The organism is Pseudomonas profundi (genome assembly GCF_008638305.1).
GTDB lineage: Bacteria > Pseudomonadota > Gammaproteobacteria > Pseudomonadales > Pseudomonadaceae > Halopseudomonas > Halopseudomonas profundi.
The window spans coordinates 1-57,671 of sequence record NZ_VTPZ01000004.1 but is presented as its reverse complement, the minus strand read 5'-3'; the positions used below and the strand labels follow the sequence as shown (position 1 = coordinate 57,671).

Sequence of the window (57,671 nt, the reverse complement as noted above, 5' to 3'; positions counted from 1 at the left end):
CCCGCGGTTTGCAGAAACCGAGGTGTTCTGCTGAACATAATCGGTGACAAGTCCATGCCTGGCAAACTCGTCCCGGCACATCGTACGCGCAAAAAAACCGCGCTCATCCCCACGCGGTTCCAGTTCGATCAGCCAGGCATCCTTCAGCGTCGTTTCGTGAAATATCATTTGTTGCTCCTTGAAAGATAACCGCGCAGCCGCGCGGTATCAGGCAAACATCTCTTCCTGTTCGGCGTAGAGACGATCTACTACTCGTCCAGCGGGTACATTGACGTCATCAAATGTCAGCGGCGTGTCTTTCTTGACTGCCCGCTTGAGGGTGCAACCCAGCGCCAGACCAACCGGCAACAGGCGCTCGCTACGAATTGGCTGAATGTTTTCCGCGACGCCATAGACTTCGTAACCACCGAAGTCACCGATGAGCTCACCTTCCTGCAGATCTTTCTTTGCCACCGCAATCACGCCGACCATGGGACCTGCCTTTGGCGTCAGCACAGGATCATCGAACAGCACCGCGCGCGCCACGGAGTTGGGTACCTCGAAGTGACACAGGTGATAAGGCGTGTAGAAGCAGTAAAAAGGCCCTTTGCCGAGCTTGTACAGCTCCAGATAATGCCGCTGCCGAGGGTTATCCAGCGTGCCCAGAACGAATACGCCCGGGCCAGGGCGCGCGCCTACCACGTAATCGACCAGCCCGGGGCTCGACGCGTCCAGGTGAGGCTCAAAGGCGGGCAATGTATCTTCGATCGGGACCAACGGAGCCCCCGGATCGCCGCCAGAAAAATCCGGCCCTATCATTCCGCGACGAGCAACCCGCATGCCGGTGCCATTGGCGACAATGGCCTGCTCGAAGGAAATCTTGGTGCCATCGGCGAAGGAAGCAACCATAGCCGGCTTTTGCCCCCACCGCCTGGCGAAGCTTTCCTGGGTGGTCGGGTTGCGATAGGGATCGTGCAAACCCTTGATGTTGCCGCATAAAACAGGCTTTACGCCCAGACCCGCAACGAATCGGTAGAGATTCATCTGTACCCCAGGCTGGTCGCCATCGGAAAAGGTATAGACCACTCCTGCGGCGTCGGCCTTGGCTTTCAGTATCGGACCGATTGTGCCGTCCAGTTCCGCGTTCATTTGCACGACATGCTTGCCCGCTTCCAGCGCGGCCAGCACTGCCCGGGCGGCGAACTCGATCGAACCTGTGACTTCAATGATAGCGTCCAGCCCTTCAGCCCTTGCAAGCGCCTCGGCATCTTCCGTCACCGCAGCGCGACCGGCCTTGATCGCGTCTTCCAGCGCGGCCTGAGAGTCACAACGGGCCGGCTGAATGCCGACCTGGTCAAACACTCCCACCGCCGCCGCAATATTGCGGTTGGCCACGGCGCACAACGTCATACCCTGGGTAGCCGTCATGATCAGCAATGCGATGCCACTCGCCTGAAAACCTGCACCGATCATACCTACACGAATAGGCCGACCCTCGGCCTGGCGCCGGGCAAGCGCCGTATCAACAATAATCATCACACATCTCCGACAGGCGTAAGCTGGGCTTGGCGATCAATCTTTCCAGAGCTTCCACGGCGCACCGCGCGCCCAGGCCTCTTCCAGCACGACCTTGTCGCGCAACGAGTCCATACTCTGCCAGTAGCCTTTGTGCGCAAAACTGCCCAGCATGCGACGCTCGACCAGTCGATCCATAGGTTCGTTCTCCCACACGGTCTGGTCGTCATCGATCAGATCGAAGACTTCAGGCTCGCAAACGAAAAATCCACCGTTGATCAGACCGCCATCAGCGGCGCCCTTCTCACGGAAGGCGTCGACATGGCTGAGATTGTCGGACAAACGCAAAGCGCCATAACGACCGGGCTGGGTAACGGCCGTCAGGGTGCACCAGCAACCCGACGCACGGTGCGACTCGACCAGCGCAGTGATATTGACATCGCTAACGCCATCGCCATAAGTCAGACAGAAGGGACCATCCATCAGGTACTTCTGGGCACGCTTGAGGCGGCCGCCGGTCATGGTATCGCCACCCGTGTCGAGTACCGTTATTTTCCAGTTCTCCGGCAGCTTGTCATGCCACTGGACCTCACCGGTAGCGAGGTCGATGGTGTAATCGGAACGATTGCCACGATAGTTAAGAAAGTAATCGCGGATGTAATCAACCTTGTAGCCGCCGAGCACCACGAATTCGTTAAAGCCATGATGGGCGTACATTTTCATGATGTGCCAGATGATGGGCTTACCGCCCACCTCGACCATCGGCTTGGGACGAACGGCTGTTTCTTCACTGAGACGGGTACCAAAACCGCCGGCAAATATGACTACTTTCATTTTTACCTCTCCTTAGGTAGGTAAGTCGGCCGCGCGACCGGCTGGAAAATACTGTATTTCACAGGGGTAACCATTTGAGATCCTCTGATAAACGACCCTGTGCAATGTGGTCCTGAAGAACGTGCAGTCGCATCAGCGGCGAAGCCCGGAAGTCAGGATCGTTGAACTTCATCCGTTGCAAGCCTTCAATCAACTGGCCGATTGAATCGGAGAGCGTCATCAGCGGCTGGTGATTGGGGGCAAGCTTGGCAAACAGGCTGAAATCCACTTTGTAGGATCGGCTGTCTACCGGCGCGTCGGTATTGATGCTGACCGATGTGCCGGGGACTGCATCAGCCACCGCCGCTGCCAGATCCCGAACCTGATGGTTGCGCTCATCAGAGCCCGTATTGATGTGCAGGAAACGGCCGCCATTGCTGGCCGGACGCTGCACCGCCCAGTCGATTGCACGGGCCATGTCAGCCACGTCAATCAGTGGACGCCACGGGGAACCATCGCTCAGCACGGTAATACGGCCTTCGCTGAGTGCACAGGCGACAAAATCGTTGAGAACAAGGTCAAGGCGGAGCCGGTCGGACATGCCGCACGCAGTGGCGAACCGCAGACAGGTTATGACCATGTCACTATCGATACCTGCCAACTCTTCTTCGGCGCCGATCTTGGACTTGGCATAGGCGGTCATGGGCGCGACCGGGTCAGTCTCACATCTTGGCGCACCGTGAGCGACGCCATACACGCTGCAACTGGAGGCAAAGACGAAATTGCTGACGCCGGCCTCGGCAGCCAGCTTGGCAATCGAGACGGTGGCTTTCTGATTGATTTCTTCTGTCACACCGGCGAAACGATTGCCCATCGGGTCATTCGACACGGCGGCAAGCTCTACCACAGCGGTGTAACCTTCCAGCATGGACGCGGAGATCGTGCGCACATCGCCGTAGAACTGGCGATCGAGGTAGCGCTCCGGCGCAGCGATCGCGCCGGTCAGGCAATGACTGAAAAAGGCGTTGTCAAATCCATGAATGACGGCTTCAGGGTGGCGCGATGCCAGCTCCCTGACAACCGAAGGGCCGACATATCCGAGGTTTCCGAGTACGAGTATCTTCATAAGGGCCTTCCCTGCGCCAAGTGAGGCTGGTTGCGGGTTGTAGCGAGCAAACGATTGTTTGAACTGGTCCTATGATACGTACGCATTACGAAAGTTCATTTCAGCACAACGAGAAATGTGACATCAGTCCGCTACTGCCTAACAGCAGCGCCCGAAACATTTTGAAAATTAATCACTTATGAGCGAGCCACAGCATCGCGCGACGACCAGCGGTACCGGCTACAGGTAAACAGAGGAGGCTTGATTCGGAGGGGGGAGGACAACGTCAGGACATGAATGGCGCCAGCCGAGGGTGATTCACGGCATGGCGCTCGGCGATCTGACAGGCGTTAGAAGATCAGCATGAAAAAGCCGATCACCACTGCGAGACCAATCAAAAAAATGATACCGGCCGTACTGGCTAGAAACTTGAGCATAAAAACTCCTGATGTGAAGACTGTCATTTTTCGACTGACAACCACCAGCGTAGTTCAGCCTGGTCCGGCCTGGCGGGAAGCGCACCAAGCGCTATTTTCTGTATTTTTGCCGCAAAGGCTTTAAGATGGCGCGGATTTTTAACCCTATTATCGGAGCACTATTGATGCGCAAAGGAACTACAGTCGCCGTTGCGGGCAGTCTCGCCGTGGTCAGCGGGCTCGCTGCCGCCTCCCCCCTGCAGTGGCAAGACAACAGTCTGACCTATTTGTATGGCACGGATTTCGAGATTGACCCGAAAACCCAGCAGACCTTTACCCTGGAGCACGCCAGTGGTTGGAACGCCGGCGATCTGTTCATGTTCATCGATAGCATCCAGTACAACGGCCGCAAGGACGCGACGGGTAACAACAGCACCTATTACGGAGAGATCGCGCCGCGCCTGTCGCTTGGCAAGTTGAGCGGGCAATCAATCAGTTTTGGGCCTATCAAGGATGTATTGCTGGCCGGAACCTATGAATTCGGCCGTGGCGACATCAAGAACTACCTGCTCGGCCCTGCAGTGGATCTTGACCTCCCCGGCTTCGATTATTTTCAGCTCAATACCTACTATCGACACGCTGATACGCCCGATGGCAGCCGTGGCAGCTGGCAGATCACTCCGGTCTGGGGTTATACGCTGGCCGCGGGCAAGTCAGACATTCTGATCGACGGCTATATCGACTGGGTGGTCGATAACGACGGAGCGGGCCCCCACGCCAATTTTCACTTCAATCCGCAAATCAAATACGACCTGGGCAAGGCGCTGGACTGGAAAGCCAAGCAATTCTATGCCGGTATTGAATACAGTTACTGGAAAGACAAGTACGGCATACGGAACAGCCGCGACTTTGATACCAACCAGAACCTCACCAATCTATTGGTAAAAGTACACTTCTGATCGCTGTTACAACCTACCGGTGCCTACCCAGGCACCGGCTCGAGTCCCTGCCGGATCGTGCCGTTCGCTAATCTCTCCCCGCTTCACGTAGTGCGTTCTTCCTTCGCTCGCTCGATCCATCCGGCATGCTGAATATCTGAAGCCTATTTCCTGACCAGCAGAGCGGATAGCAAGCAGCCTGGGCTCACCAACCAACTGAGCAAGCCGCGCGAAGGAAGAGTTTAATCCGTGAAGCATAAGGAAGAGAGTAAACCAGAGGAAACACGCTGGACTTTCAGGGAGGATCAGACAGAGGCAATATTGGCAGGTTCATCGGACACGTTAGGCGCTACCACAATCAAAGCCTGAGTAATTGCTTCGGCCAGCGCATTCTCGCCGAACGGCTTGGCCAAGCGCGGAACCTTTATGGGAATTTTGCTCCGGCGAGACAATTCAGCGTAACCGGTAGCCAATACAATCGGCAGTTCGGGGCGTTCTGCCCGGACGATCTCAGCCAGCTGCATGCCGGTCATACCCGGCATCGCGTGATCTGTAATGATCAGGTCCACGTTGCGTTCGCGCAGCAGCTCAAGGGCTTGCGGGCCTGAACTGGCCTCAATCACCTTGTGTCCAAGCTCCTCGAGCATCGCCGTTGTGTTGGTCAGAACCAGTGGATCATCATCCACCGCCAGAACATCCAGCGGCCCCTTGAATTCTGCAATCGTGTCTGGATCCAGAGTCTGGGTGGGTTCCGGCTCGCTGATTGCTACCGGTAGCCACACCTCGACGGTCGTACCTTTATCCTTCTCGCTGTTTACCACCAGCTTACCGCCCAGTTGGCCGGCCATCCCATGAACCATGGACAAACCCAATCCTGTCCCCTTACCCACCCCTTTGGTGGTAAAGAACGGTTCGGTGACCCGCGCCAGCGTTGCTTCATCCATTCCTTCGCCCGTATCGGTCACGGAGAGCCGAACATACTCGCCCGGCTCCAGCTCACCCGTCTCGCCACCGGCGTGATACTCGGCGCTGGCGGAAATCTCGATGGTGCCGCCCTCAGGCATTGCATCACGTGCGTTAACGACGAGGTTGAGCAGGCTGGTCTCAAGATGATGGGCATCAGCCTTGACCGAGGGCAATACCGAAGCAAATCGCGTGTTAATGGAAATCGAGGGTCCGATCGAGCTTTCCAACAAACCGGACATACCCCCTACCAGTTCAGGCACCGAGACTGCCTCGATTCGCAGTTCCTGCTTGCGGGCGAAGGCGAGCATACGTTGCGTGAGCGTCGCGCCGCGTTTCGCACCCTCGATGGCATTTTCGATAAATTGCATCACCCGCGTGTCATCCGGGAGGCGCTTGCGGGCCATCTCCAGGCTCATCAACACTACGGTCAGCAGGTTATTGAAATCGTGCGCAATACCGCCAGTCAGTTGGCCTACCGCTTCCATTTTCTGCGCCTGGAACAGCGCTTCACGTGCCTGCTCGAGTTCTTTCTCCCGTTCAACCCGCTCGGTGACATCCCGGGTAACCTTGGCGAATCCCGTCAGGTTTCCCTCAGGATCGTATATTGCATCGATAATCACATGAGCAACGAACCGGCTGCCGTCCTTGCGCATTCGCCAGCCTTCACTTTCAAAGCGACCAACGCGTGCGGCCGTTGCCAGGCTGGCTGCGGGCTTACCGGCAGCGCGGTCCTCTGGCGTATAGAAGCGCGAGAAATGCTCGCCTACTATCTCTTCCCGCTTATAACCCTTGATGTGCTCGGCGCCGGCGTTCCAGTTGGTGACCAGGCCACCCGGACTGAGCAGATATATAGCGTAATCCGTCACGCCTTCGATTAGCAGACGAAATTGCTGCTCACTTTCACGCAGCGCCTCTTCGGCCATCTTGCGCTCGGTTAGGTCACGGGTGATCTTGGCATAACCAAGTATTTCGCCCGCGGGATCTCTGATCGGGTCAATGATGACGTGCGCCCAGAAACGAGTGCCATCCTTGCGGATGCGCCAGCCTTCCGTTTCGAAGCGTCCTTCGCGCGCAGCTATATCGAGACCGCGTTGTGGCTTTCCAGCGCGTTGATCACTTTCAGAATAAAAGCGAGAAAAATGGCAACCCATTATCTCATCGGCGGAATAACCCTTGAAGCGCTCAGCTCCCGGATTCCAGCTGGAAACAATGCCGTCAGGGTCCAGCATATAGATGGCATAATCTGTCACCGAGTCGATGAGCAAGCGATAGCGCCCTTCGTCGGTCAGCGAAGCTTCCAGCTGTTCAACCTTATTCATCGCTCTATTCCTACAATGTGTCGTTAGCCGATCATGATACACATTGAAAGACTGTATACCGAACCGGCGTCACAAAAAACGTCAAGCGTTTTACATTCCGCTGTATCGGCCGGCCACCGACACTCCAGCGAATCACCATAGGACGGGCCGGATGACTGGCTTCAATCGGGCAGAAACGTCATTCAATGTTAAACCAGCCTGGATTGTAGCAATTGGCTTCCCTATGCCTGTTCTCACTTTCGGGACACTTCACCCCTGGTTCTGGCACAGACGACACGGCACAGAGCTGCATCACTGACGTTATCGCTGCTGAGGGACCATCCAGCCGCGTTCAGCCCGGGCTTTCAGCGGGATCCGCCCGACGGGGATAGGTCCGCTCTTCCTCGATATCGCCATTCTGCAAATGAATCTTCACCGAGCCGGTCTTCCCTTCCATATAGTCCGGAAGCAGCGCCAGCACCTCCGCTTTGGTCCCCGCCGTGCGCGCAGCCTGCGAAGCGCCCTCCTTTCTCAGCTCCCAGCCCGTATCCGTCTGACTGACGTGGTAGTTATCCATCGCAATCTCCTATTTCGTCTTGAGTCCGAGTCGCTTGCGCATGTCAGCGGTGATTGTCTGGCGGGCTTTCTCATAGCCTTCCCATGGGTCCGAGTCCAGCTCACCGAGACGCTCATGCAGATTATGGATGGTCCAGGTATTGGCGGCCTTCAGATCGTCGATCTCGTCGCGGTAGATCGGTACCGAGACCGGCATGCCTTCCCGGGTGCGCGCAGCGTAGGCGCAGATAGTGGTCGCGCCCTGGCTGTTGCGCAGGTAATCAATGAAGATTCGGCCGACACGGTTCTTCGGGCCGGATACCGCCGAGAAGCGATCCGGTAGCAGCTTGGCCATGTGCTTGACGATCGCTTGGCTGAACGCTTTCACCTGCGCCCAATCGTCCTTCGGCTTCAGCGGAATCACCAGGTGAATGCCCTTGCCGCCACTGGTTTTGAGAAAGGCGGTGAGCCCCAGCTCATCGAGTACCGCCAAGGTCAGCTGCGTTGCCTCGATCATCGCCTTCCAGGGCAACGCCGGATCCGGGTCGAGGTCGAGAATGAAGCGGTCCGGGCGCTCAAGATCGGCCGAGGTCGCATTCCAGGTATGGAATTCGATGGTGCTCATTTGCACCGCCCCGATCAGCGCCTCGGGACTGTTGATCATCATCACCGGCTGCCCGGAATATTCCTTGCCCATGGTTTCAATATTCGGAATGGACAGGCGATCCGGATTCTTCTGGAAGAACAGCTCCCCCGACAAACCCTCCGGCGCACGCACCAGGGCCACCGGCCGGTTGGCCAGGTGCGGCAGGGTCCAGTCTGCGGTGCGGGCGTAGTACTCCGCCAACTGCCCTTTGGTCGCACCGCTTGAGGCATCAATCACGCGCTTGGGGTGGGTGATGCGGAAATTGCCGCTGGTCGAGGATTTGCCGGTTTTGGTCGGGGCCGACTTTTCGCTGGTTTTCGATTTCGATTTCGTGCCGGGCTTGTCCGCTGCGCTCTTTTTCGACTTCGTCATTGCCGGTCGCTCGTGGGTAATATCTTCGGCCGGCTTGTCGCTGCGCAGCCCGTGGAATACGGCATGGCGCACGCTGCCGTCCTTGGTCATCTCCGCGTAGGCGACTTCGGCCAGCAGCTGCGGTTTAAGCCAATGCACACCGCGCGCATCGGCACCGGTGGGCGGGTTCACCACAGCCGCTTTCTTCACCTCCAGCGGCTTCAACTGTTCGTGCACGCGACGCAGGGTCGCTTCATTGAAACCGGTCCCCACCTTGCCGGCGTAACGCAGCTCACCACTGTCCTCGTCATGCAGGCCGAGGAGCAAAGCGCCGAATGCGCTGCGGCTACCCTTGGGATCGGTGAAGCCAACAATCACAAACTCCTGGCGGTGACTGCATTTGAGCTTGATCCAGTCATTGCTGCGCCGGGACACATAACTGCTTCCCGCGCGCTTGCCGATCAGCCCTTCCATCTTCATCTGGCAAGCGCTATTCAGCATCGCCTCGGGGGATTCCTCAAAATCCTCGGAAAAACGCAGAATATCGTCTTCACTGCGTTCCATCACTTTCGCCAGGGCAGCGCGGCGTTGCTCAAGGGGCACCTTTCTCAGGTCCATGCCATTGAGGTAAGGCATGTCGAACAGGTAGTAAACGATGGCGCCGCTTTTGTTGGTCTCGAAGGCATTCTGCAAAGCCTGAAAATCCGGCACGCCTTCATCGTTGGCGACGATCATTTCGCCGTCCAGCCAGGCGGTTTGCAGCCCAAGCCCGGCCAGGGCTTCGGCCTGACGCGGCATCTTTGTCGTCCAGTCGTGACCGTTCCGAGTGAAAAGCCGCACGTCGCCGTCATCGATACGCGCCATGATGCGGTAACCGTCGAACTTGATTTCGTAGCGCCAGTCACCATCCGGCACGCTCTCGACCAGGGTGGCGAGCTCAGGCTTGAGTATGTCGGGCAGCTCCGCCTGTTTCGCATCGCCAAGCTCGGTTGACTGCTTATTGCCTGTTTTCTTTGCCGGTGCCTTTTCCACCGGCTGGGGTTTTACCGCTTTACCGCCGCGACGTTTCGGAACAATGGTGCGGTCACTCAGTACGCTGTGGGGTTGTTCTTCCGTTACATCGTATTCAGCCGCCGGACGCGCCGCGTCGTCCTTGGATTTAATCAGGAACCACTGCTCCTTCTTGCCATCCATGTTGGTGCGCACCAGATTCCAGCTGCCGGCAAGCTTCTCGCCCTGCAGCTCGAATTTCAGTTTGCCCTTCTGGTAGGCCTCGCGGGGATCACCTTCGGGTATCCACACTCCGCGGTCCCAGACGATCACATCGCCGGCCCCGTAATGCCCTTCGGGGATATTGCCCTCAAAGGTGGCGTAGTCCAATGGATGATCTTCGACGTGCACCGCCAACCGGCGAGATTTCGGATCCAGGCTCGGCCCTTTTGGCACCGCCCAGCTCTTCAGCGTACCGTCCAGCTCCAGCCGGAAATCGTAATGCAGCCGCGTCGCGTCGTGTTTCTGTATACAGAATTGCAACGCATGTTCTGCCTTGCCACGCTTGCCAGAGCGCTTCGATTTGCTCGCACCAGAAGGCTCAGGCGTTGCACCAAAGTCCCGTTTGCGGTTGTATTCCTCGAGTGCCTCGGCCATGAATACACCTCTGCTTCGCTCTTTCCAATAAAGAACAGCGCCGGCCTGGAAGGTTCACTCCCGCACCGGCGCCCCAAACTGGACCCCTTCGACATGCCCGACCCGAACAGCTCCGATTTACCCGTAAGCCGTTTTTATTCTTCGCGCAGCTTGCGTCTGCATTATCTCGACTGGGGCAACCCCGACGCTCCCTTGCTGGTTCTTTTGCATGGCGGATTGGAACACGCCCGTGTCTGGGATCAGGTGGCACTGCAGCTGCGTGAGCAGTGGCATGTTGTAGTGCCGGATCTACGCGGTCATGGTGACAGCGACTGGAGCACCGGTTGCGCCTACTCCATTCCCGATTACGTGCCGGATATCGCCGCGCTGATGGAGGATCTCGGCAACCCGCCGGCCACGCTGGTCGCGCATTCGCTGGGCGGTAATATCGCCATCCATTACACCGCGGCCTTTCCTGAGCAGGTCGAGCGGCTCTGCGTGATCGAAGGATTGGGATCGTCTCCGAAGGTACGCGCCGAGCGGGATCTAACGCCCCGGCACGGCCAACTGCGCGCCTGGGTGGAGAAGGTCGGGAAGATAGATAAGCAACAGACCAGTCGCTACGCCAATATCGAGGCGGCAGTCGACCGCCTAATGAGCCATGATCCTCTCGTCGACCGCGCCACCGCGCTGCACATTTGCAGCCATGGGCTTACAGCAGCCGAGGATGGTCAGCTGCGCTGGAAGTACGACGCCAAGATACGCGGCGGGGGCGCCGCGGAGGTTGCCTCGCCGGAAGCCAGCGATCTATGGCAGACAATCGAATGCCCCGTACTGCTGATCTACGGTGAGGAAAGCTGGGCCTCGAACCCCGAAAAGGATGGCCGCTCCAGACACTTCCCCAACGCCAGAATCATCAGCGTCGAGGGCGCCGGGCATAACGTGCACCACCACCGGCCTGCGGCGTTCATGGAGTGTCTGATGGATTTCCTGGCGCAGCGGTGACACATTGCCGCCTGCGGCGAGACCCGACGCTTCCATGAGTGCGCGCTCAATGGAGGGGGGGTTCCATCCCGGCCATAGTGCTCGCCGGCTATGCCGCTGGTCGAGATGGAACTCGACTGTCCACAAACCGTGTTTTATTCCGAGCACATGGTGTCTATCTGGAATGCGCTCTCTATTCACACCGACGCGGTCAAGGGTGGGAGGCCCGATCGGATCGCCGAACCGTCGGAGCGATGCTGGTCTCCAGGCCAGTCGATGTAGCTTGCAGCAACCCAAGGGTGCCCTGCGGACGCCGTCGCGGCGGCGGTTCGGCGCCCCGAGGCGCCGCTCCTTCAAACCAGTGTCCGCCGATGGTGTTGAGTTGATCCGTGCCCGCCAGCATCAGCTTGCACAGACCCGTAGGAGTGTCGACCTCGGCACGACGCTGGCCGCCAGGCCAGCCACTGCAACCAGCACCAGCCGTAGCCGTAGCCGTGGCAAGTCACCGCGCTGATGCCTCCCCCTACCGCGTCTTGATAGACCCTACCAACCGCTCCCTCGGATCAGCCACATGAATGCCCAGCTCGCGGAAGCGCTCCAGAATGCGCCGGTTCATCTCACGCTGCACGCCCCAACGGCCTTTGTCCACGCAGCGCATCTGGCCGGCCAGGGTAAACAGCGAGCCGTCCACCGCGTCCACGCCCCAGACTTCCAGATCAGCAATAATCAGCTTCTCGAACGCCGGATCGGAACGTAGCCCGGCGCCAATGGCCTTGAGCTCGGCAATCGCCTGATTGATGTCTGTGTCATAACGAACGCTGATGCGCACCGCCGCATTGCCCAGGCCACGGGTAGTATTGTTGACCGTCGACACCGAACTGAAGGGCACAATGTGCAGTGATCCGTCGCCGGCGCGCAGGCGGACCGTACGGATGGAGAGGTTTTCCACCGTGCCTGATACGCCCGCTACGGTCACCCAATCGCCGACCTGCATGGCGTTTTCCATGAGCAGGAAAATCCCGGTGATAAAGTCCTGCACCAGTTTTTGCGAACCAAAACCAACGGCCACGCCGATGATGCTTGCGCCCGCCAGCAGCGGCGTCGTATTGATTCCTATCTGGCTGAGCGCAGTGAAACCGACCACCAGCACGATGACGACCATCAGCCCCGAGCGCAGCATGGGTAACAGGGTGCGCAGCCGTGCTGCGCGCACCGTATCGCCCTGCTGTCGCCACAGGTTGATGCGCCTGTCGATGGCTGCATTGGTCGTCTGCCAGACGATGATAGCGAGGATCACCGCCACCAGAATGGTCAGCGCCGCAGAGGCAAGGCTACCGCCAATCGTGCCTGGCGCGAACCAGGCGAGCGCATTCAGCCCCCAGGCCTGGAGCAACGCCAGCAAGGTGCCGGCCGCGATGATGAATATCACCAGCGCGCGCAGCAGCGGGTAATAATCCTCGGCCAGTCGATGGCGCAAGCCCTGGGCCTGCTCCGCCTCCTCGTCTTCATCCACCAGCCGGCCGAGCGCACCCAGAGCCAGGACCGCAACCAGACGCCCAAGCACAATAATCGCGCCGGATATCCCGACAAACTCGATCAATCTGGGAAAGCCGTCCTCGATATGCATGGTCCGGATCAGCCAGGAGCCCATGACCAGCACACTCGCCAGGTAAGGCCAGATTCGCGCCAGCCACCGACGCAGGACGGCCCAGGTGCCCGAGCGATCCTGGGGACCGGCAATCAGCGCGCCTACCCGATGGCGAATCCGGAACACCAGAACCACCACCGCAATGTGCGCCAGCAGGGAAACGCTCTTGATGATCAACAAACGCGCTGACGGCCCGGTACCGAGAATCTCCACGGCGTTGGCAAGGGCTACGCCAAACGTGGCCAGCACTACCAGCCCCCTTGCCCACCGGTGCAGCAACTGTGACGCGCCATCGCTGATGCGGGCGATGCGCAGACTGTAGCGGGTTGGCGAGGCCAGCAAACGCACCACGGCCATGGTTATCCGGGTAATGACGTAGGCCATGACGAACTCACTGGTTACCTCGTGCGTGCGCGAATCGAGCCCCGGCAGGAAATGCAGGGTCAACGCAGCGATGCCGAAGAACAGCCCCAACGGCAACAGGTCCAGCACAAAGCTGGCAAAAGCGAACGGCAGGTGACGCAGCGCAGTGAGCTCCGGCTCGGCTTTGTTGGTCCTGGCTGGGGGGTGTCCCGTGCCGATCTGCTGGGCGGGTTCAGGCGCTGTCGCTGGGTCGGCGCCCGAATTGACCACGCCGACCGCAACAGACTCGACCTGTTCGACGCCGTCGCGCTGAACATGCACCAGAGCGGTGCCATCCTGGATCGGCCGCAATCCGGCTACCGCCTGTTCGGCCAGACTCGAACTGGCGATTGGCTCTACGGGCCTGCGCGGAGCAGGCGGCCGTTGATCCGCTTCGTCGGCGGTGTCGATCAGGGTCTGCGCGCCCTTGCGCAATACTCTGCGCAGCAGCCATTCAAGCCCCAGACCAATACCGAAGACGATGGCCAGATCAGTCAGTACCTGCAACAGCAGCGCACGCCCCACCTCACTGACAAAAGTGGCTTCAAACCAGGCCGGCAGTTCCGTGAGTGCATTGCCGAGGCGTGCCAGTAGCTCGGCCAAACTGTCCGCCCATTGCCCCACCTGCTCGAGCGTTCGGGCAATCAGGCCACCCTCTTCCAGCGGTACTATGTTGGCAATCGAGGATTCTTCTGCCGCAGCGGCCTGCCCGTTTTCTTCGTCAGCCGGCTCGCCATCGGTTTCTTCATTGCTGTCGGCGTCCGCGCCAGCGGCGATGGTTTCCAGCGTACGTACCACCTCCTCACGCTGCGCTTCGTCCTGCAGGGTCTGCAGTGCGCGACGCGCTTGCGGCGCAGTTATCTCTCCGTCACCAGCAGGCGCGGCCCAACCAGCAACCGGGACGAGCGCCAGCATCAACATGCACATTCCGTGAACGACCGCTTTATACATAAGCTCCCGCCGACTTTTCGCAGATGGACAACCGCCGCCCGGCGTACCCGATGCGGGCTGGCAATACCGACAAACCAAACGGCAATCGTTCATTGGAGCCTCGCCTGGCGCTCACGTTCATAACCGGATATACGAACCATCTATAGCGGGGCGTTCTGCTTGCCTCCAATGGGTGATGACTTCATGCTTTTGCGCTGCACTCAAGGAATCACCTGGCCATGACCTCAGCTACTCTCTTCGAATGTTCACTTTCGCCCCGCTTCACCGATCTGGATACCTGGCGGCACGTTAACAATTCCCGCATTTACCAACTACATCAGGAGGCCCGCATGCGCGCTCACCTTGAGCGGTTCGGCGCGGATGCCTGGTTCTCCGATGACGTGCGTCTGCGTCCGCTGCGCAGCACTACCGATTATCGGCTGGTAACCTGGTATGGCAGTGATGTGCAGGCACAGGTGCGGGTGCTGGCGTGCGAGGACGACTGCTATCGGGTGCGTAGTGACCTGTTTCAGAATGGCAATCATGTCGGCAGCCAGGATTGTCTGATGGGGGCTTTCAACAAGCATGAGCGGGTTGCCTTGCCAGCAGAGGTGCGCGATGCGCTAGCCGGCATGATCGAGGGCGAGCCTGAGCCGCTGCCAGACCCGAAGAACCGCGACGTGCTGCAGCGCGCTGCAGAATTTCCCGTGACCTGCCAGCTGACGCCCCGTTACGGTGATCTGGATGTTGATGCCCAGCGCAGCGAGGCAGCACTCGCCCAGTACATGGAGCAGGCTCGGTACAATGCCGTCAGACAGCTGGATTTCGGCGGCCTGGGTGTGCTGGTGGCGTCCGTGGATATCACCTTCGAACACTACCGTCCCGGCTTCGACATCATGAACCTCGCTGCAACGATCAATCGCATCGGCAACAGTTCATTCGTGTTCACCGGCTATGCCGCCAATTCACAGGGTATGCAGGCAACCGCCAACAGCGTCATGGTCGTGATCGATACCGGCTCAAATCGCCCGGTGCCCATCCCCGCAGCATTACGTCAACAGCTCGAAAAAATGATGCTTCAACCTGTGACGCAGCCCTCATCCAGATAATTGACAGCCGGGCGGAACCAAGTGAGCGCTACGCCATCAGATTGCTGGCAATCGTTGTACAGGTCGCCAAAATCCGACTATTTTCCTATGTGTAGCCGGCGTACATGCCGCTGAATTTCTGAATGTCTGCCCATTGGACGGGCTTCCTGCGAGGGCAAGCTAACAATGAGACCGACACTCGGCTGGATGCCGAATTGGCTACTATGTTGCGTAATTCTTGTGTCGGTACCGACCCATGCTCAACAAACTGACGAACAGCCTGATAATCCGCCTCCTGGTGATGCACCCGCAACGCAATATATAACCCGCACGCTAGGCTCTCTGGGCCATTATCAAGGCCTGCAGCAGATCACCGCCGAGGGCAGCGTGGCCTTCAATATGCCCATGCCGCTGGATGCACAGGTCAGCGAACCCCGGCTCGAACTGCATTATTCTCCCGCCGCCTGGCTGGGCCCGGATGCCTCCTTGCAGGTGCTGATCAACGGTACGCCACGGGAAAATATCGGCGTGGCGGATATCAGCGAGGATGCCACGTCACCGTCCACCGAAAACGGCGCAATGGCCGAGACCAGAATGCTCTCGGTCCCGTTGCAGCAAGAGGATCTGCGCCTGCCTTACCTGCAGGTCCGCGTGCGCGCCAGGTCCAACGTCCCGATGGATCGTTGCACATCGCCGCGCGCTCAACAGACCTATCTGACCATCGAACCGGAAACCGCTATCGCTTACCAGCTCGACCAGGGCCCGGCGCCGAGTGTGCGCGGTTATATCAGTACGCTGCCGCATGACGTGCGTATCGCCATATCCCAGCCGGCACCCGACCCGGAAGCCCTGCGTGCCGCCTGGCTGCTGACACATGAGTTGCAAGAGCGCGGGCATGACGTGGAACACACCGGCCTCGAGAACGGTGCAGACATCGTCATCGCCTCGCGCCGAGAGCTCGTCCAGACCGGGGTGCGCCTGGCGGCCGGGCATAATATCGACGTGGTAGCGCCTGACCCGCAACAGCCCACTTCCCGGTTACTGGCGGTGACCGAGCCGTTCTACATCGATGCCCTCGCCGATCCCTGGGGCGCGCTGCTGACCAGTTCCGGCTATCCCGAAAGCATCAGTTCCCCAGCGCCAACTCCGTCCAAGGATTCGGTCCAGCTGATACAACTTGGCGTAGACGGCAATGCGCGGCCCTTCGCTGACCGCGCTGAATGGGCCATAGATACCAATGCCCTGCCCGCCGGCCGCCTGCCGACCGCGCTAAATCTGAACCTGGTCGTGCCGCCCAGCCCGGCTGAGCAACCGCTGACGCTGTACGTTATGCAGGACAATATGTTGCGCGCCGTTCAGCAGCTCTCACCGGATGGCGGCCCGCAATCGGTACGCGTCGGCCTGAATGAGGTTAACCCCACCGCTTCCGAGCCGATCCGCGTATTGCTGATCCGGCCGGGGGCTGAGTGTATCGCCGCACCGCCCTCGGGTTATGCGCAACTGCTTACTTCATCGGCCGTGGAAACCAGACCCGCCGGAGGCCAGTCACAGAGTGTGGCAGCCTTCGGTTATGAACTGGCGGACCGTTATTTCGTCCATTTGCCCCCTGATGCCCTGGGCCGACCACATGAGTGGATCAGTGTGCTGGCGTCCCTGGGCCGCAGTCTGGCACTCGACCCGCGCATGGCGGAATTCGTCAGCACCTCGATGGCGCCCGGAGGCAGCCGTCCCTTCATATGGCTGGGGTCGCAGCCACCCGAGGGCTTCGACGCTTCCATAGCGGTTGATCAGGGCCGTGTGCGAATACGCGACAACGAAGGCAGAATCCTGCTGGACTCCGGCGAGTTGCCAGGGACCAGCTTCGCCAGTCTGCTGCGCAGCGGCTCCCAAAGGGGCATCTGGTTGCGCGCGCTGGACGACGGGTTGCCAAGGGTACCGCCGGGTCTGGAAGTAAGTACCGGCGACCTGGTGTTTGGTGATGAACGGGGCGTGCTGGTATCGCTGGATACCAGGGACTATGCCCTGATGAAGGTGGAATATCCGGACTACTCGACCTGGTGGGAACGTCTCGCGCGCTATCGCGGCTTGTTGTTCGTCATTGGCTGGGTGGTATTGACTCTGGTGGCCATTGTGGTCTCCCGAAGAATAAGGAAAAAATCATGAAAACCCTCCCCTTTCTCAGACCTGCCCTGTGCAGATTTGCTGCTATCTCACTGTTGACACTGCCGGCTGCCACGCCGGTGCTGGCGAACGCCTGGGTGCAGGAAGAAGGCAAGACGCTGACGATCCTGAAGCTCAGCCATACCGACGACACCGATGTGTTCGACAGCAGCGGCGATCACACGCATTTCGATGACAATGGCCGCAGCCGCCAGGACCAAATCAACCTGTATATCGAGCACGGTTTAACACCTGATCTGACGCTGGTCGGCAACTTTTACTTCAACGAAGTACGCTACCGCAGCGACAGCCTGGCCGACGACTTTGATGACACCACCCGTGGCTTCGGCGATCAGGAATTCGGCGTGCGCTATCGTCTGAATCCGGGTTTCAGTGAGGACTGGGTGGGGTCCCTGCAAGCCATTGTCAGCGTGCCTACCTACAGCGAAGATGCTGATGTGGCGCTGGGCGAAGGCGGCTATCACTTCGAGCTGCGCTACAGCATTGGTCGGGGCTTCATGCTCGGCGAGCGTTCAGGCTATATCGACGCCGGCATCGCCGGGCGCAAGCGCACCGGCAACCCCGCGGATGAAGTCCGCGCGGATGCAACCGTCGGCCTGTCACTGACACCGAAGCTGATGCTGATTGGCGAGTTCAACCATATTGAAGGCCTGGGCAATGACAGCGGTAACACCCAACCTGAGGAAGCGCGCGATCCCGATCTGGTCTACATCAACAGCACCGACTACGACCTGACCAAGCTGTCTCTATCTGGGCTCTACTCGCTGTCAGACGGATTCCAACTGCAGGCTGGCTATATGCAGCCGGTTGATGGCCGTAACACCGGCGCCGCAGGCGGTCCCTTTGTTGCCGCGTGGTGGAGATTCTAAAAATGGTCGCTGGCAGTAACGCTTTTGCCGTCGGACGCATGCCGGATTCCGGCGCGCTGCATACGCCGATCGGGCAAAGCATGCTGGACGCGGGGCTGCTGCAACCCGAGCAGCTGGAGACCGCCCTGCGCCTGCAAAAACGCTGGAGCTCCCGGCTGGGCGATATCGTCCTCGCGCACCGCTGGGTCAGCGCCTTCTCGTTCTATCGTTTGCTGTCCGCGCAGTTTGGTCTGAGTTTCGTGAATCTGCTGGAAAAACCGGTGGAAGTGAGCGTGGATCGCGCGCTGTTCCCCGAGTTCGCGCAGCGCCTGGCTATCCCGTGGCGGCGCCAATACGGCAACCTGGTAATAGCCGTCGCCGACCCCACTCCCGAGGTATTCGAGTGGGCGCGCAAGACCTTTGGCGAAGATGTGCTCTTTGTCGGCACCTCCAAGTTCGACATTCTCTGGAGCCTGCAGCAGGGCGCTGAGCATCAACTGACCAGTGATGCCCTGAACCTGTTGGCCGAGCGCACGCCCGAACACTCCGCGCGCCAGGTCATTACCCAGCCGCAACTGCTGGTGCTCTATCTGCTGGCAAGCGTGACCTTGCTGGGCCTGGCGTTCTTTCCGGTGAGCACCATTATTACGCTCAACGCATTGATCACCGCGGCCTTCCTGGCCACCTTTGGTCTGCGTTTCGCGCTGGTATGGTTTGGCGCCAAACGGCGTATCGATATCAAGATCACCGACGAGGAGCTGGCCGATCTTCCCGAGGATGATCTGCCGGTCTACACGGTGCTGGTGCCGATGTACAAGGAACCCGAGGTACTGCCGATCATCACCAGCGCGCTGCGCAACCTCGACTACCCGACTTCCAAGCTCGATATCAAGCTGGTGCTTGAAGAGGACGACAGCGATACCATCGAGGCCGCCAAGGAACTGGGGCTGGAGGCGATATTCGAGATCATCCGCGTACCGCCTTCGCAGCCCAAGACCAAGCCCAAGGCGTGCAACTACGCGCTGCAGTTCGCCCGCGGCGAGCTGATCACCATCTATGATGCCGAGGACAAGCCCGAGCCCGATCAGCTCAAGCGCGCCGTCCTGGCATTCCGCAAGGCAGACCCGAACGTGGCCTGTATCCAGGCGCGGCTGAACTACTACAACGCGCACGAGAACTGGCTGAGCCGCATGTTCGCGCTGGAATACACCCTCTGGTTCGACTTCTATCTGCCTGCGCTGGAGCACCTGCGCATCCCCATTCCGCTGGGCGGCACCTCCAACCATTTCCGCCTGGAAGTACTGCGCGGCGTGAATGCCTGGGATCCCTACAACGTGACCGAGGATGCGGATCTCGGGGTGCGCATGACCCAACGCGGCTACCGCGTCAGTGTGGTCAACTCGACCACCTACGAAGAAGCCAATGTCAGCGTACCCAATTGGATCCGCCAGCGTTCGCGCTGGTTCAAGGGCTACATGCAGACCTGGCTGGTGCATATGCGCGACCCGGTGCATCTCTACAAGTCGACCGGGTTTCGCGGCTTCTGGGGTTTCCAGTTCTTTATCGGCGGCAACTTTCTGACCGCGCTGGCGGCGCCCTTGTTATGGGCGATCTACTTCGTCTGGCTGTTTGCCGGGATTCGTCTGTTTGATGTGGCCTTTCCGCCCGTGCTGCTCTACCTGAGCGTATTGAACCTGCTACTGGGCAACGGATTCTTCATTTACATGACGTTAGTGGCTGGATTCAAGCATGACTATTTCCGACTCACGCCCTACGCACTGACCGTTCCTGTCTACTGGATGCTGCAATCGATCGCGGCGTACAAGGGGCTCTGGCAGCTCATTCGCAAACCCTTCTATTGGGAAAAGACTACCCATGGCATCAGCAAGTACATGGCTGACGAGCGTAAGGCCGCGCTGGAAGAGTAACGCCGGATTTCCGAGCGGCCTGCTGGTCTTTTTGCTTGCGCTACTGGCGCTGGCGGCACTCTGCGCGCACCTCCTGGACAACGGATTCCAGGGTAGCGACGCGCTGGCACGCTACGCCCGGGTGCTGATCATGCGTGACGCCTCGCGGCTCTATATCGAGGATGTGGGGTTTCTCTCGCCGCAGGTATCGCCCTACCTGACACTGCTATTGAGCGGCATTCCGGGTATCAGCCTGCTGCGGGTGCCCTATTTGCTCGATATCGTGCTGGCTTCGCTGTTCGTCACGCTGGTCTGGCGCGACCTGAACAAATCCCATGGCCTGCTGTTGGCAACGCTCTGGACCACGTTGCTGGCGGCGCATCCCTTCTTTCTCTGGACCGCACTATCCGGTCAGGATCTGGCGCTCGGGCTGCTGTGTTTCTACGGGCTCAGCCGTTCGCTGCGGCGCTTTCGCAAAGATCCGGAGGTGTTCAGCTATCTGCGCTTTGCCGGCTGGCTGTGCCTGCTGTTCTTCGTCGATACCCGGGCCATGTTCATTGCAGTGGCGCTGGCGCCCTGGCTGGTGCTGATCGCGCCGCCTTCATTGCTACGGCGCGCACCGCTGGCGTTTTATCTGGTCTGCTATGTGCCCTTTGTTTTTGCGGTATTGGGGTGGGCCTATCTCAACTGGCTGTTTTTCAATGATGCACTGATCTTCCTCAAGCAGACGGGCTCGGCATTTCGTGGCGGATTCGAATCAACGCCTTATCTACCCTGGCTACTGGAGTTTGGCGGGCAATGGTGGGTGCCGCTGATCTGGCTCACGGCGGCAGGCGCGCTGGCATTCCCTTCGCTATTGCTGGCGCCCTGGAACGTGCGACCTCGCGCCTGGGTCGGCCCGGTGATCATCGCCTGCGTCACAATCTGCGCCGGCGCCATGGCGACCCTGGTGTGGTACACATCAGAACCTGTTGAGTTTCTCGCCCTGATGCTTGCCGCCGCGGCGTTAGGGCTGCGTGAAATGCAGCGCCAGCGAACGGTCGTCACCGCGTTGCTGCTGGCGGGCATTCCCCTTGGCTGGCTGGTCATGCAACAGTTGCCATCAACGGATATGCAGCCCTGGACCCAGGCACTGCGCGAGCGCGTACCGGCTCCGATCACCGACGAGGCATTGGTGGGCGTATGGCTCGCGGACTCGTCCCTGCCAACGCTTATTGATGATCAGACCGGTTACGCGGTCATCGCTGCCCGCGGCAACGGCCGCAACCTGATCCTGCCCTTCAGTGACCGATACAAGCTGGCGATGGCGACACCCAGTCGCATGCCTCCGCAAATCGTCGTGGCAGAACCGGGCAGCCAGCAGGCGATGGAAGATGCAAGCAATCTACATTTCCCCGGGCTTTGGGCGCATGGCCGTCCGGGATATCAACTAGTGTATGAACGAGGGGCATGGCGGGTATGGCAAAAAGAAAACTTATCGCGCTTGCGTTGATGTTGCTCCCCGCATTGGGTTTCGCACAGGAGACCGAAATGTGGATGGGCGCCAACGTGAAGATATCCGGCGATGCACAGTGGGGCAGCGATGCGGCTCAGGAATCGCTTGAGCGGCTCGCCGCAAGTGGAGCTGAAAAGGCCTTGCTGGTCGCCTTCATGTGGCAAGCCAAGCCCGACTCCAATGATCCGGTGATTGGCGGCGACAGCAGTCCCGAGCTGGTTGCAGCGGGCCTGCGGCAGATGCGCGACGCCGGTCTGGATCCGATCCTCAAGGTCCACCTGTGGATACCCGAGAGCTGGGCCGGCGAAGCCGCCCCCACCGACCGCATGGCCTGGTTCCATGCCTATCGGGATGGATTGCTGAAACTGGCCAAGGTCGCAGAGGATGAAGGAGCTGAAGCGCTGGTGGTCGGCAGCGAGTTGCGCCAGCTGCAGAACTCCGGTTACTGGCAACCGGTGGTGACAGCAGTACGCGAGGTTTACTCCGGCCCCATCGTCTACGTGACCCACAGTCTGGAAAGCGCCGAGCAGTTCCGCTACTGGACGCTGTTCGATGTCGTGGCCACCAGCCTCTACGCAGAGCTGCCGACCGACGAGGAAGCCCGCGGCGACGAAATGCGCGAAATGGCTGACCGCTTGTACACGTTGGGCCAGCGTGCGCAGCGCCGGGTCTGGGTCGCAGAGCTGGGCCTGCGATCTGCCACCGGCAGCCTCTCGGCACCCTGGGAAAGCCCCGAGGAACGCGAATTACCCGTCAACCTCGGCCTGCAGAATGAAGTGCTGACCAGCTGGCGCGACGCCCTCGACGAAACCGGCAAGGTGGATGGCCTGGCGATCTGGGCCTGGTACACCGACCCGAACGCCGGTGGCGTGAATGACACCGACTTCACCATCCAGAACAAACCCGCGCAGGAGATATTCAAGCGCTAAGGGTGGCGGGTGTAGCGCGTTGCCCGAGCCGCTCACCAACCTTGGAAAACCCCATTATGTGAGCCACCCCTGGGGGGGGGTGTAGCGCGCCTGCGCTACGCCAGCTCCGCAGGTGCAACAAATCCTGCCGGCGCGCATGATCGCTCGGCAGCTTGAAAACCAACCCTGTCGGCGAGCAGGCGTTCACCAACCCCAGTAAGCCCCCGCTCTGCCAGCCAGCTTCTGGGGGTGTAGTGCGCCTGCGCTACGCCAGCTCCGCGGCTACAACAAATCCTGCCGGCGCGCATGATCGCCAAGCAGCTCNGGCAAGGTGGATGGCCTGGCGATCTGGGCCTGGTACACCGACCCGAACGCCGGTGGCGTGAATGACACCGACTTCACCATCCAGAACAAACCCGCGCAGGAGATATTCAAGCGCTAAGGGTGGCGGGTGTAGCGCGTTGCCCGAGCCGCTCACCAACCTTGGAAAACCCCATTATGTGAGCCACCCCTGGGGGGGGGTGTAGCGCGCCTGCGCTACGCCAGCTCCGCAGGTGCAACAAATCCTGCCGGCGCGCATGATCGCCAAGCAGCTCAAAACCAACCCTGTCGGCGAGCAGGCGCTCACCAACCCCAGGAAACACCCCGCTCTACCAGCCACCGCCTGGGGGTGTAGCGCGCCTGCGCTACGCCAGCTCCGCAGGTGCAACAAACCCTGCCGGCGCGCATGATCGCTCGGCAGCTTGAAAACCAACCCTGTCGGCGAGCAGGCGCTCACCAACCCCAGGAAGCCCCCGCTCTGCCAGCCAGCTTCTGGGGGTGTAATGCGCCTGCGCTACGCCAGCCCCGCGGCTACAACAAATCCTGCCGGCGCGCATGATCGCCCAGCAGCTCAAAACCAACCCCGTCGGCGAGCAGGCGCTCACCAACCCCAGGAAAAACCCGGCTCTGCCAGCCACCCCTGGGGGTGTAGCGCGCCTGCGCTACGCCAGGCCCGTCGAAGGCATCCTACTGCTAGGTGATTCCTGGCGCGGCCGAGGCGTGTCTCTGCAGATATCCCTTATCACGCCGTGTCGCCACGGCAAATTTTTCCTACAATCGATGCCACTCCCACGCAGCCAACCGGTGACCTATGATTCAACGCGCAAACATTCTCGACCTCCTGAACATCCAGCATCCGATCATTCAGGCGCCGATGGTGGGTGTTTCTACCCCGGAGCTGGCGGCGGCGGTATCCAACGCGGGTGCGCTGGGTTCGATTGGATTGGGTGGCAGCAACCCGGAGCAGGCCAGGGAGCTGATCAAGAAAACCCGCGCGCTGACCAACGCCCCCTTCAACGTCAATCTGTTCTGCCACCAGCCAGCACAAGCCAAACCGGGCGTCGAACAGGCCTGGCTGGGGCATCTGGCCCCGCTGTTCAGAGCCTACAAAACCGAGCCACCTGCCTCGCTGAGCCTGGGCTACGTCAGCTTTCTGGAATCCGAAGCCATGCTGCAGGTGTTGCTAGAGGAGCGTCCGGCGGTAATCAGCTTCCACTTCGGTCTACCACCCAACGAATGGATCGAGCAATTGAGAGATGCCGGCATCAAAATTCTTGCCTGCGTCACCACCCCCGCCGAAGCCAGGCAGGCCGAAGCAGCAAAGGTCGACGCGCTGATTGCCCAGGGCATGGAAGCCGGCGGGCACCGTGGCGTGTTCGATCCCGACAATGACGAGCTGATCGGCACCTTTGCACTGGTTTCAGTGCTGGCCGAAATGACCGACCTGCCCATTATCGCAGCCGGAGGCATCATGAACGGCAGCGGGATTGTCGCCGCGCAAAAGTTGGGCGCTGCGGCGGTTCAGATGGGCACGGCATTCGTATGCTGTCCGGAATCGTCCGCCAACGAGCAGTACCGGAAGGCCCTGCTAAGCGAGCGCAGCCAGCACACTGCGATCAGCGCCGACATCTCGGGCCGACCGGCACGCGGCATGGTCAACCGCCTTTTCACCGATATCGGTGGCGTCAGCGCGCCGACACGCCCCGACTACCCTATCGCCTACGATGCCACCAAGGCGCTGAGTGCGGCAGCCATGAACCAGGGCGACTATGACTTTGCGGTGCAATGGGCCGGACAAGGCGCGCCATTGTCACGGGCCATGCCAGCGGCAGAACTGGTCGACGTGCTGGTACGCGAAATCGAAGCAGCCGTGCCGAGATAGGCTGTCACAATCACTGATTCAAGCTGGCAGATTGACAATGCTGGCACGTCCTTTGGATGGAACGTTTCGTGATGGTCAACGTCGGAAACTAAGCGTAACCACCGAAGGACGACATTGTTATGCCGGTATGCCGCTCCGCCAGTTTCGCTGGATTGTTCTATCTGATGTTCGTCCTGTTAATCCTCCAAGGCTGCGGCGGCGGGGGCGGAGGTGGCGGAGGTGGCGGCAGCAGTGCTGCTCCCGCTCCTCCCGGAACGAACCCCGGCCCCGAACTGCCTCCGGAGCAAGGAACAGGCACCCTTGATTTGGTCGGCATGAACGTCGCCGGCGCGGAGTTTACGCCCGGTGTCCTGCCGGGCATCCATGGCACTCACTACTTCTTCCCACCGCCGGGATATTTCCAGCAATGGCGGGACCGGGGAATTCGCAGCGTGCGCTTCCCGATTCGCTGGGAACGGCTGCAACCGGTACTCGGTGACGATTTCGATCCTACCTATGCAGGCCTCATTGACAACATGCTGAGCCAGGCGGCGAACGCCCAGATCGATGTCATTCTGGATATTCATGACTATGGGCGTTACCGCGGCAATCTGATCGGCAGCCCGGAAGTACCCTATGAGGATTATCAGAATCTACTGGAGCGCGTGGCATTGCGCTGGCGGGACCGCACGGCGTTGTACGGCTACGACATCATGAACGAGCCCGCCGGCATCCAGACCTGGCCGACTGCGGCGCAGGCGGCGATAAACGGCATTCGCCGCTATGACATGCTACGGCCAATCTTCATCGAGTCTGCAGGCAGTTCCAGCGCCACGAACTGGCCTACATATGGCAACGATCTGCTAGACCTGGAGGATCCCGCCGACTATTTGATCTTTTCCGCGCACCTTTACCTCGACGAGGGCAGCAGGGGAACCTACCCCAATCCACCCGGCGACGCATTCGATCCGATGACCGGTGTTCGCCGTGCCTCCGCGTTTGTCGAATGGCTCAGGAAGAATTACCGGCGTGGACATATCGGTGAGTTCGGTGTGCCCGGCGATGACCCGCGCTGGCTGGAGGGCATGGATAACCTGCTCGCCTATCTGCAGGAGCAGTGCATACCGATGGCTTACTGGGCGGCTGGACACCAGTGGAGAGACGACTATCCCCTGTTGGTCGAGCCGGGGCCTGACGGAGAAGGCCAACCCCAGTGGGAAGTACTGTCCGATTACGTGGGGGAAGGCGACTGTTCAGTCTATGGTCCACCGCCCTGAATCCCCGCACCGACGACCTCGATCGGGCTCGGTCCACAGAGGTTAACGAAACCCCTTCCGAACGCGCGAGGCCATCTGCCGAACGCGCTGTTCCACAGAACGACATTGCCTGAAACGAATAGGAAGCGTTATCATTCTCAGCTTCAGAGCCGTTCGCATACTTGTCGTCGTGCCTGACTACTGCGGCCTTAGCTGGTAAGCCCCCTTGTTCCCGATGCACACTCCGGGCGTCTTCGGGACTGCATCGCAACAGTCGAAGCTCAGGCCGCACGAGGTCCGGCAAGATCCCCAATGCATGCCGTACCCTCAAGGAGACTGCCCATGCACCGTTCTATCAGCGAAGTCAGCACCGATTCCCCCAGTGTCAATCTCAAGAAGCTGTGTCGTCATTTCAGTCACAAGATCGAGGTGAGCTTTGATGATGAGTGCGGCGATATCAAATTTCCTTTCGGCCGGGGGCTGCTCGAAGCAACTGACGGGCAGCTGCGAATCACGGCCGAAGCAGACGACATGGAAGCCTTGGCCAAGACCGAGCAGGTTCTGGCCGATCACCTGGTGCGCTTCGGCTCAAAGGAAACGCTAGTCGTTCAGTGGCATCGTCAGGCCTGAGCTGCATTCATACTCAACGCACTACAAGGCAAAAACCCAATGAACACTGCTTCAGCCACGCGCATCTTTTCAAGCCACTGGCTCACCGCCTTCGCTATTACCGCAGGCATCCTGTTCGCTTCCCATGCCACTGCCGCACCGCGCACACTGGAAACTGCTTATGGCGAGGTCGCGGTCGATGGCCAGCCCGAGCGCGTTGTCACCCTCTATGAAGGTGCCCTGGATACTGCCCTGACTGCCGGGATCACCCCACTGGGAACCATAGCCACACGTGGCGGCACCGGAGTTGCCGCCTATCTTCAGGATAAGGCCAAGGACGTCGCAATAGTCGGCACCTCTCGAGAGTTAAATCTTGAAGCCGTCGTGGCGCAACAGCCTGATCTGATTCTGGCCTCACCGCAGCTGTCGAAAGAACAGTACGAATTGCTGTCGGGCCTGGCGCCTGTCATCGTTCCGCCGATGGCAGGCTGGAAAACGGACAACTGGAAACAGGAAGCCCGGTTGTTTGCCAAGGCACTGGACCGCGAAGCCTCGATAGAGCAGGCAATTGAGGCCGTAGAAGGCCGCACGGAACAGCTTGCCGAAAGCATGCATTCGCGCTACGCCGAAAACGATCGCAGCGCCTATCTGGTGCGCTGGATGCCGCAGGGTGCGCTGGTAATGTCTTCGCAGCTGTTCACCACCGGGTTGCTCAGCGCGGCAGGGTTCGAGGTCGAAGATGGCGGGCTGGTCAACGGCGAACGCCCTCACAGCGACTTGCTAAGTCTGGAAAACCTTTCCCGCGTTGACGGCGACTGGATGTTTCTGGCGACGCTGAACGAAGAAGGCCGGGCAACCCTCGACGCCGCGCGCAAGTCATCGGCCTTTTCTCGTCTTGATGTCGTGCAGCGCGACCGCGTGATCCCGGTGGATGGCCAGCTGTGGACGAGTGCTTCAGGTCCGCTTGCAGCCCAGGCGGTGCTTGACGGCATCGAGTCCGTGATACAGCAATAGGGCAAGATCAGGTGACCAACGCAGGATCAACGCGAGCCGGTCTTGGCGTCACTTTCTGTGGCGCCGGCATTGCACTTGCCATTGTCTGTCTGGCGAGTCTGTTGATCGGCGCCGGCAATACAGGCGCTGATCTCGCACTGGCGACGCTGCTCGGCCAGAGCAGCAACGAGGAAGCGCGGTTCGTAGTCTACGAATTGCGCCTGCCACGCATGCTGATGGGGTTGGCCGCCGGTGCCGCGCTGGGTGTTGCCGGTGCGTTATTGCAGGCGGTGACGCGCAATCCGCTGGCGGAGCCTGGTCTGTTGGGCGTCAGTGCCGGCAGCGGCCTGGCCGTGGCGATAGCCATTGCACTCGGCTCCAGCGCCACGACCCTGCGTATTTCGGTCGCGCAGCTGGGCGCCCTGGCCGGTTGTCTATGTGTGCTGGCAGCAGCGCGGACCCGCGGCGTTGGCAGTGATCCGATCCGTCTGGTCCTCGCCGGCGCGGCTTTCTCCGGCTTGCTATTCGCGCTTACCTCGTTGTTGCTGTTGCTTGACCAGCGCACCGCTGATGAAATTCGCTTCTGGCTGGTCGGTAGCATTGCCGGCCGCAGTATGGATCAGGTCACAGCGATACTTCCGTCCATGGCCCTGGCCGCCGTGCTGATCCTCCTGGTAATCAGGTCACTGGCGGCGCTGGCGCTGGGCGAGCGAACCGCAGTGGGGCTGGGGCATCGACCGGAACTGGTACGCCTGACGGTAGTGGTTGCCGTTGCGCTACTGGTCGGTGCGACCACCGCCGTGGCCGGACCTATCGCCTTCATCGGCCTGGTGGTCCCCTTTGCTGCACGTGCTCTGGCCGGGTCGGATATCCGCCGTGCGCTGTGGCTGTGCCTGCCGCTGGGGCCGTTGACTGTTATCGGTGCCGACATACTATCGCGGGTCGTGGTGCAGCCGTCCGAATTACCCCTCGGGGTGCTTACAGCCATGCTTGGCGCTCCGGTACTGGTCGCGGTAGTGCGCGCCAACCGCTTACCAAGCCTGTGAGTATCCGCATGCACGGAGTCGACCACGCCCTCGCATTCAACCGCGTACCGGTCAGTGCCCCAATGGCTCCAGACGGTACATGGCTGCTCAGATTGCCGGGCAAGCGCAGCGTCCTGATCGATCGACGGGCCACCCTTGCTTCTTTGTTGCTCATTGGTCTGCTGGTAATCACCTCGATCCTGTCGCTCTGCCTGGGCACCGTGACACTTTCACCCGGCGAGGCGCTTGCGGGCGTGTTCGGTGAAGGGCCAGCGATGGCCAACTTCATGGTCAGCCAATTACGCCTGCCGCGCCTGGTCGCAGGTTTGCTGGCTGGCGCTGCGTTCGCCATGGGCGGCTGCCTGATGCAATCACTGGCGCGCAACCGTCTGGCTACACCGGGGATCATAGGGATAGATAACGGCGCAACCGCCTTCGCCGTCGCCTCGGTTGTTGGCATGACCGTGAGCCTGGCGCCGCCGGCAATGGCGTTGATCGGTGGAGCCACCGCCACTGCGCTGACCTTCGGTCTGGCCGGCGGGGCGGGCACGCGCGGCTATCGCTTCATTGTTATCGGTATCGGCGTGGGGGCCGTGTTTGGCTCGCTCACCCAATTAATGTTGGCACGGGTCGCGATCGATGTGGCCAACGCAGCCTTCCCCTGGACCGTCGGCACGCTCAATGCGCGCCCTGCCGGCGCAGTAACCACCCTAGCCATAGGACTGTTGATTGGCGTTCCTGCCGGGATGGGCCTGGTTCGCTCGCTGGCGGTGCTGCGCTTTGCGGATCCTGTCGCCATCAGCCTGGGCTTGAAAGTCGGCCGCATCCGCTTTCTGGCTCTTTTCCTGGCGGTGGGGCTGACCGCGCTAGCAGTCACTGTGGCCGGGCCGGTGGGATTGGTCGGCCTGATGGGGCCGGAAATAGCCCGTCAGCTGTCGGGGCGTGGCGTGCCACTGTTTGGCTCTGCGCTGGCCGGTGCGCTATTGATGATTCTCTCGGACCTGGTCGGCCGCATGCTGATGCCCCCGCTTGAAGTTCCGGTGGGTATCATCGTCGCGGTCATAGGCGGGCCCTACCTTCTTTGGATTTTGCTGCGTAGCGAGAGGATGACGCCATGAGCGAAGAGCACGCTGTACCAGCCGCACGGTTGCGAACGCGCGGGTTGCATCTGGCCTATGGCGACGCATCGATTATCGAGGACATGAATCTGTGCTTCCCCGATGCGCAGGTTACCGCCATTGTTGGCCCCAATGGCTGCGGCAAATCCACCTTGCTGGCAGGTCTGGCCCGGCTGCATGCGCCGCGCGGCGGCGCCGTACTGCTCGACGGCAAGGATATTCACCGCTTGCCAACCCGGGAAGTGGCCCGGCGGGTCGCGCTCCTGCCGCAGGATACGCAGGCGCCGGAGGGCATGACCGTCAGTGAGCTGATACGCTTTGGCCGGCAACCGCACCAGGGCTGGCTGCGCCAATGGTCTGATGAAGATCGCGATATCGTTGCGCATGCACTAGCCGTTGCCGACCTGCAGCAACTGGCACAGCGTTCACTGGATTCAATGTCCGGCGGCCAGAGGCAGCGCGCCTGGATCGCCATGGCCATCGCCCAGCAGACGCCCCTTCTGTTGCTGGACGAACCGACCTCCGCGCTGGATCTCGGCCATCAACTCGAAGTGTTCGAGCTGATCCGCCGGCAAGCCCACACCGGTACGACCGTGATCATGGTGGTGCACGATCTGGCCAGCGCCTGTCGCTTTGCTGACAACCTGGTCGCGATGCATGCCGGGCGCGTTATCGCACAGGGGCCACCGGATCGAATCATCACGCCTGAACTGATCCGGGAGCTCTATGGCGTGGAGTGTACGCTGCTGGCCGACCCGGTTACCGGAACGCCGATTCTTGCCGGTGTACGCCGGGCGTAACGCCTGTTATACGCCGAAGGGGCCGTTGCTCCACACCAACGCCACCAGCGCCAATGCCTCACCCATCTCCACCAGTGCGCCGGCGGTATCGCCCGTGGTGCCACCGAGTCGGTGTTTGAGCAAAGCGCGGTAGCCCACCGCGAACAACAGCACCACGACCAGCCAGGCGAGGCCGCCGATGATCAGCATGGCGAAACCGTGCACAAAGAGCACCGCCGGCAACCAGCCGCGCGGCATGTGCTCGTAAATGGATTCGCCCAGGCCGCCGGGCCGCACATAGGGAGTGGTCTGCAACAAAGCCGGCAACAACCAGCGCCCCATCCACGGCGCTACCAGTAACACCCACCAGAGATTGGACTCGATAATGGTGATCAGCGCTGCGTATTTCACCAATAGCGTGAGCAGTAGCGCCAGCACTCCCATCGGACCACAATTCGGATCCTTCATGATCGCCAGGGTGCGCTCGCGATCACCGCGCCCGCCGACCCAGGCGTCCACGGTATCGGCCAGACCGTCGAGGTGCAGCCCGCCGGTGATCAACACCCAGAAACCCAGCAGCAAAGCGGCCTGCAAAGTAATCGGCAAGTCTGCGAGCAGCCACTGCACCACAATCAACAGCAAGCCAATGACCAGACCCACCACCGGATACCAGAGCAGCGAGGCGCCCGACTCTTCCCCCCGCGGCGGCTGTCGCAGACGAATCGGCAGGATGGTCAGAAATTGCAGGGCTATCATCATTGGGGTCATGCAGAACTCTCCGTAATGCTGGTCAACACGCGTAGCGAATCAGCTGGCCGTGGCTTACCTCAACCTGCAGCAGGTCACGATCGGGCAAGGACCGCGCCCGGGCAAGCAGTAAGCGCATGACGCCGGCGTGGCTGACAATCAGGATACGCCGCCCGGCATGCATACGTTGCAGGTTCGTCATGGCAGCCAGTACCCGCTGCCGAAACGCGCTAACCGGCTCAGCGCCCGGCGGTGTGAAGGCGTAGGGATCATCCCAGAAACGCGCCAGCAAATCAGCTTGATCCAGCATCAGATCCCGCGGGTGCTGCCCTTCCCATTCGCCGAAATGCAGCTCGCGCAGGTCAGCGTGAATCTCCAATGCGACTCCCCGTTGCTGCGCCAGTTCGGCGGCAAATTGTGCACAACGTTGCAAGGGAGAGGTGACGATCAGATCCCACTCGAAGTTTGCGCACACCGCCTGGCGCATCTGCCCCCAACCGGACTCGGTCAGCGCATCATCCAGACTGCCACGGAAACCGCCGCCGAATTCGGTTTCACCGTGGCGCAGCAGATCAACAATCATTCCCCAATTCCTGCGCAAACCGCTGCCTCGGCAAAGGTTGCCATCTCATTGTGAAGGCTACAGGCCAACCGCAGCAGTGGCACTGCAACGGCCGCGCCGCTGGCCTCCCCAAGCCGCATGCCCAGGTCAAGCAGCGGCCGCGCATCGAGGGCCGCGAGCACCACATCATGCCCTGGCTCGGCACTGCGATGGGCGAACAACAACCAGGGCCGGCATGACGGGTTAAGCCGCACCGCACACAGTGCAGCAACCGAACAGATGTAGCCATCAACCAATACCGGCACGCCGTACTGGGACGCTGCGATATAGGCGCCGACCAGCGCTGCGATTTCCAAACCGCCAAGACTGGCCAAAGCATCGAACGGATCGGCAAGCTGTGGTGCATGCAATTGCAATCCGCACTCAATCACTTTGAGCTTGTGCGCCACGCCTGCTGCGTCCAGACCCGTACCCGCGCCGACCAGTTGCTGCGGCGCAACGCCAAGCAGTGCGCTGCCCAGGGCGCAGGCGCTGGTGGTATTGCCGATACCCATTTCCCCGGCGATATACAAATCACATCCTTCGGCGGCCGCCTCAACCAGCGCATCCCTGCCGGCAGTCAATGCCTGCCGACATTGCAGAGTCGTCATGGCCGGCTGACGGGTGAAGTTGGCGGTGCCGGGCGCGATGTGACGCTGGGTTACGCCGGGCGTGGACGTAATCGGCTGAGCCAAGCCGAGATCGTAAACCTGCAGCTGAGCGCCCAGAGCGCAGGAAAGCACAGCAATCGCCGCGCCGCCCCCGGCGAAATTATGCAGCATCTGGCCAGTGACGGCCTGGGGAAAGGCCGATACGCCCTCTTCCACCACGCCATGGTCGCCCGCAAAGATATCAATACACAGGTAATCGATCACCGGGCGCGAACGACTCTGCAATGAGGCGAGCGTAACGGCCAGTTCTTCAAGCGCGCCCAGCGAACCCAGCGGCTTGGTCAACTGGCTTTGACGCGCCAGGCTCTGCTGCTGAACTTGCACATTCACATTCTGAGCGGCGCGTTGCCACCATGCTCCATTCATGGCTTTTCCCCCTTCAGAGTCATTGGCAAACCGGCCACGCAGAAGGTCACCCGATCGCTTATTTGCGCCAGGCTCTGGTGCAACCAGCCGGCGGCATCGACATAACGGCGCGTCAATTCACCCATGGGGACCACGCCGAGCCCCGTCTCGTTGCTCACCAGAATGACCTGTCCGGTCAATGTCGGGAGCAGATCGAGCAAACGCTGTTGTTCATTGGCCATGCGCTGCGGATCCGGATCGAGCAACAGGTTGGTCAGCCACAACGTCAGGCAATCGACCAGTACGCACTGATCGGCTGCGCATCTTTGATCCAGCGCATCGGCCAATGCCAGCGGCTCCTCAATCAAGAACCATTCGGAAGGACGCTGTTGCTGATGAATGGCGATACGCTCGGCCATGGCCGCATCCAGCGCCTGGCTGGTGGCAATGTAAGTAACGGGCAGATTGGACGCGCGGGCGCGCTGTTCAGCCAGCCGGCTTTTGCCCGAGCGGGCGCCGCCGAGTATCAGTTCAATCAAGGATGTATTCCTAACAAGGCATCAAGTCTTTCGGTGTCGAGATGGTTCTCGACCAGGTCGGCGAGGCGGTCGATGTCGCGCGCTCGCAAGGCCGCGTAATCCTGTACCACCGGCGCATCGAGACCGGCCCATTGCAAAAGCGCGCGGCTGGCGTCGGGAGATTCGAACAGACCGTGCAAATAGGTACCGGCGATGTGCTGATCAGCGCTGAGCGCGCCATCCAGTCTTCCGCCCTCGAGCTTAACCAGAGGCGAATCCAGAGCCGGGCCGGCACTGACGCCGGCGTGTATTTCATAGCCCTGCACCGGCGCCTGATCAAGCGTCAGGTGCCCAGTCACCTGCGCCAGGCGCTTGCTGGCGTGCAGAGTGGTGGTGAAATCCAGCAGCCCCAATCCCTCGGCGCTGCCGGGCGGCCCCTCCAGACCCAGCGGGTCATCAATCTGCGTACCCAGCATCTGAAAGCCGCCACAGATACCCAGAAGCCGCCCGCCATAGCGCAGATGCCGCTGGATCGCGTTGTCCCAGCCCTGCTCCCGTAGAAAGGCAAGATCGGCCCGGACGCTCTTGGAGCCCGGCAGGATAATCAGATCCGCCGCCGGGACGGGCTCCCCAATCCGCACCAGCTGCAGGTCGACCTGCGGATGCAGGCGCAGCGGATCGAAGTCGGTGTGATTGCTGATACGCGGCAACACCGGCACTGCCACCTTAAGCGCGTGTGCGCTTTTGCCCGGTTGTTTGGCATTGATGGCGTCTTCTGCTTCCAGATGCAGATCATGCAGGTAAGGCAATACGCCAAGCACCGCAATGCCAGTGCGCTGCTCCAGCCAGTCGATACCGGGTTGCAGCAACGCAATATCCCCACGGAATCGATTGATCACGAAGCCCTTTACCCGCGCGTGCTCACTGGCCGACAACAGCTCCAGCGTGCCGACCAGATGGGCGAACACACCGCCCTTGTCGATATCGGCAATCAGCAGCACCGGGCAGTCCACCGCTTCAGCAAAGCCCATATTGGCGATATCGCCCTCGCGCAGATTGATCTCTGCGGGTGAGCCGGCGCCTTCGACCATCACCACCTGATACTGACTGGCGAGCCGGTCATGCGAGTCAAGGACCGCCTGCATCGCTGTGGATTTATAGGCGTGGTATTCAACTGCATCCATGCAGCCGACCGCCTGACCATGAATGATCACCTGCGCGCCGACATCGGTGTTGGGCTTGAGCAGCACAGGGTTCATGTCAGTGTGCGGAGCCAGCCCTGCGGCCTCGGCCTGCACCGCCTGGGCCCGGCCGATCTCGCCACCGTCAACCGTGACCGCCGAATTGAGCGCCATGTTCTGTGGCTTGAACGGCGCGACCTTGATATCGCGCCGTGCCAACCATCGACACAACGCCGTCACCAGCGTGCTCTTGCCGGCATCCGAGGTGGTGCCCTGGACCATTAACGTGGGCATGTGATCTCCGGTAAAAGCCCTGCGAACGTCGATTCAAGTCGACTCCATTCGGCACCGCTACCCGGCAGGCCGATGCGCAGTGCTGACAGCTGATCGAACAGCCGCGTCAGTATTCCTTGTTCGGCCAACGCCTGATGCAGCGCAGCAGCCCCGATATGCGGTATCCATTGAAACAGCGCGCAGCCGCCCTGCGGTGCCACCCCATATGCAGTGAGCAAGCTCGAAAGGCGCTGGCTATCGGTATGCATCCGCTCGCGCCAGATCCTCTGGGTTGGTTTGTCTGCCAGCGCATGCCGCCCGACATGCCGAGCCGGCCCGCTGATAGACCAGGGGCCTAGTATTTCTGCGAGGGAAACAAGTAAATCGTGTTCGGCCAGCACAAAGCCCAGCCGCGCGCCGCCGAGCCCGAAAAACTTGCCCAGCGAACGCAGTACAATCAGGCCGGGCGCACTGGTGTAGGGCGCCAGACTCATCTCCGGGGTGGGATCTACGAAAGCTTCGTCCACGATCAGGCCGCCACCACGGCTGGCCAGTCGTACGTGCCAGTCCAGTAATTGCTCCGGCGCAAAAAGACGGCCGGTCGGATTGTTCGGGTTGACCACCACCAGCACGTCGATAGAGTCGAGCATGGCTTCGACCTCGTCATCGGCCAGCGCCCGCGGTGCAAATCCAGCGCGTCGCCAGGCATGATGATGCTCGGCATAGCACGGCTCGACCAATCCAACTCGCCGTCCCGGAAATAACGCCGGCAGCGCCTGGATCGCCGCCTGGGAACCGGCTACGGGTAGCAGGCTCTCGGCCTGATAATAATCGCGGGCAGCCTGCTCGAGACCGTCATCGCTCTCCGGTAGACGCTGCCATGCCTCAGCGGGTATTGAAGGCAAAGGCCAGCTGTAGGGTGCCAATCCAGTGGAGAGATCCAGCCAGTCATCGATTGGAATGCCATAGGTGATGGCTGCCTGACGCAGGCGTCCGCCGTGTTCAAGCAAAGTTTAATCCCCATAATGCCAGTGCGATCAGCACCCATAAAACGACGCCGCAGCGCACCAATCGCAGTGCCCGAAAGATATCCGCCGCACCGGGTGCCGGCCCGGCGCCGAGTATCAGACGTTCATGCATGACGCCGCCGTAAATCGCGGGTCCGCCTAGTTGTACACCCAATGCGCCCGCACCTGCGGCCATGACCGGACCCGCATTGGGACTGTCCCAACGTGGTGCCTGCTCGCGCCAGCAGCGCAGCGCCCGCCGGGTCTTACCACACAAGGAATAGGTCAGCGCGACCAGCCGCGCCGGGACAAAATTCAATACATCGTCAATCCGCGCCGCGGCCCAGCCGAACTGCTGAAAACGCTCATTGCGATAGCCCCACATTGCATCGAGGGTATTGGCCAGTCGATACACCACCACCCCCGGCGCGCCCAGCACGGCAAACCAGAACAAGGCAGCAAAGACCGCATCGCTGCCGTTCTCCAGAACCGACTCGGTGGTCGCTGCCGCCACGGCGGTTTCATCAAGCCCGCTAGTATTACGGCTGACGATCCGGCCAACGCATTCACGGGCGGCGTGAAGATCGCCCGTGGCCAAGGCGCGCGCGACCGGTAACGCATGCTCGGACAGGCTACGCAACCCTATGGCCAGATACAGCAGTAACAGCTCGACCAGCCAGCCGATATCGGGAATCAGGCTGAGTAGCCAGGCCATCAGCGTGAGTGGCAATACCGCTAACGTCCAGGCGAAACACCCAGCCAAACGCTTCGATGTGCCGCGATTGAAGCGCCGTTCGAGGATGGATGCAAAAGCGCCAAACCCGACCAGCGGATGCCAGCGCCGGGGCTCGCCGAGCAACTGATCCAGCAGCAGCGCGGCCAGCATGATCGGCGCCATCAGCACATCCGCTCACAGCCAGGCATGTGTCGGGGCTGTGTCATGACTGGTCCCAGCTGTCGGTAAATATCAACTCATCCAGCGGCCTGCCCTGCGTCCATCCCAGCTCCTCCAACATAGGGCGCGCATAGAACCGGTCGACCGGGCCCAGACAGAGCACCGCCACGGGCCGTGCGCCAGCAGGCATATTCAACAGTTGTGCCAGCGCCAGCGGATCGAACAGCGACACCCAGCCCATGCCCAAACCTTCGGCGCGGGCAGCCAGCCACATGTTCTGGATGGCGCAGGACAGCGAGGCGAGATCCATTTCGGGCAAGGTGCGGCGGCCAAACACATGCGCGTCTCGGCCTTCCGGCAGCGCCGCAACCAACAGCTCGGCGCACTCGAGAATGCCTTCCACCTTGAGCTGCATGAATTCATCGCTGCGTTCACCCAGAGCCTCGGCGGTCAAACAGCGCTCGGCGTCGACCAGTTCATGAATGGCTTGCCGCAGAGCGGGATCAAGCACGCGGACAAAACGCCAGGGCTGCATCAGGCCAACGCTGGGTGCCTGATGCGCTGCCTGGAGCAGACGCGCCAGCTGCTCCGGCGCCACGCTGCCGCCGTTGAAATGTCGCATGTCCCGACGCTCGCGGATGGCGCGGTATACCGCGTCGCGCTCGGCAGCAGAAAACGCCTGGCTATTCATGGCCGGAACAGCGCTGCCGCGGCGTTGGGATCGCTTGGCAGATACAGATGGATATAGGAAGCCGTCGTCCGTCCAAGGCGGTACACCGCTTCGGCGGTGCGCCGATAGTTCGGACACTCGCCACGCGCCAACGGCTCCAACGCACAATCCAGCGAGGAATGGTGGAAGGTATGACCGCGCAATACGCCCTCCGGAAACGCGACCTGCTGCAGCGCCAGCGCGGTGAGGCGCTTTTGCATGACTACCTGCGCAGGCAGCAACCCGACCAGCTCGGCTGATAGGCCTTCGGCGTCGGTTAGCGTCTCGCAGAGATAGAGCATCCCGCCGCACTCAGCCAGTATCGGCTTGCCGACGCGGTGATGACGGCGAATCGCCTCCGCCAGCTCAGTGTTAGCCGCCAGCTGCTGCAGGTGCAGTTCCGGATAACCGCCGGGCAGATACAGGCTATCGACATCGGGCAGCACGCTGTCGACCAGAGGCGAAAAGAACACCAGCTCGGCGCCCATACGCGTCAGCAACTCGAGGTTGGCCTGATACAGAAACGCGAAAGCCGCATCGCGGGCGACGCCGATACGCACGCCAGCAAGCAGCAGCTCAACCTCTGCGCCCAGCTCGCCTTCGAAGCGGACCGCCTCTGGCAATCGTGCGCCGGCGCTGGCTTCCAAAGCATCCGCAGCGGCATTGAGGCGAACGTCGATATCATCCACCTCATCAGCTTGAACCAGACCCAGATGCCGGCTGGGCAAAGCCAGCGCCGGATCACGCGGCAAGGCGCCATACCAATGCATACCCTCAGGCAGACAGTCGCGCAGGATTTCAGCATGGCGGGTGCTGCCAAGCTTGTTCGCCAACACGCCTGCAAAGGGCAGATCGGGCTGGTAATGCGCCAGGCCGTGGGCCATGGCGCCGAAGGTCTGCGCCATGCCGGAACCGTCAATGACCCCGAGGATCGGCACGCCAAATCGCCGTGCCAGATCCGCCGCCGAGGGCGTGCCATCGAACAGCCCCATCACACCTTCGATCAGAATCAGGTCGGCATCGCTCGCGGCCTGCCACAGCAATTGACGGCTCTCGGCTTCACCGGTCATCCATAGATCAAGCTGGTAAACCGGGCGACCGCTGGCGCGTTGCAGAATCATCGGGTCGAGGAAATCCGGCCCACATTTGAACACCTGCACGCGTCGACCCTGGCGGGTATGCATCCTGGCCAGCGCCGCGGTAACGGTGGTTTTGCCCTGCCCTGAGGCAGGCGCGGCGATCAGTAACGCCGGACAGCAACGCGCCGTCAAAACTCGACCCCCTGCTGCGCCTTGATGCCCGATTTGAACGCGTGCTTGACCACGCCCATCTCGGTGACCGTATCCGCTGCGTCGATCAGCTCGTCAGGCGCGCCGCGCCCGGTCACCACCACATGCTGATGCATCGGCCGCGACGCGATATCGCGCAGTACCTGCTCCAGATCCAGATAGCGGTACTTTAGCGCGATGTTCAGCTCATCCAGCACCACCAGGCCCACATCCGGATCGCTCATCAACTCCACCGCCACATCCCAGGCCGCGTGCGCCTTGGCAATATCATCTTGGCGGTCCTGGGTCTCCCAGGTAAAACCGGAACCCATCACATGGTAGCGCACTTCATCGGGAAAGCGCCGGAAGAAGGTCTCCTCCCCGGTGCTGCGTGCCCCCTTAATGAACTGCACGATGCCGACCTGCATGCCATGGCCCAGCGCCCGCGCCGCCATCCCGAACGCGGAGCTGCTCTTGCCCTTGCCGTTACCGGTCAGCACCAGCAGCAGCCCGTGTTCGTCCTGCGCCTGGGCTATCTTTTCATCCATCAGCGCCTTTTTGCGCTGCATGCGCAGGCGGTGGCGCTCATCGCGGCCGGGAATCTCACTCATGTCCGGCGATCTCCGGCTGCAACCTGCTGACCAGTGAGTAGGCGAAGCGCAACGTACACCAGCGCCGCCAGGCCGACGTAAAGCGCCAGAGTGCTCAGATATTGCGGATAGTAGGTGGCGATGCGCTCGAACATGCCGGCCACAGTCTGATCGCTATGCCGACCCGACAGCCAGTAAAAGCCGCCGCTGGAAAATAACTGACACACCAGCGCACTTACGGCCACCGTGGGCACGAGAATCAGCAAACTGGAGAACTCCTCGCGATGCCAGCGTGCATACAGGCGTCCGCCAAACCAGAGCGCGCCATAGGCCGGCACCAGCATCCAGTACGCCAACGTCATGCAATGGCTATCACTGGCCCAACCAGTCGACATCAGATCCATAAACAGCGCCTGAAGAAACAGCAAAGGGAATGCCCAGCGCGGACGCAACAGCACCCCCGCCAGGAAAAACACCGCCCAGGACGCACTGGGCAGATTCACTGCGCTGAAATGGCTGCCGCGACTGATTGCCATCAAGAGTACGAGTACAACACCTACAGCCAACTGGCTGCGTTTGGATAGTGCCAACATGGGTCATTCCCCTTTTCGTTTCATGGTTAGGGGAGCCTCTGAAGAACGTAGCGAGCGAAGGTCAGGCAAGGCGAAATCCGAGGAAAATGCGCAGTTTACGTGCTGTAAATGAGCAATTTAGACGAGGATTTCAACGCAGCATGGCCGAGCGCAGTAGTTATTCAGGGGCTCCTTTAGAGTGGTTGGTAGCGCACAGTCAGATAACCAGCTCGGCCCGGCTGCTGGTAGCTGGCGGCGGTTTCGTATTGGGTATCGAACAGATTGCTGACCCGCGCCTGCAGCCGCCATGCATGGCTGAACCAGTAGGTCGCTCGCAGGTCCACGGTGTTATAGCCGTGCAGGTCGGTGGTGTTGGAAGCGTTATCCCAGCGGCGGCCTTCGGCATGCAGGCTGGCACCGACACCGATACGCCCGAAGCGGCGATCAATATCCAGGTTGAACAGTTGCTCGGCGCGGCGGGCCAGCAGATCGCCCTGCCCGGGACGGGAAGATCGATTCGCGGGGTCCTGCAAAGTCAGATTGGTGCGCCAATCCCAGTTCAGCCACTGGCTGTCCATCTCGAACTCGACGCCCTTGATCACCGCCTTGTCGACGTTCTCCGCCAGATATATCCCGCCGCCCAGGTTCACGCTGGCGATCAGGTCTTCCACCTCATTGCGGAACAGATTAACAGACCACTGGCCCCAATCGTGCTGGCCGCGCAGCCCTGTCTCCAGGTTGCGGGAGGTTTCTTCGCTGATGTCAGGATTACCGAAGCCTGGAAAATACAGCTGGTTGAAGGTCGGCGCCTTGAATGCCGTACCGTAGCTGGCCACCCATTGCAGGTTGTCAGAGAGGGTCAGCCCATAGCCGAGATTGCCGGTGGTGTGCTCGCCGTGCTGCTCGTTGTCATCGTAGCGCAGGCTCGCCTGCCATTCGTGCACACCGCGCTGGCCAAGATACTGGGCATAATATCCGTGGTTACTGCGCTGGGACTCGCTGTATTCGGTGGTGCTGCTGACCTCATCTGCCAGATAGTCATAGCCCACCGTAAGCAGATGACCGGGCGCCAGATCGATGTCGTTCTGCCAACCGAGTGTGTCACGGCGGGTATCGAAGCGACTGAAAAAAGTGTTGCCGTTAAAGTTGTCGCTCTTGTCTTCGCTGCGTGCAGCCTGCAGCGACACACGCCACGGCTTGAGCGGCGCAAACCTCGCTTTGACGCCATGGGTGGTCAGCACCGCGTCGGAGTTGGCTTTGTAACCCGAGTCGTAGTCATTGCTGGAATGGGATTCCAGCACATGGCCTTCCAGCTCCAGGCCGTTATCGAAACGGTAACCTGCGCGAACATTACCCGACAGCTCGCGATACCCGTCATGATCCGGCTCGCCACGACTCGGTCGCGCATCAATCCCGCGAGTCGACAAACTGGTAATTCCCAGGCTGTACCAGCCATCGCCCACCCCACCGGATACGCCTGCACTGCCGGCATGGTGATTACGGCTGCCTGCAGTCAGCGACATCCAGGGCTTGGCTTTCCCGCCTTTGCCCTGGCGAGTGAAGATCTGGATCACCCCGCCAATGGCTTCGGAGCCATACAGACTGGAGCGCGGGCCACGGACGATCTCGATGCGCTCGATCTGATCCACCGGCAGGTTCTGCAGCGCCGCATCGCCGCTGGTCACCGAGCCAATGCGCGCCCCATCGATCAGGACCAGCACATGTCCCGAACCGCTACCGCGGATACCGATGCTGCCGGCCTTGCCCGGCCCGCCATTGTTGACGATGCTCACCGACGGGGTGCGACGCAGCAGATCTGGCAGATCAGTGGGCTGGAGACGTTGAATATCGGCGCGATCGATGCGGGTAACCGCACCGAGACTGGCGCCAAGGGACTGTCCGGTCCGCGTTGCGGTAACGACCTGGTGGTTCAGAGAAAAGGGTTCAGCATGGGAAAGACAGGCGGCGGCCGTCAGGGCCAGCGCCAGGGTTGTGCGTGCAAAGTTCATCGGTGCTCCGTCACCGTACTCACCCGTACGGCATGGCTGGTTAGAAGCAGCCGCGACGGACAGGGCAAACGGTTTCGACACAGATGAAATCGCTCCACCCGCAGTGCCCGCCGCACTACTGTGACATGCGACAGGCCGGTCTCCGGGCTCATGAGTGGATTGCTCCGATGATTCGACCTTCCCATGCGAAGCACGGTGGTCTCGCTGGATCATCCGCCTGGCACACCGAAGTGGCCGGCACTCATTTACCGTTGCGGGGGCAGCGCCGGAATTGTCTGAAACAGACGCACCGGCTTCCCAGTTTCACCCACCAATTACTGGCAGGAACCTGAAGCAGCCGGAAGGTTAGGAGTTTTGCGGGAGGAAGTAAAGGGCGAGCTGGATGCGTCTCGCCCTGCGTCGAGCCACGTACCAGCGCTGAGTAAGGCCAAGCCCAGTGGACTGATTGCCGTACGTCATCTGTTCGTTTGGAGCATCAGCTAGTTGCTTCAACTTGACGAGAGGTAAGTTTTCATACGCTTAGCTGCGATTAGTAGTGCTACCTACTAACTTAGTAAACACTATTACCAAGTGATACTAAGCAATGCCCGAAGCCCTGCTTAACCAGGCGGGTGACAACGAACATCGTCTAGCCAATCATGACCAAAATTGAAACTGCCAACCCGATTACGCCAGGCTCACCCGCACCGCAAGCGGATGTTCGTCGCAGTTGTGCCCTGCGCCGCCGCGATCCACCACCAGAAACTCGCCTTCAGACTCGAGCACCGACTGGATCGCATGCCAGGTGCCGGCGTGATAGTTCACGCCCTGCCTGCCGTCGGTGACGAAGGCGCGCACCTGGGTTGGATCAATCACATCGCCCGGCGGCGCTACCACGACCACGAAGCGCTCCCCGTGCAACGGAATGAAGGCCTGACTGCCCAGCGGATGACGCTCGAGGAAGGTCAGTTCCAGCGGCATCTGCACCGGCTGACTGACGAAGATGCTGATCAGCGTTCGAGCTTCCTCGCCCAGTGTCTCGACCTTGGCCAGATCATGATAACGGCGGGTGCGCCCGCTGTTGATCATGAAGAACTCGGCGTGGCGGTGATCGATCACATCGCCAAAGGCCGTGAAGGCCTCCGGCGACAGCGGCTCGGCGGTCAGCTGTAACAGTTGTTCGTTCATCGGCATGCTCGTTCAGGCGCCATAGGTCGGCAGTTTCATATGACGATTGACGTCCTTGTACAGCAAATAGCGGAAGGGGCCCGGGCCACCGGCATAGCAGGCCTGCGGGCAGAAGGCGCGGAGCCACATGTAATCACCCGCTTCGACTTCGACCCAATCCTTGTTCAGCAGGTAGACAGCCTTGCCTTCGAGCACATAAAGACCGTGCTCCATCACGTGGGTCTCGGCGAAGGGGATCACACCACCGGGCAGGAAGTTGACGATGTTCACATGCATATCGTGGCGCATGTCCTGCGTATCGACGAAGCGCGTGGTACTCCAGCAGCCGTTGGTGTCGGGCATCACAATCGGCTCGACCAGGTTCTCGTTGGTCACGAAAGCCTCTGGCACGTCGACGCCTTCCACCTTCTCGTAGGCCTTGCGAATCCAGTGAAAGCGCACCGCGGCGTCAGAGCGGTTGCGCACCGTCCAGTCACTGCCCGGCGGAATGAACGCATAGCCACCCGGCTGCATGACGTGCTGCTCGCCGTTCAGGGTGAGCGCCAGTTCGCCTTCGACGATAAACAGCACGGCTTCGGCCTGCGGGTCGGTTTCCGGCTTGTCGCTGCCGCCGCCCGGCTGCACTTCCATGATGTACTGAGAAAAGGTCTCGGCGAAACCGGTCAACGGCCGCGACAACACCCACAGGCGAGTACCATTCCAGAAGGGTAGATGGCTGGTGACGATGTCACGCATCACGCCCTTGGGAATGACAGCATAGGCCTCGGTAAATACCGCGCGGTCAGTCAGCAGCTGCGTTTGTGGCGGATGCCCACCGGTGGGGGCGAAATAGGTTCTGGGTTCATTTGGACGCTGGGCCATGGTGTTTCCTTATACGGCGGCTGGAGCAGAATGATGTTCGGCCCAGTGACGGGCAATGTCGATACGGCGTGTCACCCAGACCCGGTCATGGGCCTCGATGTAATCCAGAAAACGCTGCAACGCGCGGAAGCGCGCGGGACGCCCAATCACACGGCAATGCAGCCCGACCGAGAGCATTTTCGGTTGCTCGTCGCCTTCGGCATAGAGCACGTCAAATGCATCCTTCAGGTAGGTGAAAAAGTGATCGCCGGTGTTGAACCCCTGGGGCGCGGCGAAGCGCATGTCATTGGTGTCCAGCGTGTAAGGCACGATCAAGTGATTATGCAGCTCACCCTGACTGTCAGCCTCGCGGGTCCAGAACGGCAGATCGTCGCCGTAGTAGTCGCTGTCGTACAGGAAGCTGCCCTCATCCAGGACCAACCGGCGCGTATTGGGACTATCGCGACCTGTGTACCAGCCCTGCGGTTTTTCGCCGTAGAGGCGCTGGAATATCTCGATGGCACGTTGCATGTGCTCGCGTTCGACGGCTTCGGGCACGTCCTGATAATGAATCCAGCGCCAGCCGTGACAGGCGATCTCATGGCCCAGCTCCTTGAACGCCATCGCCACTTCGGGATGCCGCTCAAGAGCCATCGCCACGCCGAACACCGTCAGCGGCAGACCACGCTTCTCGAATTCGTTGAGAATCCGCCAGACGCCAGTGCGAGACCCGTATTCGTAGATCGACTCCATGCTCATGTGCCGCGCGGGAAAGGCCTCAGCACCCACGATTTCCGAGAGAAACTTCTCAGAATGGCTGTCGCCATGCAGCACGCAGTTTTCGCCGCCCTCTTCGTAATTGAGCACGAACTGAACGGCGATGCGGGCCCGGCCCGGCCATTTGGCGTGCGGCGGATTTCTGCCATAGCCAACAAGATCCCGCGGGTAATCGGCACTGATACTCATGACTGCTTGACCTTTTTATATGGTGAATACGTCGTGGCGTCTGGACACCCGCCACTTATCTGCTCCGATAAACAGATCGTGTCTTTTTTGACCGAATTGATTGTATACAATTAAACTCAAACTTTGTGTACAAATCCAGCTACAGGCCACAGCCATGCATATCCGCGTCATCAATCCCAATACCACCCAAGCCATGACGGAGACCATCGGCGAAGCAGCCAGGGCTGTCGCCTCGCCCGGTACACGCATCACGGCTTCCCAACCGGACAGCGGCCCGGTATCGATCGAGAGCCATTTTGACGAAGCCGTCAGTGTCATGGGCGTTGTCGAAGAGATTCTCGCAGGCGAACGCGAAGGCACCGATGCCTACGTCATCGCCTGCTTCGGTGACCCGGGCATCTACGCGGCCAGGGAGCTGACGCGCGCGCCGGTAATCGGGATCGCAGAGGCGGCCTTTCATATGGCCAGCCTGATCAGCACGCGGTTTTCGATTGTCACGACCCTGCCCCGCACCATGATCATCGCCGAACATCTGCTGGAAAGTTACGGCTTCAGCCATAACTGCCGGCGTATTCGCGCGGCGGACATTCCCGTGCTTGATCTTGAAGACAACCCTGACCGCGCGCTGGAACTCATCATCGAGGAATGCCTGCGTGCCAAGCACGAGGACAACATCGGCGCCATCGTACTGGGCTGCGGCGGCATGGCCGACCTGACGCCCCAGATTACCGAGGCCGTCGGCCTGCCCGTGGTGGAAGGCGTGACCGCCGCCATCAAACTGGCCGAAGCGCTGGTGGGGCTTGGACTCAACACCAGCAAGTACGGTGATCTTGCGTTCCCCCGGCCCAAGCCCTTCGTTGGACGCTTCGAGCGCTACTCCAACCTGAAGCTGGACTGAACCTTGCTTTAAAAAAATTCAAAACCCTAGCCAGGAGCAAAACAATGAAGAACAACATGGACAGCGAGTCAGCCTCATGAGCCTAGCGACCAGCACATCAGCCGAACCCGTCGGCCAGAGCGCAACCAAAGCCCCGGGCGAGGAATCACTGGCGCCCCAGCAAACCCGCATCATGGGGCGCATTTCCTATCTGCTGGCCTGGTTTGGCGGCTGCGTCTCGATCGGCACTTTCACCATGGGCTCAAGCGTCGTCGGCAGCCTCAACCTGATTCAGGCAACACTAGCCATCGCCATCGGCTGTTTCGTCATCGGCGTAGCATTGGCTCTAAATGGTGCACCGGGGTACAAATACGGCATTCCGTTCATGGTGCAGGCACGCAGCGCATTCGGCTTTGCTGGCACACGCCTACCCGGCCTGGTTCGCGCGTTACCGGCTATCGTCTGGTATGGCTTTCAAAGCTGGATCGGTGCCGGCGCGCTGAATATGGTCTCTGCCACGCTGTTCGGCTTCGACAATCTGGTTTTCTTCTTCATCGCCTTTCAGTTCCTGCAGATCGGCCTGTCGGTCATGGGCTTTCAGGGGATCAAATGGCTGGAGAACATTGGCAGCGCCTTCATTCTCGCGTCGCTGGTGTATATGTTCTACAGCACGGTGCAGCGCTACGGAAATGAGCTGTCGGCCAATCTGCTGACCATGGAAGGTTCCTGGGGCCTGCCTTTCTGGGGCGCGACCATGCTGTTCCTGGGCATCTACAGCACCATGATCCTCAACGTCAGCGACTATTCTCGCGAGCACAAGCACGGCTCCAGTCCGTCGCTGCTGACCACGCTGTATTCGATGTCGATTCTGCCCTGCACGCTGTTCATGGGCTTGATTGGCTACATGGTCTCGGAAGCGACCGGTGTGGCCGATCCGATTCAGGTCTTCGCCAACGCAGTGGACAACACGCCGTTGCTGATGACTACGCTGCTGTTCATCGCCTTCGCCCAGGTCACTACCAACGTACTGAACAACGTGGTGCCACCGACCTACATCCTGATGGATGTGTTCAAGCTCAAGTTTCGCCCGGCAACCATCATCGTCGGCCTGCTGGCTTTCGCTACGTTCCCGTGGAAGCTGGTGACCGAAGAATCCGCGGCCGGCCTGCAACTCTTTGTGCAGACGTACTCGGCGTTCCTCGGGCCAATCTTTGCGATTCTGGTGGTGGACTACTATGTCATCCGCAAGCGCACGCTGAATCTGCAGCATCTCTACGATGCTCAGGGACCTTATAGCGGGCTGAATTACGCGGCGCTGGTCGCGACGGCAGTGGGCGCGGTGGTGGCGCTGACGTTCTCGTCAGTCTCCTGGTATGCCAGCCTGATTCCGGCAGGACTGACCTACTTCCTGCTCATGAAACACTGGGCGCCTTGCCAGCGCTTCCGTCAGTAACAGCGATTGAAGGCGGCTGATCTTGGTAATTCCGAGGTCAGCCGCTCCTTCTCCGGCATGCTTACGCCGGCGTCCCTGCCTCAGAGCGTTTCGCTCTCTTCGCCCTGATATACGGCAAACACATCGTGCAGATCAGGCGTTTCATCCTCCACGCCATCGATGGATAACGACGCTTCAATCGCATGCAGATGGGACTGCATGAACGCAGCCGCACCGTCACTATTTCCCGCCTCGAGCAGATCAACCAATTGATTGTGATCGTTGCAATCACATCCCAGATCATTTGGATGCCCGTATACAGCAAGAATCAGTGAAGAGCGCGAACACAGCTGCGCGACAAAACGTGCGAGCGTCTGATTGCCCGCCAGCTCAGCCAGACGCCCATGGAAAGCCGCCGACGCCTTGATTGCCGCGCTCTGCTCATGTCCCTTCAGCGCCTGTAATTCCTGCCGGGCCAGATCGCGCAGCTCTTTGATTTGCGCAGCCGTCACCCGACTGGCCAGGCGCGACATGAGCGCACTCTCGATCATCCGCCGTGCGTCAAAGACCTCACGCGCTTCTTTCGCCGATGGGCGCGCCACAGCTGCACCTTTACCCGGGGTCAGGGTGATCAACTGCTCCAGCGCCAGCCGTTGCAATACCTTGCGGATGCCTGTGCGGCTGATACTGAACACCTCGGCCAGGGCATCCTCACGCAGGCGCGCGCCGGGCTTGAGACGGTGCTCAATCACCGCGTTGCTGATGGCCTGGTAAATCGACTCGTGGCGTCCGGAGCCCTTTCGGGCAGGCTTTTTCGGGGCGACAGCATCAGTGTCATTAGCGGCGGGCGCCGATCGGCGTTCCTTCATGTAATGGTGTCTCTTTTATGCAGGGCAAAACAGTAAGGGCGGGCCACATTGTATACAAGCGAGGGGAATACAACGACGAAGATCTGCGCTCATGATCGAGCTAGCGGTGACACCTGACAGCGCTGGCCGGAACAGATCCGGCCGAGCGCCGCTCAAGTCAGGGCTCTGAGAGCCTCAGTTAATCGCGAGCTGCTTTGAGGCGGCTCTCCCACAACCGTCTCGCAAACCGGCGCATATTGGGGATATCGTCCGTCTCGTCCAGAATCGCTTTGCCCAGAATGGTTTCGATGATGTCCTCCATCGTTACCAGCCCGCCCCAGCTGCCAAACTCGTCATACACGAGACACATGTGTTGCTGCTCGTTCATCATCTGGCTCATGAGGGGTTCCACGCTCAATGTGTCCTGAGCGACCTTGATCGGCTTCATCAATGTCTCCACGGGCGCGTCACTTTGCTGAGTGCCCACCAGGTCATAACGGAACACCACGCCCAGCGGCTGCTCGTTCTGGTCAATAACCGGGTAACGGGAAAACTGACTCACAGCAACCCTGTCGATGAAGTCGCTGATCGCAACCTCCGGCCCCACATGCTCGCAGACAACGCGGGGAGTCATGATATCGCGCACCTTGATCGTGTGAAGATCCAGGATATTGCCGATGACGCGCTGCTCGTCGTCATCCAGCTCGTTCAGCTCCCGGCCGAGCAGCGTAAGCGCCTTGATTTCCTGGCGAATGTCATGCGTCGGCGGCTGCCCGCCAAAACAACGCGTGACGAGGTCCGACAACCATATGAAGGGCTTCAGTATCCAGATCATACCGCCAAGCAGCGTCGGCAGAATCGGAGCCAGCCTCGGCCAATATCGAGCGCCGATTGTCTTGGGCAGAATTTCAGACAGCACCAGGATCAGCAGTGTCATGACCGCCGACGCAACGCCCAGATAACCATCCCCGAACACAACCGTAACCTGCGCCCCGACGCCGGTGGCACCTACCGTATGAGCGACAGTATTGAGCGTAAGGATCGCAGCAAGCGGCCGGTCCACACTCTCTTTCAAGTGCTTCAACCGCTCGTACAGCTGTGGTTTGTCCGCTTTCTGGTTGGCAATGTAGCTGGGCGTCATCGATAACAACGCTGCTTCTAGAATCGAACAAAGGAAGGAAACTGAAATTGAAAGAATAGCGAACGCTATCAGGAGAGTCATACAAGACCAGGGTAGTTGAGAAGCTGTGAATTGTAGCCAGTTTCAGATCCGTTACGGTGAGTGATATTCACGCGATCCTTCCATTTTTGTTTCGGTTTGTGTTGATGCTGCACCACAGCGTTAGCCCTGGCCCGAGCTCTGGAATTCCTGCAGTGTTTCACGGCAGCCGGGGCCAGCGTCCTCCCCCAGGCCCAGCTCCAGCCAGGGTAGTATCGCCAGCGGCGGCGCAACCGGCCGGTTACTTCGCCACCGCCAACGCCTACTTGCACGGGCTCCACGGTCATCACGCCGCGGTTCAACTCCAATTCAAGCGACACGTCGTTCAGCGGCACACTGGGGCTGTTGAGCGTCTCGGCCTGATAGCGCACCCGCGCGCCCATGCTTTGCAGCGGTTCAAGGTTGAAAGAGTCGTCGGAAAAGATCTTGTCCGACTCAGGCTCATCGCCATTAACGCCTGCTTTTACCCACAAGGGCTCCAGGTCCTCAATATTCAATCGAGTCGAGTGCAAGGTCGCATAGAGCATCCGCCGGTCGCCCAGTTGCAGCCGAACGTCGCCGCTAAAATCGCTCTCCCCTAACTCGGCTTGCGCTCCGCACTAACGAATTATCCCGGCGCAGCCGGCCCACCAGCGCAAGGCAGGCAGCCCAGGCAAGTCAAACCCCGTAAGACCATTGGGACTGGCCGGACCGGGGCCGTTCATATGGACCTAAACATCAATAGCACCGGGGTCCATGGGCTGCACGACGGTACCGTTTATATCCAGCCGGGTTTCCCGGGAAACGAACCTGCCTTTGACGGGATAGGGTTGCTCGGATGCGGTGAGATCGAGCAGCGGCCCCACTTCGAGATCAAAACTGAATGACTGGCCATTCCGCGAGCCAGTGCCCTCAAGGTGCGCGCCCGGCCGTTCAGCACCGGCGATATCGCGTGACTGGGCGTTGAGCTGCAGTTGCAAATTCTGGCCGGGCGCATCGTAGCGCAGGTTCGAGTCGTTGATTGTCAGGGTGGCATCCGAGTAGCCGCCATCCAGCTCGCCGGTTACAACGCCCAATTGAGGATAACCCTGCGGGCTGAGAACTCTCCCAGGTCAACGCGTTCCAGCTGCAGATCCATCTCTACGCTCGGAGAGCCTGGATCAAAGCTGAGTGCGCCGGCCAGGCGGCTCTCCCCCACCTGGGCGTCCAGTTCGCCCAAGGACCAGGCTTGCTCGTCGTGGCGGACGTGCGCCTTAAGGTTGAAGGCGGGGATCGACAGGTCTGGTTGACCCAGCATCGCGGTGACATCGGCACCTGCCGGGGCAGACGGCTGCATGGTGGACCTTCGCCATTCTGCTCCTGAGCGCTATTGCCGCCGCTATTGGTGCAAATGTCGGTGCTAACCGCCCTGCCGTTACAGCACGCGAGCAAGTACATACTTGACAGACAAAGAGCATCTGGCGCGCCTGTGGTTTGGGCGCGCCTTTGCCAAGTCAGGCCCTACGCGGCGCAACAAATCGGCTTTTCCCTTTCCGTCGTCATTCTTGACAGGTCACTCGGCGATAGCGCGCTAGCTGCGCCTTCTGTGGAAGGCTCTGGATTACCGCCTGCCAGCGCTTTCGCCGCTACTCCCTGCAAATGTTACACTCCGCTGGTCCGGTCGGTAGCAAGAGGCCACGCCAACCCATGCTGGGTCGTTCAATCCGGGCGTTCCAGCCAAACTTTAATCGACAGCGCAATATGTGACTTCGTGCGGGCAGTCATCAATCCTCTGCCCTGGACCGTCCGAAACATCGCGCTGATTTGAAATTGCGTACATCACATGCATAGAAAAAGTGCGGGTGCGAGTACCAAGGGCACACTTGGTCTCGACCTGAAAGTTGCTGCGGGCCTGGCGGCCGCCTTCGTATTCTTCGTTTTGAGCACGGCGGTTGCGGTCTACACCACGCAGCTTCTCAAATCGAGCAACGAGAAAGTGCTGCAGACGCATAAGGTCATTGTCGCCATTGATAGTCTGTTGGTGGATGTCCAGGATGCCGAAACCGGCCAGCGGGGGTTTCTGCTCACGGGCGAGGAGCGCTACCTCGAACCCTACAACCGAGCGGTTTCCCAGGTAAGAAACCGGATGCAGGTGGTCGAGGATCTGCTCGCGAACAACGAGGCGCAACGCTGGCGTTTTGAGGAGCTTCAGGGGTACGTCACCACTCGGTTCCAGGAACTGGAAATCATATTGGGCATCTATGCGCGCGAAGGACGGGAAGCAGCGATTGCCGGTGCGAACCTTGAGCGTGGCAAGGCCGAAATGGATGCCATTCGGCAGGTGATTTCCGAGCTGCGCGAAGAAGAAGGCGTGTTGCGGACTCAGCGGATGGAAGCCATGAACAAGGCCTATACGGTCGCGTTCATCACCAGCGCGTTGTCCGGCGCGCTCGGAATAATCCTGACGCTGATCATCGCCGCCCTGATCCGCAAAGCGACTCTGGAGCGTCGTCGTGAACAGTGGCTGCAAGGCGCGCAGGTGGGTCTGGCGTCGGTGGTCATGGGCGAGCAGTCAACCGAGGAGCTGGGACAGAACATACTCCGTTTCCTTAGCAATCATCTCGGTGCCGTGGCAGGCGCCATCTATTCGCAGGACAACGGCCGGTACTCGCTGCTGGCGCGATATGGCGTCCCTGAAAACGGCGATCTTCCAGCTCATTTCAAGGGCAATGACAGCCTTTTTGCCCATGTACTGGAAGACCAGCGCCCGATTACCGTTGGCGAGCTACCGGAGGGTTATATCAGCTTCGGCTCCAGTCTCGGCCAGCAGACGCCGCGCTTCCTTGCGCTGGGACCCGCAACAGCGGACGGCGAAGTCAAAGCGCTCTTCGAACTCGGGTTCCTCAATCCCGTCGGCGATAACGTGCTCGCTCTGCTTGAACACTCCTCCGGGACCATCGCGGCGGCGATCAAGTCAGCCGAATTCCGCGCCCGGCTCGAGGCACTGCTTGCCGAAACGCAGCGTCAAGCCGAGGAAATGCAGGTTCAAAGTGAAGAGTTGCGGGTCTCCAACGAGGAGCTGGAAGAACAAGGCCGAGCTCTGAAGGAATCCCAGGCGCGGTTGGAGCAACAGCAGGTCGAGCTGGAACAGACAAACACACAACTCGAAGAACAGGCGCAGGAGCTGGAAGGCCAGCGCGATGAGCTGGAAAAAGCCAACGTGGCGATTCAGCTGAAGGCCCAGGAGGTCGAGCAGGCAAGCCGCTACAAGTCGGATTTCCTGGCCAATATGTCCCACGAACTGCGTACGCCGCTCAACTCGTCGCTGATTCTTGCCAAGTTGCTCGCCGACAATTCGGACGACAATCTCACGCCCGAGCAGGTGAAATACGCCCAGACCATTCAATCCTCGGGCAACGACCTGCTGAACCTCATCAACGACATTCTGGATCTGTCGAAAATCGAGGCGGGTCATGTGGAGATTCAGCCCGAAACAGTATCGACCGAACGGATGGTCAATTCCCTGCGCCATCTTTTCGATCCGCTAGCCAACGACAAGGGCCTTGCATTCTCACTGGAGGTCGCAGCGGATGCCCCGCGCTCCATCGAAACCGACCCGCAGCGACTGGAACAGGTGCTGAAGAACCTGATTGCCAATGCCATCAAGTTCACCGACAAAGGCAGCGTAACGCTGACTTTGCGCTCGCTGAGCGACGACCAGATCGCCATTTCGGTAATCGACACCGGCATCGGTATCGCAGAGGATCAGCAAGCGCACATCTTCCAGGCCTTTCATCAGGCTGACAGCACCATCAGCCGCAGGTTTGGCGGGACCGGCCTGGGTCTTTCCATCTCCCGCGAAGTAGTCAGGTTGCTGGGCGGCACCCTTCAGCTGAAAAGTCGCCCTGGATCGGGTAGCACCTTCACGGTGGTCATACCGCAGCGGTACCATGGCGCTATCGTCAGCACGCCGGCACCTGAAGTTCAGGCGTTACCGCTGGTACCGGGTTTCGCCACTCCGTCTGCGACAGTGCAGCCGAGAACACAGCTGCAGCAGCGCACAGGCGTGGTCGACGACGATCGCCTGAAGGGTGACGACACAGCTCGCAAGCTTTTGATCATCGAGGATGACAGATCCTTTGCACTGATCCTGCGTGATCTCGCGCGCGAGTCCAACTTCCTGGCGCTGGTAGCCGAAACAGCACATGAAGCGCTGGAGCTTGCTCGCCAGTTCCTGCCAAGCGCCATCGTGCTGGACGTGGGATTGCCCGATCAGTCTGGTCTGTCGGTCCTCGATCGCCTCAAGCGCGATACACGCACTCGCCATATCCCTGTGCATATCATCTCTGCCGATGACTATTCAGCGCGCGCTCTGTCGTTGGGCGCCATCGGCTATGCACTCAAGCCGGTACAACGCGAACAACTGATCGGGGTGCTGCAAGCGCTCGAAGCGAAAATCTCGCAGAACCTGCGGCGCGTGCTGATCGTCGAGGATAACCAGGTCCAGCGTGAGGCAGTAAGCGAGCTGATCAGCTCGCACGACGTCGAAACGGTCGGCGCTGGCACCGCGGCCGAGTGCCTGGCCTTGCTCAGGGAGCAGACATTCGACTGCATGGTGCTCGACCTGTCACTGCCGGACGCCTCCGGCTTCGACCTCCTGGAAACCATAAGCCAGGACGCCGCACACGCCTTCCCGCCGGTCATCGTTTACACCGGGCGCGTACTGACTCGCGAAGAAGAACAGACGCTGCGCAGCTATTCCAAATCGATCATCATCAAGGGTGCGAAATCGCCGGAGCGGCTTCTGGACGAGGTTTCGCTATTCCTGCATCAAGTGGTCTCGGAACTGCCGGACGAGCAACAGAAAATGATCCGCAAGGCTCGCAATCGTGATGCGCTGCTGGAAGGCAAGCGCATCCTGATCGTGGAAGATGACGTGCGGAATATCTACGCGCTGACCAATATCCTCGAGCCCCGCGGCGCATTGATCGAGATTGCGCGCAACGGCCAGGAGGCGCTGCAGAAACTGGATCAGTCACTCGACCAACCGGAGCATCACATTGATCTCGTTCTGATGGACGTCATGATGCCTGTCATGGACGGTCTGACGGCCACCCGCCATATCCGCATAAATCCGAACTGGAAGAAGTTGCCCGTTATCGCACTGACAGCGAAGGCCATGCCGGACGATCAACAGCGATGCATCGAAGCCGGCGCCAACGATTACATGGCCAAGCCGCTTGACGTAGAGAAGCTGCTCTCGCTGGTCCGGGTGTGGATGCCGCAATGATGGAGACGTTCGAAAAGATCGAAGACATCGAGATCCGCCTGCTGCTCGAAGCCCTGTACCACCGGTACCATTACGATTTTCGCGACTACGCCATGTCGTCGATCAAACGGCGCTTGAGGCAAGCGAAAGAGAATATGGGTCTTGCGACCATTTCAGCCATGCAGGAGCGCGTGCTGCATGATCCCGACATGTTGCCGCAGATGCTGCGCTACCTTACGGTCCAGGTCAGTGAAATGTACCGTGATCCGAGCTATTTTCTCGCCATTCGGCAACAGGTCATCCCGCATCTGCGGACCTATCCTTCGCTTAAGGTCTGGGTGGCAGGCTGCAGTACCGGCGAGGAGCTCTACTCGCTTGTTATCCTCTTCCGCGAAGAAGGCCTGGAAGAGCGCACGCTGTTCTACGCCACGGATATCAACCCGGACGCATTGCATCAGGCCGAAGCCGGTATCTACGATGCAGAACGCGTTCGACAGTTTTCGGAAAGCTATCGCCAGGCCGGTGGCAAGACGTCCCTGTCCGATTATTATCACAGCCATTACAACCGTTGCATCCTGGACAAGAGCCTGCGTCGAAACGTGGTTTTTTCCGACCACAGTCTGGTTACAGACCAGGTTTTCGGTGAAATGCACCTGATATCGTGCCGCAATGTGATGATCTACTTCGACCGTGACCTGCAGGATCGCGTGGTGGGTCTGTTCAAGGATTCGCTGCCGCGACAGGGTTTTCTCGGGCTCGGCGCCAAGGAAAGTCTGAGGTTCTCGACGCACGCCAATGCCTTCCGTGATTTCGTGCGCACAGAGAAAATTTACCAGAGGACGGATTCATGACCGGAGCATCGAAGGGAGCCGTGATCATCGGCGCATCAGCAGGCGCACTTGAGGCGCTGTCAGTCCTCCTGCCGCCGCTTCCCGCCGCATTCCCACTGCCGATTTTTGTGGTCGTGCACGTCCCTTCGGACAAACCCAGCGTGCTCGCTGACATCTTCGATGCCAAATGCAATCTGCGGGCGATCGAAGCGGAAGACAAGGAACCCGTCATGCCCGGCGCCATCTACTTCGCCCCGCCGAACTATCACATGCTGCTGGAAGACAAGCAGAACATAGCGCTATCGAACGAGGAAGAGGTGCTGTTCTCGCGCCCCTCGATCGATGTAGCGATGGAAAGCGCAGCCGATGTCTGGGGCGATCAGTTGATCGGCATCATCCTGACGGGCGCCAATCAGGACGGCGCCCGGGGGCTGCAGGCCATATCCGCAGCAGGCGGCATGGCAATCGTGCAAAGCCCGGACGGGGCCTACGCCAGGGCCATGCCCGAAGCCGCCATAGCGGCATGTCCGCAAGCGCAGGTTATGTCGCTCCCCGATATGGCCGCCTACCTGTCGAGGATTTCCGGATGAACACACCCGTCAAATTTCTCCTGGTCGATGATCTGTCCGAGAATCTCCTTTCTCTGGAGGGGCTTCTACGACGCGAAGGCCTTCTGCTACTGAAGGCGCAATCCGGCGACGAAGCACTGGAGTTGCTGCTCGATCATGATGTGGCGTTGGCATTGATTGATGTTCAGATGCCTGGACTCAACGGTTTCGAATTGGCCGAGCTGATGCGCGGTAACGAGCGCACACGGCGGATCCCTATTATCTTCGTCACGGCCGGCACCCATAGCGCTGAACGCCGGTTTCAGGGCTACGAAGCCGGTGCCGTCGACTTCATTCAGAAACCGATCGAGCCGGACATCCTGCGCAGCAAGACCGATGTCTTTTTCGAACTCTTCCTTCAGCGTCAGCTGCTCGCCGAGCAACGTGACCTGTTGCAAGCACAGGCAGAGGCTTTGCAACGGTCCGACAAGCGCAAGGATGAGTTTCTTGCCGTGCTGGCACATGAGCTGCGCAACCCACTGACCGCACTCAAGAGCGGGCTGGAACTGCTCGTGCGCAAGCCAGCTGAACCGCAGGCAGGAATGATCAGAAGCCTGATGGAAACCCAGATGTCGCATATCGTCCGACTGGTCGACGACCTTCTGGACGTGTCGCGCGTCACGCAGGGCAAAATCGAACTTCGCTTAGCGGTGTGTGACTTGCGAGAGGCTGTATGGTCGGCAGTCGAGATGGCTAAAGCGGCGATCGAGGCGCAGAACCATACTCTTAGCGTAAATCTGCCCGACCACCCGGTCGAGCTCTTGGCCGATCAGGTGCGCATCACCCAGTGCATCGCCAATCTTCTCAACAATTCCACTAAATACACTCCCAGCGGCGGACACATCGACATCAGGCTCGACAGCACGCCGACCGCGTCCAGCTTGACGGTTACCGACAATGGATTAGGCTTGACGCTGGATGCTTCCACAGCGATCTTCCACATGTTCGAGCAGGTCGAAGACCATCTTCAACATGCCCACGGCGGGCTCGGAATCGGCCTTGCGCTAGTCAAGCAGCTGGTTGAACTGCACGGCGGAACCATAAGCGTTTCGAGTGAAGGCCCGAACAAGGGCAGTTCCTTTACGCTCGAACTACCCAAGGTCGTTACTCCAAGTACCGCGCCTATCAAGCCGAGCGTTGCGCATAACTGATGGGAGCGAGAAGGGTGAATCCCCGTCAAACGCCTTCTACTTCAATTCCATGCTCGGCTAACCATGACTTGCGTTGCGCATAGTCTGGCATCGCGCGCTCTAATCGGCGCCAGAACTCCGGCGTGTGATGCGGCTCGTGCAGGTGTGTCATTTCATGCACCACTACATATTCGGCAATGTGTTTGGGCAGCAGAATGGTCTTCCAATGGAAGTACAACTGCGCGCCTTTACCGCATGATCCCCAACGGTAACCCAGATCCTGCACCCGCACCCCGCCGGGCGCGACGCCCATGCGCACCTGATAATTTTCAACCCGCACGGCTAGCCAGTTCCGCGCATGCTCGCCATACCAGCGAATGAAGTGCTCACGCGCCGCCCCCACTTCGCTGCGAAGCAGACGGAAGCGACCGGATATCAGTTTCAGTGGTACATCCTGTTCATCGACCAACTTGAGCCGGTAGCTGCGGCCGAGATAAAGAAAGCCTTCGCCATCCACATACTCCTTGGTCGGGATGACGCGCTGCAGGCGCTCCTTCTCGGCCAGCCGTGAGTAAATCCA

General features: G+C 60.2%; 51 protein-coding genes and 1 riboswitch (1 of these 52 running past the window's edge). Of the genes, 21 read left to right on the top strand and 30 right to left on the bottom strand.

What is annotated here, in order from left to right; all coding sequences use genetic code 11:
- The 5 genes from rfbC to FZE95_RS20175 form a co-directional block, all read right to left on the bottom strand.
- On the bottom strand, positions 1-168 hold the 5' end (the start) of the coding sequence (rfbC, locus tag FZE95_RS06960) for a dTDP-4-dehydrorhamnose 3,5-epimerase (RefSeq protein WP_150300134.1). It extends 381 nt beyond the left edge of the window; 168 of the gene's 549 nt are visible here — the first part of the coding sequence; the start codon lies at positions 166-168; the stop codon falls past the left edge of the window.
- Positions 169-207: 39 nt separating this feature from the next.
- Positions 208-1,515, bottom strand: a complete 1,308-nt coding sequence (locus FZE95_RS06955; RefSeq protein ID WP_150300133.1) for an NAD(P)H-dependent oxidoreductase — start codon at positions 1,513-1,515, stop codon at positions 208-210.
- Positions 1,516-1,551: 36 nt separating this feature from the next.
- On the bottom strand, positions 1,552-2,328 hold the full coding sequence (rfbF, locus tag FZE95_RS06950) for a glucose-1-phosphate cytidylyltransferase (protein WP_150300132.1): 777 nt from the start codon (positions 2,326-2,328) through the stop codon (positions 1,552-1,554).
- 58 nt (positions 2,329-2,386) lie between these two features.
- Positions 2,387-3,433, bottom strand: a complete 1,047-nt coding sequence (locus FZE95_RS06945) for an NAD-dependent epimerase/dehydratase family protein (protein ID WP_150300131.1) — start codon at positions 3,431-3,433, stop codon at positions 2,387-2,389.
- A gap of 329 nt (positions 3,434-3,762) precedes the next feature.
- The gene (locus FZE95_RS20175; protein ID WP_449619077.1) at positions 3,763-3,849 is read right to left on the bottom strand and encodes a hypothetical protein; all 87 of its coding nucleotides are present in this window, start codon (positions 3,847-3,849) and stop codon (positions 3,763-3,765) included.
- Between the two features lie 161 nt (positions 3,850-4,010).
- Here FZE95_RS20175 and FZE95_RS06940 point away from each other — a divergent pair, with 161 nt between their 5' ends.
- Positions 4,011-4,787: an outer membrane protein OmpK gene (locus tag FZE95_RS06940; protein WP_397387108.1), complete on the top strand. Its 777-nt coding sequence runs from the start codon at positions 4,011-4,013 to the stop codon at positions 4,785-4,787.
- A gap of 284 nt (positions 4,788-5,071) precedes the next feature.
- Here the strand turns inward: FZE95_RS06940 and FZE95_RS06935 are convergent, their stop codons facing one another.
- The 3 genes from FZE95_RS06935 to ligD all read right to left on the bottom strand — a co-directional run bounded on the left by FZE95_RS06935 (position 5,072) and on the right by ligD (position 10,229).
- The gene (locus tag FZE95_RS06935; RefSeq protein WP_150300129.1) at positions 5,072-7,051 is read right to left on the bottom strand and encodes a hybrid sensor histidine kinase/response regulator; all 1,980 of its coding nucleotides are present in this window, start codon (positions 7,049-7,051) and stop codon (positions 5,072-5,074) included.
- A gap of 331 nt (positions 7,052-7,382) precedes the next feature.
- Positions 7,383-7,607 (bottom strand): DUF2188 domain-containing protein, encoded by a 225-nt coding sequence (locus tag FZE95_RS06930; protein WP_150300128.1) that lies wholly within the window; start codon positions 7,605-7,607, stop codon positions 7,383-7,385.
- 9 nt (positions 7,608-7,616) lie between these two features.
- Positions 7,617-10,229: a DNA ligase D gene (gene ligD, locus FZE95_RS06925; RefSeq protein ID WP_150300127.1), complete on the bottom strand. Its 2,613-nt coding sequence runs from the start codon at positions 10,227-10,229 to the stop codon at positions 7,617-7,619.
- A gap of 93 nt (positions 10,230-10,322) precedes the next feature.
- Here ligD and FZE95_RS06920 point away from each other — a divergent pair, with 93 nt between their 5' ends.
- Entirely contained in the window at positions 10,323-11,213 is an 891-nt protein-coding gene (locus FZE95_RS06920) for an alpha/beta fold hydrolase (protein ID WP_150300126.1), read from the top strand.
- Positions 11,214-11,715: 502 nt separating this feature from the next.
- On the opposite strand, the gene FZE95_RS06915 is transcribed toward FZE95_RS06920, so the two are convergent.
- The gene (locus tag FZE95_RS06915; protein WP_223824993.1) at positions 11,716-14,163 is read right to left on the bottom strand and encodes a mechanosensitive ion channel family protein; all 2,448 of its coding nucleotides are present in this window, start codon (positions 14,161-14,163) and stop codon (positions 11,716-11,718) included.
- Positions 14,164-14,411: 248 nt separating this feature from the next.
- Here FZE95_RS06915 and FZE95_RS06910 point away from each other — a divergent pair, with 248 nt between their 5' ends.
- From FZE95_RS06910 to FZE95_RS06850, 13 genes are all read left to right on the top strand, one after another.
- The gene (locus tag FZE95_RS06910) at positions 14,412-15,281 is read left to right on the top strand and encodes an acyl-CoA thioesterase (protein WP_150300125.1); all 870 of its coding nucleotides are present in this window, start codon (positions 14,412-14,414) and stop codon (positions 15,279-15,281) included.
- Positions 15,282-15,446: 165 nt separating this feature from the next.
- A complete protein-coding gene (locus FZE95_RS06905) occupies positions 15,447-17,423 on the top strand; it encodes a cellulose biosynthesis cyclic di-GMP-binding regulatory protein BcsB (RefSeq protein ID WP_150300124.1) in 1,977 nt (658 codons plus the stop codon).
- A complete protein-coding gene (locus FZE95_RS06900) occupies positions 17,420-18,310 on the top strand; it encodes a hypothetical protein (RefSeq protein ID WP_223824992.1) in 891 nt (296 codons plus the stop codon). The genes FZE95_RS06905 and FZE95_RS06900 overlap by 4 nt, the downstream gene beginning before the upstream one ends.
- A gap of 2 nt (positions 18,311-18,312) precedes the next feature.
- Entirely contained in the window at positions 18,313-20,217 is a 1,905-nt protein-coding gene (locus FZE95_RS06895; RefSeq protein WP_150300123.1) for a glycosyltransferase family 2 protein, read from the top strand.
- A complete protein-coding gene (locus FZE95_RS06890) occupies positions 20,165-21,688 on the top strand; it encodes a hypothetical protein (protein WP_150300122.1) in 1,524 nt (507 codons plus the stop codon). Before FZE95_RS06895 ends, FZE95_RS06890 begins: the two co-directional genes overlap by 53 nt.
- Positions 21,655-22,620: a glycoside hydrolase family 113 gene (locus tag FZE95_RS06885; RefSeq protein WP_150300121.1), complete on the top strand. Its 966-nt coding sequence runs from the start codon at positions 21,655-21,657 to the stop codon at positions 22,618-22,620. The genes FZE95_RS06890 and FZE95_RS06885 overlap by 34 nt, the downstream gene beginning before the upstream one ends.
- Before the next feature lie 1,111 nt (positions 22,621-23,731).
- Positions 23,732-24,802 carry an NAD(P)H-dependent flavin oxidoreductase gene (locus FZE95_RS06880; RefSeq protein WP_150300120.1) on the top strand — a complete coding sequence of 357 codons (1,071 nt, stop codon included), beginning with the start codon at positions 23,732-23,734 and terminating at the stop codon, positions 24,800-24,802.
- A 119-nt stretch (positions 24,803-24,921) separates the two neighbouring features.
- Positions 24,922-26,058: a glycoside hydrolase family 5 protein gene (locus FZE95_RS06875; protein ID WP_150300119.1), complete on the top strand. Its 1,137-nt coding sequence runs from the start codon at positions 24,922-24,924 to the stop codon at positions 26,056-26,058.
- A 321-nt stretch (positions 26,059-26,379) separates the two neighbouring features.
- Positions 26,380-26,667 (top strand): DUF2218 domain-containing protein, encoded by a 288-nt coding sequence (locus tag FZE95_RS06870; RefSeq protein WP_150300118.1) that lies wholly within the window; start codon positions 26,380-26,382, stop codon positions 26,665-26,667.
- 39 nt (positions 26,668-26,706) lie between these two features.
- Positions 26,707-27,660, top strand: coding sequence for an ABC transporter substrate-binding protein (locus tag FZE95_RS06865; protein WP_150300117.1), 954 nt, complete (start codon positions 26,707-26,709; stop codon positions 27,658-27,660).
- 11 nt (positions 27,661-27,671) lie between these two features.
- Complete coding sequence (locus FZE95_RS06860; protein ID WP_150300116.1) at positions 27,672-28,685, top strand: FecCD family ABC transporter permease; 1,014 nt, start codon at positions 27,672-27,674, stop codon at positions 28,683-28,685.
- A gap of 8 nt (positions 28,686-28,693) precedes the next feature.
- Positions 28,694-29,782, top strand: coding sequence for a FecCD family ABC transporter permease (locus FZE95_RS06855; protein WP_150300115.1), 1,089 nt, complete (start codon positions 28,694-28,696; stop codon positions 29,780-29,782).
- Complete coding sequence (locus FZE95_RS06850; RefSeq protein WP_150300114.1) at positions 29,779-30,582, top strand: ABC transporter ATP-binding protein; 804 nt, start codon at positions 29,779-29,781, stop codon at positions 30,580-30,582. Before FZE95_RS06855 ends, FZE95_RS06850 begins: the two co-directional genes overlap by 4 nt.
- Before the next feature lie 6 nt (positions 30,583-30,588).
- On the opposite strand, the gene FZE95_RS06845 is transcribed toward FZE95_RS06850, so the two are convergent.
- The 15 genes from FZE95_RS06845 to puuE all read right to left on the bottom strand — a co-directional run bounded on the left by FZE95_RS06845 (position 30,589) and on the right by puuE (position 44,914).
- Positions 30,589-31,329 (bottom strand): adenosylcobinamide-GDP ribazoletransferase, encoded by a 741-nt coding sequence (locus tag FZE95_RS06845; protein ID WP_150300113.1) that lies wholly within the window; start codon positions 31,327-31,329, stop codon positions 30,589-30,591.
- A 22-nt stretch (positions 31,330-31,351) separates the two neighbouring features.
- Complete coding sequence (locus FZE95_RS06840) at positions 31,352-31,891, bottom strand: histidine phosphatase family protein (protein WP_150300112.1); 540 nt, start codon at positions 31,889-31,891, stop codon at positions 31,352-31,354.
- Positions 31,888-32,946 (bottom strand): nicotinate-nucleotide--dimethylbenzimidazole phosphoribosyltransferase, encoded by a 1,059-nt coding sequence (gene cobT, locus FZE95_RS06835; protein WP_150300111.1) that lies wholly within the window; start codon positions 32,944-32,946, stop codon positions 31,888-31,890. Before cobT ends, FZE95_RS06840 begins: the two co-directional genes overlap by 4 nt.
- Positions 32,943-33,464: a bifunctional adenosylcobinamide kinase/adenosylcobinamide-phosphate guanylyltransferase gene (gene cobU / locus FZE95_RS06830; RefSeq protein ID WP_150300110.1), complete on the bottom strand. Its 522-nt coding sequence runs from the start codon at positions 33,462-33,464 to the stop codon at positions 32,943-32,945. The genes cobT and cobU overlap by 4 nt, the downstream gene beginning before the upstream one ends.
- Positions 33,461-34,918, bottom strand: coding sequence for a cobyric acid synthase (locus FZE95_RS06825; RefSeq protein ID WP_150300109.1), 1,458 nt, complete (start codon positions 34,916-34,918; stop codon positions 33,461-33,463). The genes cobU and FZE95_RS06825 overlap by 4 nt, the downstream gene beginning before the upstream one ends.
- Positions 34,906-35,907 carry a threonine-phosphate decarboxylase CobD gene (gene cobD / locus FZE95_RS06820; RefSeq protein ID WP_150300108.1) on the bottom strand — a complete coding sequence of 334 codons (1,002 nt, stop codon included), beginning with the start codon at positions 35,905-35,907 and terminating at the stop codon, positions 34,906-34,908. Before cobD ends, FZE95_RS06825 begins: the two co-directional genes overlap by 13 nt.
- Positions 35,900-36,805 carry an adenosylcobinamide-phosphate synthase CbiB gene (gene cbiB / locus FZE95_RS06815; RefSeq protein ID WP_397387116.1) on the bottom strand — a complete coding sequence of 302 codons (906 nt, stop codon included), beginning with the start codon at positions 36,803-36,805 and terminating at the stop codon, positions 35,900-35,902. Before cbiB ends, cobD begins: the two co-directional genes overlap by 8 nt.
- Positions 36,806-36,842: 37 nt before the next feature.
- The gene (gene bluB, locus FZE95_RS06810; RefSeq protein WP_150300106.1) at positions 36,843-37,490 is read right to left on the bottom strand and encodes a 5,6-dimethylbenzimidazole synthase; all 648 of its coding nucleotides are present in this window, start codon (positions 37,488-37,490) and stop codon (positions 36,843-36,845) included.
- Positions 37,487-38,779 carry a cobyrinate a,c-diamide synthase gene (locus tag FZE95_RS06805; RefSeq protein WP_150300105.1) on the bottom strand — a complete coding sequence of 431 codons (1,293 nt, stop codon included), beginning with the start codon at positions 38,777-38,779 and terminating at the stop codon, positions 37,487-37,489. The genes bluB and FZE95_RS06805 overlap by 4 nt, the downstream gene beginning before the upstream one ends.
- Positions 38,776-39,387: a cob(I)yrinic acid a,c-diamide adenosyltransferase gene (cobO, locus tag FZE95_RS06800; RefSeq protein WP_150300104.1), complete on the bottom strand. Its 612-nt coding sequence runs from the start codon at positions 39,385-39,387 to the stop codon at positions 38,776-38,778. Before cobO ends, FZE95_RS06805 begins: the two co-directional genes overlap by 4 nt.
- A complete protein-coding gene (locus FZE95_RS06795) occupies positions 39,384-39,959 on the bottom strand; it encodes a hypothetical protein (RefSeq protein WP_150300103.1) in 576 nt (191 codons plus the stop codon). The genes cobO and FZE95_RS06795 overlap by 4 nt, the downstream gene beginning before the upstream one ends.
- A gap of 173 nt (positions 39,960-40,132) precedes the next feature.
- Positions 40,133-41,947 carry a TonB-dependent vitamin B12 receptor gene (gene btuB / locus FZE95_RS06790; protein WP_150300102.1) on the bottom strand — a complete coding sequence of 605 codons (1,815 nt, stop codon included), beginning with the start codon at positions 41,945-41,947 and terminating at the stop codon, positions 40,133-40,135.
- 116 nt (positions 41,948-42,063) lie between these two features.
- Positions 42,064-42,294, bottom strand: a riboswitch (cobalamin riboswitch).
- Positions 42,295-42,613: 319 nt separating this feature from the next.
- Positions 42,614-43,102 (bottom strand): ureidoglycolate lyase, encoded by a 489-nt coding sequence (locus FZE95_RS06785; RefSeq protein ID WP_150300335.1) that lies wholly within the window; start codon positions 43,100-43,102, stop codon positions 42,614-42,616.
- A 24-nt stretch (positions 43,103-43,126) separates the two neighbouring features.
- Complete coding sequence (locus FZE95_RS06780) at positions 43,127-43,975, bottom strand: bifunctional allantoicase/(S)-ureidoglycine aminohydrolase (RefSeq protein ID WP_150300101.1); 849 nt, start codon at positions 43,973-43,975, stop codon at positions 43,127-43,129.
- 9 nt (positions 43,976-43,984) lie between these two features.
- Positions 43,985-44,914 carry an allantoinase PuuE gene (gene puuE / locus FZE95_RS06775; protein ID WP_263398682.1) on the bottom strand — a complete coding sequence of 310 codons (930 nt, stop codon included), beginning with the start codon at positions 44,912-44,914 and terminating at the stop codon, positions 43,985-43,987.
- 160 nt (positions 44,915-45,074) lie between these two features.
- Between puuE and FZE95_RS06770 the strand changes: the two genes are divergently transcribed.
- Both FZE95_RS06770 and FZE95_RS06765 read left to right on the top strand, forming a co-directional pair.
- Positions 45,075-45,818 (top strand): aspartate/glutamate racemase family protein, encoded by a 744-nt coding sequence (locus FZE95_RS06770; protein WP_150300099.1) that lies wholly within the window; start codon positions 45,075-45,077, stop codon positions 45,816-45,818.
- Positions 45,819-45,894: 76 nt separating this feature from the next.
- Positions 45,895-47,250, top strand: coding sequence for an NCS1 family transporter (locus FZE95_RS06765; protein WP_150300098.1), 1,356 nt, complete (start codon positions 45,895-45,897; stop codon positions 47,248-47,250).
- Between the two features lie 80 nt (positions 47,251-47,330).
- Here the strand turns inward: FZE95_RS06765 and FZE95_RS06760 are convergent, their stop codons facing one another.
- From FZE95_RS06760 to FZE95_RS06740, 5 genes are all read right to left on the bottom strand, one after another.
- Positions 47,331-48,098: a GntR family transcriptional regulator gene (locus tag FZE95_RS06760; protein ID WP_150300097.1), complete on the bottom strand. Its 768-nt coding sequence runs from the start codon at positions 48,096-48,098 to the stop codon at positions 47,331-47,333.
- Between the two features lie 178 nt (positions 48,099-48,276).
- Positions 48,277-49,299, bottom strand: a complete 1,023-nt coding sequence (locus FZE95_RS06755; RefSeq protein WP_150300096.1) for a CNNM domain-containing protein — start codon at positions 49,297-49,299, stop codon at positions 48,277-48,279.
- The gene (locus tag FZE95_RS06750; protein ID WP_223824991.1) at positions 49,296-49,823 is read right to left on the bottom strand and encodes an AsmA family protein; all 528 of its coding nucleotides are present in this window, start codon (positions 49,821-49,823) and stop codon (positions 49,296-49,298) included. Before FZE95_RS06750 ends, FZE95_RS06755 begins: the two co-directional genes overlap by 4 nt.
- A gap of 183 nt (positions 49,824-50,006) precedes the next feature.
- On the bottom strand, positions 50,007-50,351 hold the full coding sequence (locus FZE95_RS06745) for a hypothetical protein (RefSeq protein WP_150300094.1): 345 nt from the start codon (positions 50,349-50,351) through the stop codon (positions 50,007-50,009).
- A complete protein-coding gene (locus FZE95_RS06740; RefSeq protein ID WP_150300093.1) occupies positions 50,339-50,611 on the bottom strand; it encodes an AsmA-like C-terminal region-containing protein in 273 nt (90 codons plus the stop codon). Before FZE95_RS06740 ends, FZE95_RS06745 begins: the two co-directional genes overlap by 13 nt.
- Before the next feature lie 486 nt (positions 50,612-51,097).
- Between FZE95_RS06740 and FZE95_RS06735 the strand changes: the two genes are divergently transcribed.
- From FZE95_RS06735 to FZE95_RS06720, 4 genes are read left to right on the top strand one after another with little or no spacing between them, the layout of a single operon-like run.
- On the top strand, positions 51,098-54,544 hold the full coding sequence (locus FZE95_RS06735) for a response regulator (RefSeq protein WP_150300092.1): 3,447 nt from the start codon (positions 51,098-51,100) through the stop codon (positions 54,542-54,544).
- Positions 54,541-55,374, top strand: a complete 834-nt coding sequence (locus FZE95_RS06730) for a CheR family methyltransferase (RefSeq protein WP_150300091.1) — start codon at positions 54,541-54,543, stop codon at positions 55,372-55,374. The genes FZE95_RS06735 and FZE95_RS06730 overlap by 4 nt, the downstream gene beginning before the upstream one ends.
- Positions 55,371-55,943 carry a chemotaxis protein CheB gene (locus FZE95_RS06725; RefSeq protein WP_150300090.1) on the top strand — a complete coding sequence of 191 codons (573 nt, stop codon included), beginning with the start codon at positions 55,371-55,373 and terminating at the stop codon, positions 55,941-55,943. The genes FZE95_RS06730 and FZE95_RS06725 overlap by 4 nt, the downstream gene beginning before the upstream one ends.
- On the top strand, positions 55,940-57,112 hold the full coding sequence (locus FZE95_RS06720; RefSeq protein WP_150300089.1) for a hybrid sensor histidine kinase/response regulator: 1,173 nt from the start codon (positions 55,940-55,942) through the stop codon (positions 57,110-57,112). The genes FZE95_RS06725 and FZE95_RS06720 overlap by 4 nt, the downstream gene beginning before the upstream one ends.
- A gap of 25 nt (positions 57,113-57,137) precedes the next feature.
- Here FZE95_RS06720 and FZE95_RS06715 read toward each other — a convergent pair.
- Positions 57,138-57,671 (bottom strand): M48 family metallopeptidase (locus FZE95_RS06715; protein ID WP_150300088.1); only part of this gene is annotated, 534 nt, incomplete at its 5' end.

Coding starts and splice junctions, on each gene's coding strand:
- FZE95_RS06905 (WP_150300124.1), top strand. CDS start 15,447: ATGAGACCGACACTCGGCTGGATGCCGAATTGGCTACTATGTTGCGTA.
- FZE95_RS06915 (WP_223824993.1), bottom strand. CDS start 14,163: ATGTTGATGCTGGCGCTCGTCCCGGTTGCTGGTTGGGCCGCGCCTGCT.
- FZE95_RS06735 (WP_150300092.1), top strand. CDS start 51,098: ATGCATAGAAAAAGTGCGGGTGCGAGTACCAAGGGCACACTTGGTCTC.
- FZE95_RS06755 (WP_150300096.1), bottom strand. CDS start 49,299: ATGACTCTCCTGATAGCGTTCGCTATTCTTTCAATTTCAGTTTCCTTC.
- FZE95_RS06770 (WP_150300099.1), top strand. CDS start 45,075: ATGCATATCCGCGTCATCAATCCCAATACCACCCAAGCCATGACGGAG.
- btuB (WP_150300102.1), bottom strand. CDS start 41,947: ATGAACTTTGCACGCACAACCCTGGCGCTGGCCCTGACGGCCGCCGCC.
- FZE95_RS06870 (WP_150300118.1), top strand. CDS start 26,380: ATGCACCGTTCTATCAGCGAAGTCAGCACCGATTCCCCCAGTGTCAAT.
- FZE95_RS06880 (WP_150300120.1), top strand. CDS start 23,732: ATGATTCAACGCGCAAACATTCTCGACCTCCTGAACATCCAGCATCCG.
- FZE95_RS06920 (WP_150300126.1), top strand. CDS start 10,323: ATGCCCGACCCGAACAGCTCCGATTTACCCGTAAGCCGTTTTTATTCT.
- FZE95_RS06725 (WP_150300090.1), top strand. CDS start 55,371: ATGACCGGAGCATCGAAGGGAGCCGTGATCATCGGCGCATCAGCAGGC.
- FZE95_RS06875 (WP_150300119.1), top strand. CDS start 24,922: ATGCCGGTATGCCGCTCCGCCAGTTTCGCTGGATTGTTCTATCTGATG.
- FZE95_RS06765 (WP_150300098.1), top strand. CDS start 45,895: ATGAGCCTAGCGACCAGCACATCAGCCGAACCCGTCGGCCAGAGCGCA.
- FZE95_RS06795 (WP_150300103.1), bottom strand. CDS start 39,959: ATGTTGGCACTATCCAAACGCAGCCAGTTGGCTGTAGGTGTTGTACTC.
- FZE95_RS06850 (WP_150300114.1), top strand. CDS start 29,779: ATGAGCGAAGAGCACGCTGTACCAGCCGCACGGTTGCGAACGCGCGGG.
- FZE95_RS06845 (WP_150300113.1), bottom strand. CDS start 31,329: ATGACCCCAATGATGATAGCCCTGCAATTTCTGACCATCCTGCCGATT.
- FZE95_RS06840 (WP_150300112.1), bottom strand. CDS start 31,891: ATGATTGTTGATCTGCTGCGCCACGGTGAAACCGAATTCGGCGGCGGT.
- bluB (WP_150300106.1), bottom strand. CDS start 37,490: ATGAATAGCCAGGCGTTTTCTGCTGCCGAGCGCGACGCGGTATACCGC.
- FZE95_RS06945 (WP_150300131.1), bottom strand. CDS start 3,433: ATGAAGATACTCGTACTCGGAAACCTCGGATATGTCGGCCCTTCGGTT.
- FZE95_RS06955 (WP_150300133.1), bottom strand. CDS start 1,515: ATGATTATTGTTGATACGGCGCTTGCCCGGCGCCAGGCCGAGGGTCGG.
- FZE95_RS06930 (WP_150300128.1), bottom strand. CDS start 7,607: ATGGATAACTACCACGTCAGTCAGACGGATACGGGCTGGGAGCTGAGA.
- FZE95_RS06825 (WP_150300109.1), bottom strand. CDS start 34,918: ATGCCCACGTTAATGGTCCAGGGCACCACCTCGGATGCCGGCAAGAGC.
- FZE95_RS06935 (WP_150300129.1), bottom strand. CDS start 7,051: ATGAATAAGGTTGAACAGCTGGAAGCTTCGCTGACCGACGAAGGGCGC.
- FZE95_RS06750 (WP_223824991.1), bottom strand. CDS start 49,823: ATGCTCTATGCGACCTTGCACTCGACTCGATTGAATATTGAGGACCTG.
- rfbF (WP_150300132.1), bottom strand. CDS start 2,328: ATGAAAGTAGTCATATTTGCCGGCGGTTTTGGTACCCGTCTCAGTGAA.
- FZE95_RS06780 (WP_150300101.1), bottom strand. CDS start 43,975: ATGGCCCAGCGTCCAAATGAACCCAGAACCTATTTCGCCCCCACCGGT.
- cobO (WP_150300104.1), bottom strand. CDS start 39,387: ATGAGTGAGATTCCCGGCCGCGATGAGCGCCACCGCCTGCGCATGCAG.
- ligD (WP_150300127.1), bottom strand. CDS start 10,229: ATGGCCGAGGCACTCGAGGAATACAACCGCAAACGGGACTTTGGTGCA.
- FZE95_RS06895 (WP_150300123.1), top strand. CDS start 18,313: ATGGTCGCTGGCAGTAACGCTTTTGCCGTCGGACGCATGCCGGATTCC.
- FZE95_RS06730 (WP_150300091.1), top strand. CDS start 54,541: ATGATGGAGACGTTCGAAAAGATCGAAGACATCGAGATCCGCCTGCTG.
- FZE95_RS06760 (WP_150300097.1), bottom strand. CDS start 48,098: ATGAAGGAACGCCGATCGGCGCCCGCCGCTAATGACACTGATGCTGTC.
- cobT (WP_150300111.1), bottom strand. CDS start 32,946: ATGAATGGAGCATGGTGGCAACGCGCCGCTCAGAATGTGAATGTGCAA.
- FZE95_RS06885 (WP_150300121.1), top strand. CDS start 21,655: ATGGCAAAAAGAAAACTTATCGCGCTTGCGTTGATGTTGCTCCCCGCA.
- FZE95_RS06890 (WP_150300122.1), top strand. CDS start 20,165: ATGGCATCAGCAAGTACATGGCTGACGAGCGTAAGGCCGCGCTGGAAG.
- FZE95_RS06720 (WP_150300089.1), top strand. CDS start 55,940: ATGAACACACCCGTCAAATTTCTCCTGGTCGATGATCTGTCCGAGAAT.
- FZE95_RS06910 (WP_150300125.1), top strand. CDS start 14,412: ATGACCTCAGCTACTCTCTTCGAATGTTCACTTTCGCCCCGCTTCACC.
- FZE95_RS06740 (WP_150300093.1), bottom strand. CDS start 50,611: ATGCAGCCGTCTGCCCCGGCAGGTGCCGATGTCACCGCGATGCTGGGT.
- FZE95_RS06855 (WP_150300115.1), top strand. CDS start 28,694: ATGCACGGAGTCGACCACGCCCTCGCATTCAACCGCGTACCGGTCAGT.
- FZE95_RS20175 (WP_449619077.1), bottom strand. CDS start 3,849: ATGCTCAAGTTTCTAGCCAGTACGGCCGGTATCATTTTTTTGATTGGT.
- FZE95_RS06900 (WP_223824992.1), top strand. CDS start 17,420: ATGAAAACCCTCCCCTTTCTCAGACCTGCCCTGTGCAGATTTGCTGCT.
- FZE95_RS06865 (WP_150300117.1), top strand. CDS start 26,707: ATGAACACTGCTTCAGCCACGCGCATCTTTTCAAGCCACTGGCTCACC.